58 protein-coding genes (1 of these 58 cut by a window edge) are annotated in these 56497 nt (G+C 59.4%); 41 read left to right on the top strand and 17 right to left on the bottom strand.

The window, feature by feature from the left end; all coding sequences use genetic code 11:
* The 17 genes from G3N95_RS15030 to G3N95_RS14950 all read left to right on the top strand — a co-directional run.
* Positions 1-646: the final stretch of a hypothetical protein gene (locus G3N95_RS15030; RefSeq protein WP_205970872.1), read on the top strand. The gene continues 686 nt to the left of window position 1, outside the view; 646 of the gene's 1332 nt are visible here — the last part of the coding sequence; its start codon lies beyond the left edge, outside the window; its stop codon occupies positions 644-646.
* Between the two features lie 265 nt (positions 647-911).
* Positions 912-1937, top strand: coding sequence for an ATP-binding protein (locus G3N95_RS15025; protein ID WP_205970871.1), 1026 nt, complete (start codon positions 912-914; stop codon positions 1935-1937).
* 119 nt (positions 1938-2056) lie between these two features.
* A complete protein-coding gene (locus tag G3N95_RS15020) occupies positions 2057-2968 on the top strand; it encodes a hypothetical protein (protein WP_205970870.1) in 912 nt (303 codons plus the stop codon).
* A 10-nt stretch (positions 2969-2978) separates the two neighbouring features.
* The gene (locus G3N95_RS15015) at positions 2979-4271 is read left to right on the top strand and encodes a VWA-like domain-containing protein (RefSeq protein WP_205970869.1); all 1293 of its coding nucleotides are present in this window, start codon (positions 2979-2981) and stop codon (positions 4269-4271) included.
* Between the two features lie 343 nt (positions 4272-4614).
* On the top strand, positions 4615-5664 hold the full coding sequence (locus G3N95_RS15010; protein ID WP_205970868.1) for an ATPase, T2SS/T4P/T4SS family: 1050 nt from the start codon (positions 4615-4617) through the stop codon (positions 5662-5664).
* A 14-nt stretch (positions 5665-5678) separates the two neighbouring features.
* Positions 5679-6032, top strand: coding sequence for a TrbC/VirB2 family protein (locus tag G3N95_RS15005; RefSeq protein ID WP_007585078.1), 354 nt, complete (start codon positions 5679-5681; stop codon positions 6030-6032).
* Position 6033: 1 nt separating this feature from the next.
* On the top strand, positions 6034-6342 hold the full coding sequence (locus G3N95_RS15000; protein ID WP_205970867.1) for a VirB3 family type IV secretion system protein: 309 nt from the start codon (positions 6034-6036) through the stop codon (positions 6340-6342).
* Entirely contained in the window at positions 6336-8798 is a 2463-nt protein-coding gene (locus G3N95_RS14995) for a type IV secretion system protein VirB4 (RefSeq protein WP_205970866.1), read from the top strand. Before G3N95_RS15000 ends, G3N95_RS14995 begins: the two co-directional genes overlap by 7 nt.
* 40 nt (positions 8799-8838) lie before the next feature.
* Positions 8839-9603: a type VI secretion protein gene (locus G3N95_RS14990; RefSeq protein ID WP_205970865.1), complete on the top strand. Its 765-nt coding sequence runs from the start codon at positions 8839-8841 to the stop codon at positions 9601-9603.
* Between the two features lie 131 nt (positions 9604-9734).
* Positions 9735-10610, top strand: coding sequence for a type IV secretion system protein (locus G3N95_RS14985; RefSeq protein WP_241018546.1), 876 nt, complete (start codon positions 9735-9737; stop codon positions 10608-10610).
* Positions 10607-11980, top strand: a complete 1374-nt coding sequence (locus tag G3N95_RS14980) for a TraI domain-containing protein (RefSeq protein WP_205970863.1) — start codon at positions 10607-10609, stop codon at positions 11978-11980. The genes G3N95_RS14985 and G3N95_RS14980 overlap by 4 nt, the downstream gene beginning before the upstream one ends.
* Positions 11977-13848, top strand: coding sequence for a conjugative transfer system coupling protein TraD (gene traD / locus G3N95_RS14975; RefSeq protein ID WP_205970862.1), 1872 nt, complete (start codon positions 11977-11979; stop codon positions 13846-13848). Before G3N95_RS14980 ends, traD begins: the two co-directional genes overlap by 4 nt.
* Positions 13849-13857: 9 nt before the next feature.
* A complete protein-coding gene (locus G3N95_RS14970) occupies positions 13858-14376 on the top strand; it encodes a hypothetical protein (RefSeq protein WP_205970861.1) in 519 nt (172 codons plus the stop codon).
* A complete protein-coding gene (locus tag G3N95_RS14965) occupies positions 14333-14587 on the top strand; it encodes a hypothetical protein (RefSeq protein ID WP_241018544.1) in 255 nt (84 codons plus the stop codon). The genes G3N95_RS14970 and G3N95_RS14965 overlap by 44 nt, the downstream gene beginning before the upstream one ends.
* Positions 14580-15194 (top strand): DUF4400 domain-containing protein, encoded by a 615-nt coding sequence (locus G3N95_RS14960; RefSeq protein ID WP_205970860.1) that lies wholly within the window; start codon positions 14580-14582, stop codon positions 15192-15194. Before G3N95_RS14965 ends, G3N95_RS14960 begins: the two co-directional genes overlap by 8 nt.
* 332 nt (positions 15195-15526) lie before the next feature.
* Positions 15527-16357, top strand: a complete 831-nt coding sequence (locus G3N95_RS14955) for an ATPase (RefSeq protein ID WP_205970859.1) — start codon at positions 15527-15529, stop codon at positions 16355-16357.
* A 10-nt stretch (positions 16358-16367) separates the two neighbouring features.
* Positions 16368-18092, top strand: coding sequence for an ATP-dependent helicase (locus G3N95_RS14950; RefSeq protein WP_205970858.1), 1725 nt, complete (start codon positions 16368-16370; stop codon positions 18090-18092).
* Positions 18093-18276: 184 nt separating this feature from the next.
* Here G3N95_RS14950 and G3N95_RS14945 read toward each other — a convergent pair whose 3' ends face one another.
* The 4 genes from G3N95_RS14945 to G3N95_RS14930 all read right to left on the bottom strand — a co-directional run bounded on the left by G3N95_RS14945 (position 18277) and on the right by G3N95_RS14930 (position 21180).
* Positions 18277-18789, bottom strand: coding sequence for a hypothetical protein (locus G3N95_RS14945; RefSeq protein ID WP_205970857.1), 513 nt, complete (start codon positions 18787-18789; stop codon positions 18277-18279).
* A gap of 316 nt (positions 18790-19105) precedes the next feature.
* Positions 19106-19582 (bottom strand): polymer-forming cytoskeletal protein, encoded by a 477-nt coding sequence (locus tag G3N95_RS14940; protein ID WP_205970856.1) that lies wholly within the window; start codon positions 19580-19582, stop codon positions 19106-19108.
* Positions 19583-19594: 12 nt separating this feature from the next.
* A complete protein-coding gene (locus tag G3N95_RS14935) occupies positions 19595-20503 on the bottom strand; it encodes a hypothetical protein (protein ID WP_205970855.1) in 909 nt (302 codons plus the stop codon).
* Between the two features lie 74 nt (positions 20504-20577).
* A complete protein-coding gene (locus G3N95_RS14930; protein WP_205970854.1) occupies positions 20578-21180 on the bottom strand; it encodes a DUF1845 domain-containing protein in 603 nt (200 codons plus the stop codon).
* Positions 21181-21837: 657 nt separating this feature from the next.
* Here G3N95_RS14930 and G3N95_RS14925 point away from each other — a divergent pair.
* The 9 genes from G3N95_RS14925 to G3N95_RS14885 all read left to right on the top strand — a co-directional run bounded on the left by G3N95_RS14925 (position 21838) and on the right by G3N95_RS14885 (position 31545).
* On the top strand, positions 21838-22104 hold the full coding sequence (locus G3N95_RS14925) for a hypothetical protein (RefSeq protein WP_205970993.1): 267 nt from the start codon (positions 21838-21840) through the stop codon (positions 22102-22104).
* The gene (locus G3N95_RS14920; protein ID WP_205970853.1) at positions 22101-23402 is read left to right on the top strand and encodes a hypothetical protein; all 1302 of its coding nucleotides are present in this window, start codon (positions 22101-22103) and stop codon (positions 23400-23402) included. Before G3N95_RS14925 ends, G3N95_RS14920 begins: the two co-directional genes overlap by 4 nt.
* A gap of 215 nt (positions 23403-23617) precedes the next feature.
* Entirely contained in the window at positions 23618-24982 is a 1365-nt protein-coding gene (locus tag G3N95_RS14915) for a metallophosphatase family protein (RefSeq protein ID WP_205970852.1), read from the top strand.
* A gap of 217 nt (positions 24983-25199) precedes the next feature.
* Complete coding sequence (locus G3N95_RS14910) at positions 25200-25733, top strand: hypothetical protein (protein ID WP_205970851.1); 534 nt, start codon at positions 25200-25202, stop codon at positions 25731-25733.
* On the top strand, positions 25721-28042 hold the full coding sequence (locus G3N95_RS14905) for an SMC family ATPase (protein ID WP_205970850.1): 2322 nt from the start codon (positions 25721-25723) through the stop codon (positions 28040-28042). Before G3N95_RS14910 ends, G3N95_RS14905 begins: the two co-directional genes overlap by 13 nt.
* Before the next feature lie 75 nt (positions 28043-28117).
* Positions 28118-28303, top strand: a complete 186-nt coding sequence (locus G3N95_RS14900; protein ID WP_205970849.1) for a hypothetical protein — start codon at positions 28118-28120, stop codon at positions 28301-28303.
* Between the two features lie 347 nt (positions 28304-28650).
* Positions 28651-28848: a hypothetical protein gene (locus G3N95_RS14895; protein ID WP_205970848.1), complete on the top strand. Its 198-nt coding sequence runs from the start codon at positions 28651-28653 to the stop codon at positions 28846-28848.
* A 68-nt stretch (positions 28849-28916) separates the two neighbouring features.
* The gene (locus G3N95_RS14890; RefSeq protein WP_241018543.1) at positions 28917-29669 is read left to right on the top strand and encodes a hypothetical protein; all 753 of its coding nucleotides are present in this window, start codon (positions 28917-28919) and stop codon (positions 29667-29669) included.
* Between the two features lie 67 nt (positions 29670-29736).
* The gene (locus G3N95_RS14885) at positions 29737-31545 is read left to right on the top strand and encodes a phosphoadenosine phosphosulfate reductase family protein (RefSeq protein WP_205970846.1); all 1809 of its coding nucleotides are present in this window, start codon (positions 29737-29739) and stop codon (positions 31543-31545) included.
* 95 nt (positions 31546-31640) lie between these two features.
* Here the strand turns inward: G3N95_RS14885 and G3N95_RS14880 are convergent, their stop codons facing one another.
* Positions 31641-32444 (bottom strand): SOS response-associated peptidase family protein, encoded by an 804-nt coding sequence (locus G3N95_RS14880; RefSeq protein ID WP_241018542.1) that lies wholly within the window; start codon positions 32442-32444, stop codon positions 31641-31643.
* 15 nt (positions 32445-32459) lie between these two features.
* On the opposite strand from G3N95_RS14880, the gene G3N95_RS14875 reads away from it, so the two are divergent.
* Together G3N95_RS14875 and G3N95_RS14870 are read left to right on the top strand one after the other, a co-directional pair.
* The gene (locus G3N95_RS14875; protein ID WP_241018541.1) at positions 32460-32732 is read left to right on the top strand and encodes a hypothetical protein; all 273 of its coding nucleotides are present in this window, start codon (positions 32460-32462) and stop codon (positions 32730-32732) included.
* A gap of 4 nt (positions 32733-32736) precedes the next feature.
* On the top strand, positions 32737-33357 hold the full coding sequence (locus G3N95_RS14870; protein ID WP_205970845.1) for a DNA ligase: 621 nt from the start codon (positions 32737-32739) through the stop codon (positions 33355-33357).
* Between the two features lie 396 nt (positions 33358-33753).
* Here G3N95_RS14870 and G3N95_RS14865 read toward each other — a convergent pair whose 3' ends face one another.
* From G3N95_RS14865 to G3N95_RS14830, 8 genes are all read right to left on the bottom strand, one after another.
* Positions 33754-34053 (bottom strand): DUF2471 family protein, encoded by a 300-nt coding sequence (locus G3N95_RS14865; protein WP_205970844.1) that lies wholly within the window; start codon positions 34051-34053, stop codon positions 33754-33756.
* Between the two features lie 20 nt (positions 34054-34073).
* Entirely contained in the window at positions 34074-37229 is a 3156-nt protein-coding gene (locus G3N95_RS14860) for an error-prone DNA polymerase (RefSeq protein WP_205970843.1), read from the bottom strand.
* Positions 37230-37232: 3 nt separating this feature from the next.
* Complete coding sequence (locus G3N95_RS14855; RefSeq protein WP_205970842.1) at positions 37233-38705, bottom strand: DNA polymerase Y family protein; 1473 nt, start codon at positions 38703-38705, stop codon at positions 37233-37235.
* Positions 38635-39342 carry a translesion DNA synthesis-associated protein ImuA gene (imuA, locus tag G3N95_RS14850; protein ID WP_205970841.1) on the bottom strand — a complete coding sequence of 236 codons (708 nt, stop codon included), beginning with the start codon at positions 39340-39342 and terminating at the stop codon, positions 38635-38637. The genes G3N95_RS14855 and imuA overlap by 71 nt, the downstream gene beginning before the upstream one ends.
* Before the next feature lie 156 nt (positions 39343-39498).
* Positions 39499-39957 (bottom strand): hypothetical protein, encoded by a 459-nt coding sequence (locus G3N95_RS14845; protein WP_205970840.1) that lies wholly within the window; start codon positions 39955-39957, stop codon positions 39499-39501.
* 278 nt (positions 39958-40235) lie between these two features.
* A complete protein-coding gene (locus G3N95_RS14840; RefSeq protein WP_205970839.1) occupies positions 40236-40481 on the bottom strand; it encodes a hypothetical protein in 246 nt (81 codons plus the stop codon).
* A gap of 59 nt (positions 40482-40540) precedes the next feature.
* The gene (locus tag G3N95_RS14835; RefSeq protein WP_205970838.1) at positions 40541-40996 is read right to left on the bottom strand and encodes a hypothetical protein; all 456 of its coding nucleotides are present in this window, start codon (positions 40994-40996) and stop codon (positions 40541-40543) included.
* A gap of 111 nt (positions 40997-41107) precedes the next feature.
* Entirely contained in the window at positions 41108-42046 is a 939-nt protein-coding gene (locus G3N95_RS14830) for a site-specific integrase (RefSeq protein WP_205970836.1), read from the bottom strand.
* Positions 42047-42672: 626 nt separating this feature from the next.
* Here G3N95_RS14830 and G3N95_RS14825 point away from each other — a divergent pair.
* The 7 genes from G3N95_RS14825 (at position 42673) to G3N95_RS14795 (ending at position 48340) form a co-directional block, all read left to right on the top strand.
* Positions 42673-43632 carry a DUF6685 family protein gene (locus G3N95_RS14825; protein ID WP_205970835.1) on the top strand — a complete coding sequence of 320 codons (960 nt, stop codon included), beginning with the start codon at positions 42673-42675 and terminating at the stop codon, positions 43630-43632.
* Positions 43633-43743: 111 nt separating this feature from the next.
* Positions 43744-44220, top strand: a complete 477-nt coding sequence (locus G3N95_RS14820) for a hypothetical protein (RefSeq protein ID WP_205970834.1) — start codon at positions 43744-43746, stop codon at positions 44218-44220.
* A 240-nt stretch (positions 44221-44460) separates the two neighbouring features.
* Positions 44461-45432 (top strand): hypothetical protein, encoded by a 972-nt coding sequence (locus tag G3N95_RS14815; protein WP_205970832.1) that lies wholly within the window; start codon positions 44461-44463, stop codon positions 45430-45432.
* A gap of 367 nt (positions 45433-45799) precedes the next feature.
* Positions 45800-46423 carry a hypothetical protein gene (locus tag G3N95_RS14810; protein WP_205970831.1) on the top strand — a complete coding sequence of 208 codons (624 nt, stop codon included), beginning with the start codon at positions 45800-45802 and terminating at the stop codon, positions 46421-46423.
* Positions 46424-46786: 363 nt separating this feature from the next.
* Positions 46787-47026, top strand: coding sequence for a hypothetical protein (locus G3N95_RS14805; protein ID WP_205970829.1), 240 nt, complete (start codon positions 46787-46789; stop codon positions 47024-47026).
* A 69-nt stretch (positions 47027-47095) separates the two neighbouring features.
* A complete protein-coding gene (locus G3N95_RS14800) occupies positions 47096-47878 on the top strand; it encodes a DUF5677 domain-containing protein (RefSeq protein ID WP_205970828.1) in 783 nt (260 codons plus the stop codon).
* A 201-nt stretch (positions 47879-48079) separates the two neighbouring features.
* Positions 48080-48340, top strand: coding sequence for a hypothetical protein (locus tag G3N95_RS14795; RefSeq protein ID WP_205970827.1), 261 nt, complete (start codon positions 48080-48082; stop codon positions 48338-48340).
* Between the two features lie 186 nt (positions 48341-48526).
* On the opposite strand, the gene G3N95_RS14790 is transcribed toward G3N95_RS14795, so the two are convergent.
* Both G3N95_RS14790 and G3N95_RS14785 read right to left on the bottom strand, forming a co-directional pair.
* The gene (locus G3N95_RS14790; protein ID WP_205970826.1) at positions 48527-49123 is read right to left on the bottom strand and encodes a hypothetical protein; all 597 of its coding nucleotides are present in this window, start codon (positions 49121-49123) and stop codon (positions 48527-48529) included.
* 133 nt (positions 49124-49256) lie between these two features.
* Positions 49257-49661, bottom strand: coding sequence for a hypothetical protein (locus tag G3N95_RS14785; RefSeq protein ID WP_205970825.1), 405 nt, complete (start codon positions 49659-49661; stop codon positions 49257-49259).
* Between the two features lie 142 nt (positions 49662-49803).
* Here G3N95_RS14785 and G3N95_RS14780 point away from each other — a divergent pair, with 142 nt between their 5' ends.
* The 3 genes from G3N95_RS14780 (at position 49804) to G3N95_RS14770 (ending at position 51683) form a co-directional block, all read left to right on the top strand.
* Positions 49804-50325: an antitoxin Xre/MbcA/ParS toxin-binding domain-containing protein gene (locus G3N95_RS14780; RefSeq protein ID WP_205970824.1), complete on the top strand. Its 522-nt coding sequence runs from the start codon at positions 49804-49806 to the stop codon at positions 50323-50325.
* Positions 50322-50822: an RES domain-containing protein gene (locus tag G3N95_RS14775; RefSeq protein WP_205970822.1), complete on the top strand. Its 501-nt coding sequence runs from the start codon at positions 50322-50324 to the stop codon at positions 50820-50822. Before G3N95_RS14780 ends, G3N95_RS14775 begins: the two co-directional genes overlap by 4 nt.
* A gap of 102 nt (positions 50823-50924) precedes the next feature.
* The gene (locus G3N95_RS14770; RefSeq protein ID WP_205970820.1) at positions 50925-51683 is read left to right on the top strand and encodes a hypothetical protein; all 759 of its coding nucleotides are present in this window, start codon (positions 50925-50927) and stop codon (positions 51681-51683) included.
* 52 nt (positions 51684-51735) lie between these two features.
* Here the strand turns inward: G3N95_RS14770 and G3N95_RS14765 are convergent, their stop codons facing one another.
* Entirely contained in the window at positions 51736-52365 is a 630-nt protein-coding gene (locus G3N95_RS14765; RefSeq protein WP_205970819.1) for a hypothetical protein, read from the bottom strand.
* 723 nt (positions 52366-53088) lie between these two features.
* Between G3N95_RS14765 and G3N95_RS14760 the strand changes: the two genes are divergently transcribed.
* From G3N95_RS14760 to G3N95_RS14750, 3 genes are all read left to right on the top strand, one after another.
* Positions 53089-53625, top strand: a complete 537-nt coding sequence (locus tag G3N95_RS14760) for a hypothetical protein (protein WP_205970817.1) — start codon at positions 53089-53091, stop codon at positions 53623-53625.
* 304 nt (positions 53626-53929) lie between these two features.
* Positions 53930-54208, top strand: a complete 279-nt coding sequence (locus G3N95_RS14755; protein WP_201659244.1) for an HU family DNA-binding protein — start codon at positions 53930-53932, stop codon at positions 54206-54208.
* A 489-nt stretch (positions 54209-54697) separates the two neighbouring features.
* Positions 54698-54985 (top strand): hypothetical protein, encoded by a 288-nt coding sequence (locus G3N95_RS14750; RefSeq protein ID WP_241018540.1) that lies wholly within the window; start codon positions 54698-54700, stop codon positions 54983-54985.
* A gap of 310 nt (positions 54986-55295) precedes the next feature.
* On the opposite strand, the gene G3N95_RS14745 is transcribed toward G3N95_RS14750, so the two are convergent.
* Positions 55296-56497 (bottom strand): isocitrate lyase (locus tag G3N95_RS14745; protein WP_205970816.1); only part of this gene is annotated, 1202 nt, incomplete at its 5' end.

Raw genomic sequence — 56497 nt, 5'->3', positions numbered from 1 at the left:
AACGTCGCAGAACGCTGCACTTCTCGCGATGGTGATGCGACTGGCGCCGAACAGGCCGACGTATGTCGAGGTCGATGACCTGCTGTTGCGTCACGGGCTGTTGGAGCCGTACAGCCTGCCCGAACGTTACGCGAGCCCGCAGCCGCTTGGCAGACCCGTGTCGAAGTTCTCGGAGGTCTACCGCAGCAGGATGGCAGATCACCGGCGCGATACGGCCGTCACGCAGCTGCGCAAGGAGCGTGCGGAAAAACGCATCTCGCAACGTCACTTCGACCAGCGAATGCAGATTGCGCAACTCGAGCATGGTCGCGAGACGTTTGCGTTCGGTAACGAAATCTCCGAAGCGATCGACAGCGGCGATATGCGATTTCTGCTGGACCTGCTGGACTGTCCTGATGAGCGCAATCGCGTCTCCAAGCAAACGGTGCGCGAGGTATTCGGGGTGAAGCTGCTCGGCGTGCGCGCTGCTGCCCGTCGCCGGGCGATTTTTGCGCTGGCGGGGTTCGGCGAGGCGTTCCAGTCTGAGTGGGACGCTGCAGGGACGCGTGAGGCTCGCGAGCTGCTCGTGCGCACGCACGCGGCCCGCATGCCCGCCGGGATTCATCCGGCGGTCTACGCACAGTCGCCGGTAGCCCATCACGTCTGATCACCATTTCCTTGAACACACCCGGCCTCGCGCCGGGTTTTTTTCGTCTGCCCGAAGAGTGAACCTCGCGACATGCCACATAAGACAGTACGAAAAAGCGACGATTCAGGCATTGCGCCAATCGCGCGCTCCCTACACTGAGGACTTCACCCGCGTCTTTGACGCATCGACCCGCCGATTCATCGGCATCCTTTTCTCGCCCCTCAGGGACCACGTCCCTACGGGCGTAGTCCTTTCGGGGCTTTTTCTTTTCTGGAAAGCCATTATGAAAGTTACGCCCGCACAACTGACCGAACTGCTCACGCTGTATGTCCCGAAGCGCCTGCCGGTGCTGATTACCGGTCGACCGGGTATCGGCAAGAGCGATATCGTCGAACAGGTCGCGCACGCAACCGATCACGAACTGCTCATCAGCCATCCCGTTGTTGAAGATCCGACCGACTCGAAAGGGCTGCCGTTTCCGGCGCCCGACGGCTTGAACGCGAAGTTCCTGCCGTTCGGCGATCTCGAACGCGCGATGAAGGCCAGACGCCCGCTCATCTGGTTTCTGGACGATCTGGGGCAGGCCTCGCCCGCCGTTCAGGCCGCCAAGATGCAACTGCTGCTTGCCCGCCGTATCGGCGAGCACGTCTTGCCGCCGCACGTGACGTTTCTTGCCGCGACAAACCGCCGGACCGACAACGCAGGCGTGACGGGGATTCTTGACCCTGTCATCTCGCGTTTCGCAACGGTGGTCGAGCTGGAAGCGACGATCGACGGCTGGACGAAGTGGGCTGTGCGAAACAATGTGCCGCCCGAACTTATCGCGTTCCTGCGATTCCGTCCGGACCTGCTCTCGGTGCAGAAGACGTCACGCGATATCGAAAACACGCCGAGTCCCCGCAGCTGGGGTTTCGTCGCGAAGACGATGGGTCTGGTGCCGAAACACCTGGAGCACATCTCGCATGCGGGATCGGTGGGCGAAGGCGCTGCAACCGAGCTTGTCAGCTTCCTGCAGATCTACCGCGAACTGCCGAACCCCGATGCGCTTCTGGCTACCCCCGACAAGGCGATGATCCCTCAGACGCCGTCGACGCTTTACGCAATCGCAACCGCTCTGGCTGCGCGCGCAACGGAAGCGAACTTCGATCGTGTCGTGACCTATACGGAACGCATGATCGAAGCGGGGCATCGCGAATTCGCGGCGCTACTCGTGCGTGACGCATTGGAGCGCACGCCGGAAATAGCCAACTCCTACGCCTTTATCCGAGCGCAGGGCGGCGAGATCGGCGCAATCATCAAGGGCGACTGATCCGCCGTTCCATTCCACTTTTTTCTCAGCTTCATCACTCATGGCTCTGCCGTGTCCGCGAGGACACGCAGGGCCATTTTTTTCGCCTCATCCATTCATTTTCTATACGGAGTTTTCTCATGAACACCAACATCCAGTCGAAAGTCATGCTCTGCTCGGTCACGATCTCCACGTGGGTTGCCCGTCGATTCGACGGCAAGGCCACCGAAGAGGTCGAGAACAAGCACCATGCAAAGGGCATCGGCAGATTCAACAAACGCCTGCTGCCCGAAAACTCCCCCAGTTTTCAGGAGGTGGTGACGCTCGCCGGCCGCATCCGGAAATACTTCTACGATCACTCGTTGAAGTACGACCAGCTTGGGGTGCGGCTTCTGCCGACGATGATCTACATGGAATTCGCCGACCGGATGCGCTCGATGAAAGACGAGTTCGATCTGGCGGTGTCCGTGTTTCTGACCGACTACCTGGACCTGAAGGAGCGCGCCCGCGCGGAACTGAACGGCCTGTTCAACGAGGCGGACTATCCGACCCTCGCGGAACTGTCCTCCAAGTTCGGCGTGAAGATGGCCGTTCTGCCGTTTCCTGACGCCAGCCAGTTCGGCGTAGACCTGCCTGCAGACGTGCTGACGACGCTGAAAAGCGAACTCGATGAGCACGTGCTGGCATCGATCGCGACCGCGAACGAGGATCTCGTCGAACGGATGTATTCGGCCGTTTCGCAGATGGCGTCGCGGCTGTATGCGACGGGCAACGTGCGTCTGGACGTGGCCAATAACGTGCGCGACCTGTGCGCGTTGCTGCCGAAGCTCAACTTCTCCAACGATCCGAAGCTCACGCACATCCTTGATCAGGCGAAGACGCATCTCGCCGTTCACACGGGTGCGGATCTGAAGGAGTCGAATGTCCTGCGTTCCCAGGTGGCCAGCAAGGCACAGGAGATCGAGGGGCTGATGGCTGCGTTCATGGGCATGACGCCGGAAACGGAGATCGAGCCCGTGGACCAGTGCGCGCAGTTGCGCCTCGTTGCTTAAGGGGGCGCTTATGGATCGCACCGTGACGGTAGCTGGCAATGGCGCGGTCCATCCGCGCATTGCCAAACAGCGAACTGAGCTCGTTCTGTCCCAACCGTTTTTCGGGTCGCTCGCATTGCGTCTGAAGATGGTTGAGGACCGTTCAACGAAGGAATGCTGGGTAGACGGGGAGTCGTTGGGCTATAACCCCGAATACGTCGATAAGTTGAGCGACCTTGAACTTCGGGGCGTGCTGGCGCTGAAGGTCATGCAGGTGGCCAACGGTCATTGCTGGCGTCAGGGCGCGCGAGAGGCCGGTCGGTGGAGCGAATCAAGCCAATACGCCATCACTCCGATTCTCACTTCGTCGGATTTTGTGTTGCCGAGGGGGGCGCTGAACGACGCACGCTTTGCCGGAAAGTCGGCTGAAGAGATTTATGGCGCTCTGACGCAGGAGGCAAAGCAGAAACAGCCCAAACCTGATCAGCAGCCTAAACCCGATCAGCAGCCCCAGCAGCAGCAACCCAAACCGCAGGGCCAGTCGTCCGGGCCAGACGGGAATGGCGGCGGCAAAGGTGGGGCTCCGAATCCACAGTCGCAGACAGGTGGAGGACAGGGTGATCCAGAGCCGTCAGCTGGCCCATCGTGTGGTGAGGTCCGCCAGTACTCGGGGACTGATAAGCCTGTGAAGGAAGCTGAGTGGAAGGTTGCTGTCGTGCAGGCCGCAAAAGCGGCGCAGATGCGCGGCAAGCTGCCGGGCGACCTGCAGGCGATGGCCGGCGAGGCCGTACGGCCCGTTGTCGACTGGCGCGCGGTGCTTCACCGTTTCGCGCAACAGTCATCGCCGACGGACTACAGCTTCGCCCAGCCGAATCGCCGATACCTGCATCTGGGGTTCTATCTGCCCTCCCTGCACACGCCGGCGGTGGGTGATGCGGTGTTCGTGCGCGACTCCAGCGGTTCGGTTTTTGACGAAACGCAGGCGCAGTTCGATGCCGAGATCCTTTCGGTGTTCCATACGCTCAGGCCAGCAAGGTTGATCGTGATGGACTGCGATGTACGCGTGACGCAGGTGCAGATCTTCGAGCGAGGCGACTCGCCCGAAATCAAACCTGTGCGGGGCGGGGGAGGGACAGCATTCACCGATCCTTTCAACCGCGTCATAGCTGACGGTCTGAATCCCGCGTTTCTGGTCTACCTGACGGACATGGACGGGAAGTTTCCGGCCTCCGTGCCGCATTACCCTGTGCTGTGGGCCTCGACGACACCGCTTACGCGCGCACGCCGTGCGCCTTGCGGCGAAACCGTTGAAGTCATCTGCTGAACCCGGTTTTCCGACGAAAGCGTTTCTCTCTGACAAAGCCCGGCCATGTGCCGGGTTTTTTTTCGTCCATTGGTTTAGCGGTTTTCGGGTGTTTCCTAGGCTGTGGGTCGGAAAGCTACACGATTTCGTGGGTCTTTCTGCGGGAGTGGCTTTAACGCGTAATAAGAAGTCCGTCGAGGCCAGACATTTCGCTGGCGCCCTCTCTCGTCGTCGGCAACAGGCTCACGGATTCAGGGGTGGGGTCGAAGCGAGAAAGCCGCGTAATTTCACCAGCCTTTTGATGCCCGCCTGCGCAAGCCAGACAGAACAATAGTCGCATGTTAGACCGCCATCAGAGCATCGCATGTCCGAGCTTGTCGACAACCCGGTATTGAAGCTGCAGCCGCTCAAAGCGGGTGCCGTCGATATGTTTTTCCAGGCGCTCGCGCCGTTGAAGGAATACTTTGACGCACCGGACATTGCGGAAATCATGGTCAACGACTATCGCAATGTGTGGATCGAACATCGCGGCGTCATGTCGCGTGTGAACATCGATCTGAGGCCAGAGCATCTGGAAGGGGCGATTCACTCGCTGGCATCGTCCGTCGACAAGTCCGCGCGGGCGGGCAGTGACAAGGGCATCATCAACGCCGGTCACAAGAACCTGCGTATCGCTGCGGTGATGAATCCGACCGCGATCGACGGTCACGCGCTCAGTATCCGGAAGCACCGCGAGTCGAAGATGGACCTCGACGACTATGTGCATGTGGGCGCATTCGCGAGGTCGAACGCGCGCCCGCTCGAAGCAGAGGCTATCCACTTTGAAGAGGGCATCGAAAACGAAGCGCTCGCCCGCGCGCTCAAGGCGCTCATCCAGTCACGCAAAAATGTCCTCGTCGCCGGCGGCACGTCGGCGGGTAAAACGACATTCCTCAACGCGCTCGTTGGTGTGATCCCGCAGGACCAGCGCGTGATCACCATCGAAGACACGATGGAGTTGAAGGTGCAGGTGCCGAACCGCGTGCGCCTGCTGTCAAACGCGGATACAAACGTCACGACGCAGCTTCTCGTCGCGCTGTGCCTGCGCTTCCGTCCTGACCGGATCATCGTCGGCGAAGTACGCGGCGGCGAGGGCTATGACCTGCTGCAGGCGCTCAACACGGGCCACGACGGTGGCCTTGCTTCCCTCCACGCGAACAACGCGCGCACGGCGCTCAGCCGTCTCGAAAGTCTCGCCATGCTCGGCATCCCTTCTGGATCGCGGTGGGAACTGGGCGATATGCGCAAGAACATCGCCGACTGCTTCAACTACGTGGTGCATTTCAAACGAACGGGGGAAATGCGCCACATATCCGAAATCCTCGAAATCCGGGGCTTTCGCAACAACGACTACGACCTACGACGGGTTTTTTAACGGGAGCATCAAAAATGAAGCAAGGAAGGTTTTTCAGTACGGCTGCCGCGGTGGCGAAGAAGCTGCGACCGGGCAAGCCGATGATTGTCGGCGCGCTGCTGAGCGTGGCATCGGCAGCGGCGATGGCAGCGGGCGACTACTCGTCGCTGACCGGTCTGACCGACATCATCTGCACGATCAGCAACCTCATCAGCGGCCCGTACCTGTACGGCATCGGTATCGTGCTGATCACGCTGGGCGGCGTCGCCGTCGCGAACTCGGAAAGCAACATCGCAAAGACGTTCTCTGTGGTGCTGATCGGTCTAGGTATCGCATCCGTTGCTGTGCCGATCATGCGCGATCACTTCCACATGGCCGTCGCCTGCTGATATGCGCCAACACAAGGTCAGCCGCGGACTCTCGCTGCCCCGCCAGATGGGCGGCGCGGACCGCATGCTCGCGATCCTGAACGGCACGATTACCGCGTTGCTCACCTATACGAGCTGGACACCGTCCTTCCTCGTGCTGGGTGTCCTCGCGCATTTCTATCTGCGCTGGCGTAGCTCGAAAGATCCGTGGTGGCGCCTTGTGATGCTCGTCTATAACCGCTATCCCGACGTGTATGAGCCCGAGCCTCACGGGAAATTCAGTGCACGGTTCAAGCGCCCATATGGCTTCGATCAGGATCTTCCATGCTGAAAATGTCGTTCACCAAGCGCGCGGTTCAGGAAATCGCCCCATGGATGACGCTCGTCACGCCCGAACTCGTGCTCGACAAGGACGGATCGCTGGTCACCCTATTCGAGTTTGAGGGGATCGACGCCGACACGCCCAATCCTGCGGACATCACCGCCGCGCGGGACAACCTCGACCACGCATGCAAGAACTTCGATCATCGCGTTACGGCATGGTGGCGGGTATCGCATCGCCGCGTGAAAGGCGGGATCGACGGCGACTTCGCATCGGAAGCGGACGCGCAGGTGGACGCCATCAATCAGGCCAATATCGGCAGCGGCAAGTTCTTTCGCAATTCGCATTCAATGGCGCTGGCGTTCACGCCGGAAACGGGGCTGTCGCGAATCTTCGACAAGATCGGCTATCACATGTCGGTCGGTGGCAAAAACGTGTTCGCGGCGATGTTCGAGGCGGGGAAGGATCTTATTCTCGCGCGTAGCGCGTTCGTGTTTGATCTGACCAAACTGCAGAACGAGATCAAGCGGTTCGAGGCGGTCATCGACAGCTTCGTGGGCGGTGTGACGCGCCTGAAGATGAAGCGCCTGCAGTTGCAGAATGCGCTCTCGTTCCTCCATCAGCGCGCGAATCCGAGCACGCCGAAGCGCCGCATCCGGTATCCCGTCACGATGCTCGACACGCATCTGACCGAAACGATCGTGACGATCGGTTCCGAACAACTCATGTTCGAGTCGGCGCATGGAAAGGTGTACGCGCGCATTCTAGGTGTCAAGGAGTGGAACGGTTTCAGGGAAGCCGCGCTTGATGTGCTGTCGCAGGTCGACGCGGAACTGGATGTATGCGTCATGTTCCGGTTCCTCGACACCTCGCGCGCGAGCAGCTACATCAAGAAGATTCGCGGCTTCTACAAGGTCGCAGCGTTCAATCCCGTTGCCATCATCAAGCAATGGGCAACGAAGGAAGAGCAGAAAAACGATGAGGGTCGCGAGATGCTGGCGAAGGAAGCCAGCGATGCCCTCGCGAAACTCGATGCCGAGGGTCAACAGTACGGCTTCGCGAATATCTCAGTGATCGTGTATGGCAGCACGGAGAAAGAATGCGAGGACGCAACCAGACAGGTCGTCGGGGTCATCGGTAACGCCGGATTCGGTGTGCTTCCGGAAAAGGACAACCTGTTCGCCGCGTGGGCGTCGACGTTGCCTGGACGCTGGGATCAGCAGAAGCGCCTGCAGTTTGTCGAGACGCCGGCAGTCTCGGATATCGCGCCCATCTGCAGCGTAGGCGAGGGCTCGACTGTCAATGAGTGGTTGAGCCAGCAGTCGGGCAAGCGCATCGGCCCGCTCACCTGTTTGCCGACGCGGCACAAGACGCTTCAAAACGTCGATCTGCACCATCCGGGCGGCAAGGCGCACACGCTCGTTGTGGGACCGATCGGCGCGGGCAAGTCCGTGATTCTCAATTTCCTGATGTCGCAGACGGGGCGACACGACGCCCGCCGTATCCGTTTCGACAAGGACCGCTCGACGCGCATTCCGACGCTGCTCGGCGGCGGCCGTTTCATCGACGCGACAGGCCGGTTCGAGGCCGCGACCTCGGTTAACCCGCTCTCGCTTATCGGCGACAGCAAGCACTGGTCGTACGTGGCCGAGTGGGTGACGCTTGTTATTGAAGGCGATGACTACACCTGCGCGCCGGAGGATGAAGCCACGATCTACGACCGCATCCGCACGCTCGCACGCGGCTTTCCGCCAGAGATGTGGCGGCTGTCCAGGCTGACGAATCTGCTGCCCCAGGAACTTCGCGAACGTCTGGTCCTATGGACAGAGGGGCAAAAGAACGGTCACTTCTTCGATCACGTCGAGGACGGCTTCTCCCTCTCCGATGACCTGTCGATCGAAATGGGCGACCTGTTCCAGAATTTCCCGGTTGCCGCCGCGCTATTCATGGACTATGCCTTCTACCGGATCGCGCAGATTCTGGATGGCAAGCGCTATACCGTGATCGAGATCGAGGAGGCCGGGTTCTTCTTTACTTACCCGAAGTTCTATGCGCGCCTGGAAATCTGGGCTGTGACGATCCGGAAGCTGAACGCGGCCCTGCTGATGGCAACGCAGTCGCTCGGGCAGCTTGCGCGCGTACCGGACTTCGAAATTCTCAAAGAGAACATACCGAACATCATCTATCTGCCCAACAGCGACGCGATCAACAACCAGGCGCTGTATCGCGACATCTTTGGCCTGACCCAGCACCAGATCAAGATGATCGCCGAGGCGGTACCGAACCGTGACTACCTGTGGGTGACATCCACGCAGACCCGCATGTTGCAGGCCGCCTTCACGAAAGAGGCGCTGGCGTACCTCCGCTCAGACGGCCGTGCGCAGGCGCTGCTCGACAAGCATATCAAGTCGGGCGTCGACAACTGGCAGGACGCATACGTGCGCGACGTGACTGCGAACGCGTAGCCCGTCGATCCGCTAACTCCTACTCCTGGAACTTCTCACCATGAAAAAATTGCTAAGAACCGTCGTGGCAGTTGCTACGGTGACTTTCGGCTTCGTCCAGCAAAGCGATGCGACGTTACCCGTCTTCGATCCGACCAATTTCATTCAGAACACGCTGACGGCAATGGGCGCGGTCAAAGGAGAGGTCTATCAGGATACGAACCTCACGTACCAGTATCAGATGATGCTGAACCAGCTTAAACAGGCGGCCAATCTGAATCCGGCCGCGATGGCGGCGCAGGCTAGCACCATCTCCGGCGATATCGACACGCTGAACAAGTACACGGACACGATGAAGGCGCTGTATGGTGGCCTGCAATCGAACGCACAGTACGCGACCAAAGTGCAGGCCCTGATTACGCAGTCGGGCAAGTCCACGACGCAGTGGTTCAATGATCAGGCGACCCTCATCAGCAACAACGACCAGACGGCAAAGCAGCTTTTCCAGCAGGGCAATGACGTCATTTCGCACGTGAGCGTGCTCGCCAAGCGCCGTCAGGAGATCCAGGACCAGCTGAACATGTCGCCGACGGCTGAAGCGACGGCTCAACTCACGACACACATGCTGGATATCGTCGCAAGCCAGAACAGCGACATGCTGCAGATGATGGCGACGAAGCAACAGGCTGATAGCGTCGTGCAGGCCCAGAAGACGGCGGACGATCAGGCAAGCAACACGGCGAAGGCGGCGTTGCAGACCCAACTGGATCAACAACGCGCTACCTACAACGCCACGATCGGCACGTCCAAGGTTCTCGGCCAATGAGCATGAGCATGTTCTTAATGCGTGTATCGCGTAGGCTGGTCTTCGTGCTTTGCGCTCTTCTGCCAGCGTTCGTGTCGTCCACAGCGTTTGCAGATACAACGGGCACCACCGGGACGACTACCGCACAGCCTTTGACGAGCCAGAACGGCGATTTTACGAAAGGCTCTACGGACGCGATCAATCAGATCACGTCGCTGATCGGTAACCTGATTCCGGCAGCTGTCGACGCCAGTGCTAATGTGATGACGGAAGCAAACAAGTTCGCATGGGGCCTGGGCGTCATCTCACTCGTGCTGGTCGGCATTCGCTTCTCGGGTACGCATCATCCCGTCGCGGCATGGGTGAACCTATTCGAGGAGGTGGCGGTGCTCGGCATCTTCGTCGCGCTGTACCTCGGTTATTCGACTTCTGCGACGGGATTCTGGACGTGGTTCGATCAACTCGCGTCGCACATATCGGGCGGCGCCGATAACAGCATTTCCACGCAGCTTGCGACACTCGCCGGGACCATGTACGACGCCCTGAAGAACCGCGTTCTGAGCATCAAGCTCCTGACGGACATCACAGGGACGATGGTCGACGCGATTGGGTTGCTCCTCGCGTTTATCGTGATCCTGATCGCTTCCATCGTCTTCGCGTATTTCAGTGCGGTGGGGCAGATTCAGGCGGCAGTGGGTATCGTTCTCGGGCCGATCGCAATCTCGTTGGGTTTTTCCAGCTACACGCGCAACTACTTTATGAGATGGCTCGACTGGATGATTCATTCGGGCATGTATGTCGTCATGGTTGCCGTACTCGTGAAGCTGGTAGGCGCCAACATCGCGAATGCCGTTAGCAAAGCTACACCTGCGAGTGGCGCCACGGTGACGGGCGCTTACGCGTTTGACCTGGCAGTGTTCGTCCTGTTGCTGGCCTTCGAGATTCCGAAGCTGGCGGGGATGTTCGGCAGCGGTGCAGGAGCAACCGGAACGGGTGCGCTCAAACTGGCAAAGAGTTTCATCCCATGACCGCCGCCCATCGCCCGATCGCGGGTCCCGAACTTTTGGAGACACACAAGAAGCGTTTGGAGCTTGTGCGGCAGTGTGCCAACGAGAGCACCGAGGCGGAATTCGAGAGGAAGTGGCTGTCCGTCCTGCGCCGGTGCGCCGCCTGGTTTTCGTCGATGCCGCTCACGCCTGAGTTGCATGCTGAGCCGGGTGGTGCGTTCCGCGCAACCATCGAAGCGACTTTCTACGCCATGCGGCTCGCGGGTGGGCAGAAGTTTGCTGCCGACATGACTTCGGAGAAGCGCCGCCGGCTTGAACCGCAGTACATTTACGCGGTTTTTCTGGCCGCTGTGTGCTCGCTGCTCGACGAACCGTGCAGGCACTTCGAGTTCGTGCGCGCGTCGGACAATGCCCAGTGGAATCCTGCCGCGCACGGGGCGTTTGGAGAGTGGGTCGGCGACCGCGAATATTTCGTCCAGCGTCGCGCCGTGCCGCTCAAGGGCGAGCGGATGCGCACGGCGATGTTTGCGCGGACGGTGATCGCGCCTGAGCTGCTTTCCGGTCTCGACAACGCTGTGCTGTCAGACCTGTTTGGGGCGATCAATCCCGACAGGAGTCCGCAGGGTTTCGAGGCGCTCGTTCACAAGGTCGTGCGTCAGGCGATGGACGTGGCAGTTGATTTTGAGCGCAAGGCGCAACGTGGGCTGTTTGCGCCCGTCAAATTTGACGTGCCGTCGGCAGTCCACGTCGCCCTCGAACTGCAGCCTCAGCAGGTAGCACCCGTCGCAGCAGCTGCCAGTCCCGCTACGGCGACTTCTCAGGCGACGCCGCAGGCCGCGACTCCTCAATCTCCGGAGCCCGCGCCCGCCACGGCGCCAGGGCCTTCCACAGACGTCTCGCCATCCGGGTCGGTTGCTACAACATCTCCGGCAGCACCGGGCGCACCGCAGCTTTCGCAGTCGCTGCTCGACGCGCTCCAACGGAGCGAGGCGCAGCCGGCCGCCGCGACGGCAGGCTCACCAACGGCCATGGATGCGCCAAACCCTGCTGCCATCGACCCGTCACAGATGAAGACATCACCGACGGCACCGAAAGGTCCGCGGACCGGCCCGACGGACGAAGAACTGAACGAGATACTCGGTCCTGGCTCAGCCATGATGCGCGAGTTCTTCCGCGCGCTCGCGGATGACGTCGCCTCGGGCAAAGCGAAAGTTAGTTGGGAAGATAAGGGCCTGACGGTGCAGAAGCGCCTGGTCGGCGCATATGGGATGACCAGCGACACGCTCGTCGAACAGTTGCGCAAACGCGCGCTCCTCCTGCGCGCATCGGGCAACGACATCTGCATCGTCGAACGAGCTGGTCGTCTAATCATGGAGCGTCCCGCCGCATGAGCTACATCAATCATTTCCGCCCGATCTACGAATTCCGGCCGCTGCTTATATGGCCTGTAGCGATCGTCGGCATTCTCGTGTCCGGGATGCCGTATGGCTGGGCTTTCGCCCTCGCGGCTTTCGTCATGCTGGTCATCCGGGGGATACAGGTCTGGCGCGCACTGAGCTTCCGCATGGCCATTTCGACGAAGTGGCTGAGCAAGATCATCATCGCGAAACTGCTCGAAACGCAGCGCCAGATGCGCGCACGCGAGGATTCAATGTATCTCGGCACCGGCTTCGAGTGGACGCAGAAGCACACGCAGATCGCTCACGACATCCTGCGCATGCCCGTGACCGATATCCCGTCCTTGCCGAAGTGGTTGAACAAGACGGAGGCGGGGCGGAAAGTCGAGGCGCGTATCGAGCGCATCTTCGCGCCGCGTGACAGCGTTCGCGACCGGATGCCGCAAGGCGCATCGTGGATTCACGGCATGGAACCGAAGAAGGTCCGCGTGCCGTTCCACTACAAGGCAATGGGCGGGCATACGCTCGTGGGCGGCACAACGGGCTCAGGCAAGACGCGCACGTATGAGGTCATCTCGACGCAGGTCATTCATAACCCGAAAGACGTGTTGATCATTGTTGATCCGAAGAACGACGATGACTGGAAGAACCGGGTCGAAAAGGAATGTGCGCGCGCCGGCCGAAAATTCCTGTACTTCAATCAGGCCAAGCCGCATGAGTCGATCCGGCTCAACCCGCTGGAAAACTGGTCGCAGCCATCGGAAATCCCGTCGCGCATCGCGCAGCTGATGGAGGAGGGGCCATTTCGCGACTTCGCGTTCCTCTTTATCGACCGCGCCGTCAAAGGGGAGCTGTACGTTGGCGACAAGCCGAATCTGCGCTCGATCCTCAAGTATGCGCAGTCGGGCATCGGCACGCTGCTGGACCGCTGCCTGCGTCGCTTCTTCGTTGAAAACGGGCTGTCGAACTGGGAAGAGTTGACGGTCGCGCAGACGGTCAAAGACTCGGTACGCAAGAACGACGTGTCGCTGGTCGACGGGATGGCAAAACTGTACAACGATCAGTTTGCGGCCAACGATCGCGGGCATGAAACTATCGACGGTCTGATCGCAACCCATACGCATGACCGCGAGCACTACATGCGGATCATCGCATCCGCACTGCCGCTGCTGCAGATGCTCGCAACTGGCGAAACCGGCCTGATGCTGGCCCCCAAGGCCGATGACTTTGACGACGACCGAGAGATCTGGGACATCGACAAGATCATCAAGCAGAAGGCCGTCCTCTACATGGGCCTTGACTCGCTGTCGAATAACATCGTTCAGAAAGCGATCGCGTCAATGGCACTATCGGATGTGGCGGCCGTCTGCGGTTCGATCTACAACTTCTATGCCGAGAAGCCTGACGTCGTTCTGATCATCGACGAGATTGCGGAGGCGATCAACGAACAGGTGATCCAGATTCTGAACAAGGGTCGCGGTGCGGGCTTCAAGGCGTTCGTCGCATTTCAGGCTCGGGCTGACCTCGAAGCAAAACTCGGAAACGCGGCGAAAATGCTGCAGGTTTTGGGGAATCTGAACAACCAGATAATTTTAAGATTGGAAGATAGCGATACCGCCAAGTGGTTTTCGGACAAGGTGGGGGAGACAGCGATTCGGGTGGTCAACATCTCGAACAGCACGAACACCTCGACCGAGGCGCATGCGATGGAGTTCAGCGGGTCACAGTCGCGCACCCTGCAACTGGAGAAAGTGCCATTGATCCCGATGCCAATTATTCTCAAGTTGCCGAATTTGCAATATTTCATGCGTATCTCTGGCGGTGCCGTGTATCAGGGCCGAATTCCAATCATCGAAGGCTGAAATAAACAAATGTCCGCTGTATTCAAAAACGTCATTCGCGACCATAAGCTGTCGCACAAGCTGATTCCTGTGTTCAACGTCGCGCCCGATCTCGAGCTCGCGTGTTCGCGGGTAGCCGACTTTGTCGGTGAGCGCTTCCTCGGAGACAAGGGGCCGCTAGCAGCCGAAATGATCGAATCGGCATTGAGCAGCTTCAAGAGGGCGAAGCGCACGGGTGATCAGCACGTCGCATTCATGCAGGGACTGTTCGAACCCGCCAAGTCGCTCTACGCGCGCCGCTACGTCGCGCGTCGCGGCGAAAAGCTGATCGTCTGGTGTCCGATGCTGGAGTCGATCCCCGGCTTTGAGGAGCGGCATCCGAACTGCGAATTTGAGATGGTTGATGAGCGGTGCCCGGAACACATCACGGAGCGCACCGCAGCATTCCAACTGGCGTCACGCGTGCTGCAAGGCGAAGCGTTCCGTCGATACTTTGAGGAATACGATGTCGCTCACCGCTACGATCATAGCGAAGTTGTCGCGGGTTGATGTCGACATGGCGCGGCGTGCGCTTGATACCGCCAGCGCCTTCGACGAGCCCGGCGCCACGCCGCCCGAGCAGTTCACGTGGGGCGCGGGCGCGCGCTGCTACGCGCTTGCTTCGATCAGTCTGCATCGCCCGCAGCTTTTCTGGGGTGGCCTGCTGGCTACGGCCGCAATCCCCGTTTTACTCATCGTGAAGCTTCTGCACCATGGCTAGCCGTTTCGGTTCGCACCTCAAGGTCTGGTTCCTGCTGGTCCCGGTGCTCGCGATCGCCGTGATGCCGGCGATCCCTGACCGCACACTCTTCGAGATTCCCGACGCAGAAACTGAGTCGCTTGTCGCATCGGTCGGACAGGAGAGGGCTGACGCAGCCATCCGGTCCGCGAACGACCTGTTCCGGCGTTCGTTCGTCGACAACGGCATCGTGCACCGCACGCTCACCGCGTCTGGCAATGTCGGTGCCCTGAACGACGGCGGATTTTCCAGCTTCGCCCACACGTGGACGGAAAATTTCTGGTTGTTGGCCTACCGGATGATGTTCCGCGCGATGGTCATGAAGATGTGGATCGTCGGTACACTGCTGTTCGCGTTCGGCATGTTTATCGACGGAGCGGCGCGACGAAAGATCAAGGCTTCCGCCGCCGGTTTCGTCAGCCCGCTGTCTTTCCACCTGGCCGGTCATGGCCTGCTACTTGTAACAGGTACGCTGTTCGGCGTTCTCGTCGCGCCGGTTCCCGTGCTGGCCGGTTATTGGCTCGCGGTTGCTGCGCTCCTTGGCGCACTGCTCTGGAAGGCTGCAGAGTCATTCCAGTCATCCAGATAGAAGGGATGTTGTAATCTGATCCCCGGAAAGACATATAAATTTCCGGGGCTTTCCGCAGAAGTGGCCTTAACGCGTTTTAACGCGGACGCCGCGCCCCGCCGTTTTCTCTACCAAATCTCCCCCGATTCCTCCATCCGCACCTGTCGCGAGACGGGTGCCGACGCACCTTCAGGCGAGCGGCATGTGGCGAGATGGGATCGTATCCCAATCGCTAAAAGAAACTCGAAATAGTGCCTGTTTCGGGCGCTCCTGCATTCTCGCCGTCGCAACAATGACATTGTTGGGACACGTCTCTCGTGTGCCCGATTAACCAACGAAATGGAGAGGCACAAATGAGCGCTGTGGCAGAAACCGATCTGGAAAAAACGCTGGCTGTGAATTCCGCAGTTCCGCCCGACGCGCATGCAAGCGCGGATGTCGAAGGCCAAGCCGACGTCGAGCTGGAACTCAACCAGATGGAAGCGGACGCCGACCGCCTGCACAAGGAAGGCGTGATTTCCAGCGATGAGGCGAACCTCAAGCTCGCGGAGGTTGCGAAGACGCGCAAGCTGTTTCGTGATCTGCCAGCGAGCGATCGCATTGCCATCATCAAGCGCCGGCGTGAGATCGGCCGCCAGTTGATGGAGCGTCAACTCTCCGGCGCCGCGGTGGTGCCGGCCCACGTCCGTCTGAATCACACGCGTCTGAAGCCGTTGTTTGAACAATGGTGGCCGTACCTGAATCGCATGAGCGTCAACATGCAGCGCTTTGGCGATTCGACGTTCGGCGTGGAAGACAAAAAGTCCGTGAACAAGTTTTTCGACAAGCAGATCGACGCTATCGAGGCGCACGTCGAGGAAGTGACGCGCGTCACGGAAGGCTACCGTCAGCAGAAAGAGGCCGAGCTTCGCCAGGCTGGCGAGTTTGTTTTCGAGCCGTCGATCCCGATGCCCGCGCTCGATATGCAGGTGGAGGTGTATTCGCGCTTTTCGATGCGCGTGCTGACGGCCATCACGAAGTTTGACCGCGCGATGGATCACTTCGACTTCATGGTCTGGAACGGCATTCGGGACCAGTCGGATGTGGACGACGAAACGGTGCGCTTCCTGAAGAAGGTCAATCCGCTGGGCGTGCGCGGTTACATGACGCACCTGCGCCTGATGACGACGGTTCGCGGCCTTTAAGGAGGGCGGCATGCTGGACGAATTGAACCCCCAGCAGCGGGAAGTCGCCCAGTTGCGCCAAAACTGTGTGGCGATTGCGTGCCCCGGCGCGGGCAAGACAAAGACAATCGCCACCAAAGGCGCGCTCCTGCTGCAGGAGAACGCTTCAATGGTCGGGGCGGTGACCTTTTCCAAGGACGCGGCCATCGAACTTCGCGAGCGGATTCTCGCGGTCGCTGGAAAGGGCGTGAAAAAGCGCCTGATCGCGGGCACGTTCCACTCCCTCGCCTACAAGCAGCTTCAACGGCCCGGTGCGCGTCCGCTCGATATCGCGAGCGATGGCGACCGGCTCGGTTTGCTGATTCGGGTGATGCAGGATCTTGGTTTCGACGGGAAGGCAGAGGACGTCATCCCAACGATCGAAAAGATCAAAACCAATTTCGGCCAGTGCGACTCGAAAAGTGCAGACGGGCAGCTTTATCACGCCTATCAGGAAGCGCTCGCGCGAAACGGCAAGATCGATTTTCAGGACATGCTCCGGCTCGCGGTCGAGGGCATGCAAAACGGCACCATACTGCCTTACCCCTTCACCTACCTGCTCGTCGACGAGTTCCAGGACACCGATCCGCTGCAATACCGCTGGATTGAGCTTCATGCGAAAGCGGGGTCGATCGTCACGGTCGTTGGCGACGACGACCAGAGTATCTACGCGTTCCGCGAGGCGCTTGGCTACCGGGGCATGGAATCGTTCATCAAGGAGTTCGACGCGAAACCTGTCGTCCTCGGGAGCAACTATAGGTGCCGCTCCGAGATTCTGGCCGCCGCAGACCGTGTCATCCGCAACAATGTCGACCGGATCTCGAAAGTGCTGCGCGCGGAGAAGGGGCCCGGTGGCAGCGTGCTCGCGTCGAGGCATGCGGATGAGTATGTGGAGGCGACGTCAGCCGTTGAGGCGCTCGCGCCGTTGCTCGCCAAGGGCAAAAGCTGCGCGATCCTTGCGCGCACCAACCGTATCCTCGACCCGCTGGAAGCCGTCTGTCGGTCGCACGGCGTGAAGTACTACCGCGCGTCGGGCGCGTCCGTCCTGAGCCGCCCTGAGGGCGCGCTGATGTGCAATCTGCTTGAGATCGTCGAGCGCGTGAAGGAAACCGGCCTGGACGCCGTGCTGGCCCACATGGGCTTGAGTGCCGAGCAGCTGCGCTCGTTGCATGCAAGCATGGGAGCCGAACTGATCCAGAAGCCGCGCGCGGAACTGGTTGAGCTTGGCTTGCCGGAAGAAGTAGCGACCAATTACCGCGAATTCATGAAACGTCTTGCCGAGTGGCGCGGACTGTGCGACCGCAAGTTTTACTCGTTGGTGCTGGAAGGCGTGAACGAGTGGATGCTGAAGTATGCCAGGAAGGAAAGTGCGATTCGCACGATTCAGGCGACCTACGACGTCCTGACGCGGCTCACGGGCACGCTTGCAGACCGGCTGCTGTTCCTTCGACAGAACAACAATGAGCCGACGCCCGGCGCGCTCATCCTGACAACCATGCACAGCTCGAAAGGCCTCGAATGGGATCACGTGTGGATTGCGCGATCAGAGGAGAGCGTCGTGCCTGATGCAAAGTCAACGGAGCCGGAGGAGCGTCGCCTGTTCTATGTGGCCATGACGCGCGCGCGAGAGACGCTGATGATTTCCGGCACGTCGAAGAATTTCGCGTCGCGGTTTGTAACGGAAGCGCAGGTTGAGGCGCTTCAGCAGGCCGCATAGCGGTCGCGTTGAGCCGGCCCAAAGAAAGGGAGTCACCGATCGGTTGGCTCCCTTTTTCATTTGGCGAGCCGCAAAAAGAAAAAGCCCGCACTCGGCGGGCTGAATCCATGTCGGAGGAGACACAGAGGAGACGGGTTAAGTATAAACCCTACTGCGATCTATTGGAGGACAGGCGTTCCGGAAATTAGAGCATCTCGTGATGCAGGCTGACTTTAAGCTGGTAATGCGGGTCGCTCAACGGAACGTCGACGGTCTTGCCGTCGGCGACGTCGACCGCAATGTCCGATTGAGAGTATCCGCTGACATCGAGAACCTCCGAGACGCAGTCGGCCGTACCGATCTCGTGCTTGCCTGTGAGCACGGTGTCCATCGCGGAGATCATGAGATGCGCCTTGTCGCCGTCGAGCGTTACAGGTGTGACTGCCAGCGACCGGCCGACGAATGCAGTCTTGACGCGACGGTCGATCTGATTCGCCGTCCGGGTGCATTGCAGATATCCGACCTGTTGGCCGCGTTGTTTGAAAGCGGGTTGGGGTGGCATGCCGTCACCGCTCAGGGTATGGCGGGCGCCGTCGATCAACTTTCCGTCCTTGTACCACGAGACGTCCAGCACCTCGATGGTCGTCGCAGCATGCGCGCCGGCAATCAGTGCGCCGGCGACCGTGGTCGCGAAAAGGGTCTTGCGAAGGATGTTCATGGTTATCTTTGGTCAACGATGTGAAGGGCGATCCGGTCGGCAGCTTCAGTCAACTGCGTCGCGCTCGGTTCGGGTTTAATGTCGGGATGGTTCATCAGTTCTGCGCGCTCCCGTGCTCCGTGTCTGGCGAAGAATGTCCGTGGGAGCGAGAAGCGGTTGCGGTGGGGCGTGCCGTCGGGCATTGCATCACGGTTAACGAAGCGACCATCGCTAACCATGCAAAAGCAAAGGCCTTCGAACGCCGCTTCCTGTGCGGCGGATTCCCAGTCTCGCGCGGGAAAGGCAGGTCCGGAGGCCATGGATTTGACGGTCGAGATCAGGCCTTGACGCGTGCGAACTCGGTCACGTTCGAATCCGGTCGTTCCGTCGCCGATGGTGTCTCAACCTGCTGACCCTGGGCAGGCGTCGAAACTTCCGGCATATGGTCGCCTCCCGCGCTGATGGGCTCTGCCTCGATAGTCAGCATGCGCGGCACGCGCTTGAGCGCGCCGTTGAGCGCGGCATTCGGCCCGAGCCGGATCGTGCCACAGTACAGGATGTCGCCTGTCACCTGACCGTTGATCTCCAGCGAGCCGCGTGCATGAACGTTGCCGTCGACGCGGCCATCGATACGGACGTGCTCCCCCTGCGCCGTACCCTTGACGAGGCCACCGCTGCCCACGTGCAGGAGACCTTGCGTCGAGACGATGCCGCCATCGAGCAGACCGAAACAGCTGACGCCGTGATCAACAATCATGTCGCCCGTGATCGTGCAGCCGGGAGAGATAAGGGTGATGTTGAGTTCCGTTTTCATGTCAAGGGCGTCCTAGAACATTTGCACTTCAGCGGAGCCTGCGCGGTTCGCGGCTGCGGGCTTTGGTGCGGTGGTCGTTTCCGTGTCAGCAGCCTCGGGGCGCGGACGTGAGATATGCCGGTGTACCGGGTGCGTTGGCTTATCAGTTACAGCGGGTTGCGTTGCGATCGCTGGAGCCGGCGGCGCTACGGCGGCCGGCGGCGTCTGTTTCGTCTCGGCCTTTGCGCGCTCAGGCGCGGGAGCCGCCGGCGCCGGGACCGCGACTGTTGCAGTTGCCTGTTGCGACTGCGAAGTGGCGCTTGTTGAAGCAGCGGAAGCGGGCAAGTCGCGCCGGGTCGATTCCCGATGGATCGGGGACGCCGCGGCCCGTTGCGCTTCGGTGGTCATCGCTGGTGCGGCGGAAGGACCGTCGTCGCGAGGCGTTGTCTTCAACGAATTCCTGAACTGATCCGCCGTGAGACCCAGCGAACCTGCCGACGCGAAATCGCTTGCGCTCAGCGTCGGCGCTGCACTAACGGGATGCGCGGGCGTCGCGTCGATATCAGCAAAAGCGGGCGCTGGCTTCGCCTCGGCGGCGGGCGTCTTCGACGCTGTCTGTTTTTCAGGTTGAGCCACAACGACGGGATCGTGGTGGTTGGCGCGGTAACTGGTATAGAGCGATGCCGCGCCCATACCTGCCATGCCGAGAACTGCGGCCGCAGCCACAGCGATGGCTGCGCCGCGAGCAAGCGGACCCGCCTTTGCCCATTTCGCGCGCGCGAAGTGCTCTGGCGCTTGCCCGATTCGTGCAAGCGGAGATTGGCGCGCTCCTTCCGAATAGTCGCCCGGTGCGGGCAGCGCGGCGATCTGCCGGGGAAGGTCGATCACCATCGAGTCGGGCGCGAACTGCGCATGCAGACGCTGGATTTCTCGAATGTCCATTAAAGAACCTCTTCTCGTTGTCTGGATACAGCCTGACACGCGCCATGCAATGTCAAGCCGACGCGGCGGTCCGCTTAATGGGCCTCAGTTGCGTCGGGCAGGAGAACGCCTTCGGGCGCGTAGCGATCGTTATCCGGGATGCATAGGAAGGGAATCTGCTTGATCCGTGCTTCCGCGCTATCGAGCGCAGCTTTTCTCTCATGCATCATCAAAGTGCGCGCTACGAGCGCTTCCATTGTCTTAAGGAAGAGGTGGTCGTAGATCGTCAGCAGACGCACGAGGCGACCCGACATCGGATGCTTGATTTCAAGTGTCACGGTTTCCGGGTCCAGGCGGACGTTTCTGCCGTGCATGCGGTTCGCCCAGCCCAGGGCCTTGCGGAAGAAAGCTTCGGCGGTGCGGAACTCGGCTTCAAGCGCGACAAGCTTGCCGCCGCGCGCGATCGTCATTTTTGCGGCGCAGAAGTTGTAGTCCGACCTGACAAATTCCCGCGCGAATGCCGAGTAATAGTGCAACTCGGTTTTGGCCAGCGTCTCGGGATTGATGCGGGCGAGTCGATCATCGCTCGTGAGGCGCTTGATGGGACGAAGCCCTGTCGAGCCGTGATCTGAGGGCGCGGGGGGAATGAGTCGTTCTGGATCAGCCCCTTCGGGCTTTTCCGTGTCGAAGCCAGACATAACTGTTCTCGGAAGTATGTGTTCTCTCACACACATTCTCATCGAATCAGGTGTTGTCAAGCTCGCGAAAAGCTATATGAAATTTGTGAGCTTTAGCGCGCACGCGAGGGCAATTTGCCCTGAAACTTCAATCCATACCCCGCGTCTCTGACGCATCGACCTCGACTCCAAGCCCGGAGTCCATCTACTTTCTCCAAGTCGTGCTCCTGAGCATGCTCCGACCGGATAGCTCCCGGTGTGGAAATCTCCTTGTGCTGAGTCTGCCAGCTACTGACTCCCCTATTTCAGCTGTGATACTCGTACCCTGGCCTGCATTCATTTGCGCCGGTACATCGTTCGAACCCGGGTTTTCGGGTGTTCTCTCTCCAGAGCCTGATCTGGGTAGAACGATCGAAGTTGGCTGATCCGTGATTCCTGCGGCGGAATGTATTTTCCGAAAAGGGCTGTTGCGCGGCGTGACCATGCCGCGCGAGGACGACTTTACGTCCTCTGACAGAGCGCTCCGGCTTCCGGGCGCTCCCTGCTCGCCACGTCCCCAGAAGGGACGTGGCGCGTAGGTCTCACCTATGCTGATTTCACGAAGCTCGCTCCTCCCCGGAGCGGGCTTTTTTTTCGTCCATCGGTTCCGATGGGCTTTCTCAACTGGAGGTGTTTATGTTGTTACCCGACCGCCTCGATCAACGCATCGCCGAGGCCATCAAGCATCAACTGGACGACGAGCGAGGAGCTTCCGACACCACGTCAGAAGCGTGGCGCTCCCGCTGTGAGGCCGCGACGGTTGCGATGTTCAGCGACGCCGAGCGCTCCGTCTTTATCCACCATGTCAGCGAACGTCGAGGCAGCGCTGCGGCGCATGAGGTCGAATCTCAAGCCAAAACGCTACGGATGAACGCCATCTTTTTTCTCGCAAGGAAACCATCATGAACGCTGTCGTCCAGATGTTCGACACCATACCCCGCAGTCTCGTTGAAGAGCGCAGCATCAGGCCGCCGATCATCGGGAAGATCCGGCCCGGCATCAAGGTGTTGACACGCGCGATGCAGGGCAATCCGCAGGCTGTCGCGCTGTATAACGACATGGTCGCCGCCGGTGACTCGTACGAAACCATCGGCAAGGTGCTCGAATCGAAGCTCAACCTGCGCAATGCACTGATCCCTCGAAACGTCTCGCACTTCGTTTGCAGACGATCGGATTTCTCCAACCCGGAAACGGCGGATGAAATTCTGCGGCTGTACGGCGAAGACCGCGGCGACGGCATCAAACTGCATCGTTTCCCGGTCATGTTCGCGTTCGATGACTGGCTGCGTAACGTACCGAACCAGATGGCGGTGTACACAACGTCGAGCCGCCAGTTCTTCTCCGAGTACGGTCACGACGGAAAGCGCTACTGCAAGACCTACGCGCCGGCCGAGCGGGATGCAAGGGCGAAACGTGCCCGTCGCACCTTCGGCGGTCGTACTGTCATCCAACGTCAGGATAGCGACATACCCGACGGTATCTGCGATCCGCATGTCTGTCCGCAGTATCAGGACCGCAAATGCAATCTGACGGCCGCGTTCGTTTTCGCGATGCCTGACGTGAAGGGGCTCGGGTTGATCGAACTGCCGACGAACTCGATCTACGTGTTGCAGAAAGCGTACTCGGCGATGCAAACCGTTTCGCTCGCACGAGGCAGACTGACAGGCACGCGATTCTGGATATCGAAGAAGGAATTCGATATCACGCGGATCGATGACAACGGCCAGCCAGTCCGCCAAAAGCAGATGCTGACGGTACTGGATGCGGACATTGACCTCGGCGCGCTGCTGGATGCTGGCGACGAAACGCAACCGGCGATCGAAGCCGCGAGCCGCGCGGTAGCCCTGATCGAAACCGGCGGTTCTGTCGAAGTACTGACTGATCCCTTGGTTTTATCGGAAGAAGACCGTGCGGGCGTCGTCGAAGCGGGCGAGGGTGGTTCAGATGCAGGAATGCCTGACGAACCGGGCCCGGGGGAGTCTCTCGAAGACAAACGTCATCGCATGAGCGATCTGCTGAACCGGTTAGGTCTGAGTCAACCAGACCGTCAGCAAGAATTCCGCAGGTATGCGCATGTGAAGTTTGGCCGTGGCTGGGCAGAGCGGCCCGCAGATGTTGATCAGATGAACGCCCGTCTCGCGACGGCGCTCGATGATCGCACTGCGCTTGATGATGAGATCAAACAGGCCAACACCTTCGTGTAACACATAGCCAGCCCCTTCGTGGGCTGGCGTTTCCTTCCTCTCAGCGGCGAGAGAGCATTTCAGCAAGCAGGCTTGCTCAAATGTTTTCGACCGCGCGAACCAGCGCATCGAATCCTTCCGCTACGGCGGAACATCTATTTTTCTATCGCGCCCTGTGCGCTCATCAATCAAGGCTGCTTCGCTCGGAGCGGCCTTTTTCATTTCAAGGAGTCGACTTGAAAATCGCTCATTTTTCTGACCTGCATTACTCGCCGGAAAACCTCGATGAGGCAGACCGATGCTTTACCTACGCAGCACAGGATGCGATGAACCGTTGTATGGATGTCGCCGTAATCTCGGGTGACTCGACAGACCATCGGCTTGATGCTCACGCGCCGGCGCTTAACAGGCTGGCATGGAATATCAACCATCTCAGTCTCTCGATGCCAGTGCTGATGCTTCAGGGCACGTTCTCGCACGAGCCGCCAGGCACGTTGCGTAACTTCGCGCTGATGAGGCAGAAGCACCCCGTTTTCATCGCCGAACGTGTGCAACAGGTGAGCCTTTTCGAAGGGAATTTCTTCGCTTCGGCGGGACCGGTGTTCAACGAAGAGGAGTTGCGTAGCGTTTTGACATTCGGCGCAGATGTCGTGTTCACCTGTCTGCCCACGGTCAACAAAGGGCAACTGGCGGCCGCTGTCGGTGCGAAGGATGCGGCAACCGGTCTGGAGGCAGTGCTGGGTGACTATCTGACTGCCGCTGGACGGATCAATCAACGCCTTTCGGCGGCGGGCATCCGCACTGTCGGGGTGTCGCACGGCACGGTCAACGGTTGTACGACTGAGCATGGCGTGACGATGGCGGGATTCGATCACGAGTTTTCGCTCGGCGCGCTGTTTGACGCCAGATGTGACGCGTTTCTGCTCGGGCACATTCATAAGGCGCAGCAGTGGGAACGCGGTGGCCAGCTGGTCGGCTACGCCGGATCGATCGGACGATTTCATTACGGCGAGGAAGGCGACAAGGGATATCTGATGTGGGACGTTGAGGTGGGTGACGCGAGAGCGGAACTCATTCCGACGCCTTCACGACAGACAATCTGTGTGGACTTCGATGGTACGCCGGACATGGAGAAGCTTGCGGCGATCGCTGTGGATGCGAGCGACAAGTTCGTTCGTGTTCGTTGGCAGGTCGACGAAGAGCATCGTCAGTCGGTTGATCGTGATGCGATCGAAGCCCTCTTTGCGCAGGCGGCTGGATTGAAGGTTGAAGCGCGAATACTGCCGGTGGTGCGCTCGCGTTCGCAGGGAATCAGTCTCGAAACGACCGTAGATCGCAAGATCGAACGTTGGGCCGAGCACGCGAACGTGGACGCGGCGCCGCTGGTCGAGCGGTACCAACTTCTCGAATCGGGCTTCGTTGAAGCGATCGCGGCTGCCGTGCTTGCAGGCCTCGAGGTGGAGCCGGCAGCAGTCGCTACGGCGGATTCCTGTCCCGATCAGGCCGATTCGTTGGCTGATGCCACGACGCCTGTCGCAACGGTTGAAGTTGGAACCGGCACGCAGGCATCATGGCTCGACGGCGATCTGTTCGCAGCGTAACTCGCTGCCGCTGAGCGGGAGAGGCCAGTAAGGCTCTCCCGTGTTCGGACACAGCGTTGTTCCGATAGCTCCTGCAGCTATCGAAACAAGGTTCACCGCGTCATAGACGCATCGACGTAGTTGTTGTTTGACCTTTCTCAGCAGTTCAATTCATTTACCCTGGCGGGGAGCGATCCCTACCGGGCGCACTCCGTCCAATCACTCACGGAGTGCAATCATGTTTGGCCTTTACCCTGCCGGTTCCGAATGGGTCCGCACTTTCGCCATGGACGATCAGGACATGCGCGATATTCAACGGTCGCTCGTCGATCACGCAGGCTTTACCGCTGCGATTTTTCATCAACCCTTTGGGCAGCAACGCGGAGCCGTCATGGCGCAGTCTGGCCAGATCCTCGTGCTGTCGGAAACAACTCATGCTGCGCGGCAGATTGCCGTAACGCCGACTGTTCAGATGCAACACCTTCTCTGGTCGTACCGGGAAGGTTACGCAAAGCAGTGGTCGTCGATGGAGATCCGAAGCCTGACCGGCTATCGCGATTGGGACGAGCTGCTGACTCGCGCGCGACGCGAATTCAGCCGCGTATGCGACAAGGTTGCCGCTGCTGTCGAAGGAACGCTTCAGGTACCGGCCACGACAGAGGTGGTTGCCGTCGATCCGATGCGCGAGCCGTTTCCAAACGATGACGATGATGCGTTCTACGCACAGATGGCCGCGATCTCAGAGCAGGAGGCTGGATCATGCGCCCTCTGAAACTGACGCTGGAAGGCTTCTATGGGGTTCGCGATGGCATGAAGCGCGAAAGCATCACCCTTGACCTCGAAGCGCTGCCCGAAGGTCTCATTGCTCTCGTCGGACCCAATGGAGCGGGGAAGACGACCATCATCGACAACCTGCATCCTTATCCGATCATGCCTTCTCATGCGTCGACGCTGTCGGTGGATGCGTTCTCGTACTGGGATCACATCTGTGGCACCAGCGCGCTGAAGGAACTCGAGTGGGAGCACGACGGCATCCGCTACCGATCGACGTTCACTTTCCGGAAACCTGGCAAGACCGGGAAGGCGGAGTACTACCTCGCGTGGTATGGGTCTGACGGCACATGGCGACCGGTCACGTTGCCTGACGGTACAGTGTCGGATGGCAAGGCGGCGACGTACAACCGCTGTGTCGAAGCCATCAATGGCTCGCTGGAGACGTTCTTTACCAGTGTCTTTTCCGCGCAGAACCGGCGGCCGCTTGCGTCGTATGGCGCCGGCGAGATCAAGACGTTGCTGGCAGAGATGCTCGGCATCGAACACCTTAAGACGCTGTCGGCGAAAGCGGGCGACGTTGCGAGGATTCTGGGTCGTGCTCTCGACGAGATCCAATCGGAACTCGTCGCGCTCGCTGGAAAACGTCAGCGCAAGTCGGAATTGGAGCGCTCGGTACTGGCTCAGGGCGATGCTCTGCGCGAGGCCCGATCGCAACGTGACGCAATGCTTGAGGAAGCTGCGAAGCTGACTCAGGAACGCGCGACGTTCGCAGCGAAGGCGAGTGAGTCGGCCACGTCTGAAGCACGGCTTCGTGAGTTGGCCGTGCGTGGTGGAGAGCTGGTACGGACCGTGAAGGCTATGTCTGACGACGAGCAGGCTGCATCAGTTCGAAGTCAGCAACGCGTCACTGCCATCAACCGGACCATCGCGACGCATCAGGCGACATTAGCACGCAAGGAAGCGATTCTTGGCGCGGCGGCAAAACGTGACGAGGTGGAACTGGTGATCGGCCGTGAAGAGGCAAAGCTGGAGCCTCTACAGCGCCTGATCGCGGAGCTTGAAGCAAAGCAGGTATCACACGCTACGCTCAGTGCTGCGCTGTCGGGGCTGATGACGGAAGGCCAGACGAAAGCCGCTCACTTGGAAACGTTGAACCGGCAGGCCGCCGTTGTCGATCAGGTTCCCTGTGTCGGCAACGCAATGCATGCAGTCTGTCCGTTGCTCACGCAGGCGTTACAGGCGCGATCGCAGGCAGACTTGCAACGCGTGTCAGTGTCCGAACTTCGCACGAAATATCGCGAGAAGAAGGCGCAGGCGGATGAGCTTGCACCTGTCGTTGCCGAACTTGCCGCGAAGCGGGGCGAGTTGACTGCTGTCACGAACGCCTTAAGCGCGGCGCGCAAGACCTTGCAGGCTGCAACCGAACTTGCTGCGAGCAAGCCGCTTCTCGATGCGGCTATAGCGGGACTGGAGACTGCGAATGCGGAACTCAGGACGGTTGCTGAAGAGAGTACTGCGCGCACCGCCCGTTTCGAGTCCGAAAAGGCTCGCATGACGACGGAGATGACCAGAATCCACGAGGAATCGAAGCAGCTTGCAGCCGTCGACGTGACGGCTGCAATTGCAGAGACCGAACGGAAGCTGGTTGCAAACCGCGAGGCTGTTGCAGCACTGGATGGGAGGATCGAAGCATCGATCCGCTCTCAAACGGTTCTGCAGGCTGAATCGAATGGTCTGGACGTTGAGCTTGCCCGCTTCTCGGCTACGCAACTGCGTGCGGATCGTCTGTCCGACGAGATCGCTCAGTGGAAGCTGCTGGCGAAAGGGCTGGGTAACGACGGCGTGATTGCCCTGACCATCGACGACGCGGGACCCGCATTGACCGATACCGTCAACAGGCTGTTGCTGGCCTGTTATGGGATGCGGTTCACGGTGGAGATCCGCACGCAGCGCGCGCTGGCCAGTGGCGAAATGCGCGAGGGCTTTGAAATTCTCGTGCATGACGCTGAAGCCGACAGCACCAAGTCGGTGTCGGTGATGTCGGGAGGCCAGAAGGTCTGGATCAACGAGTGTCTGACGCGTGGTATCGCGTTGTACCTTGCCCAGAACACCGGGCAACCGTACCAGACGCTTTTCAGCGATGAGTCTGACGGCTCGCTCGACCCGCAACGCAAGATGCAGTTCATGCGGATGAAGCGCGAGGTGCTTCGACAGGGCGGGTATCAGCGGGAGTTCTTCATCTCGCAGACACCTGACCTTGTCGGGGAGGCCGATGCACTTATCGACGTCGAGGCGCTAGCAGCCTGAACGTTTTTTCTTTCAACCCTGTGGGGAACGCCCCCACAGGGGCGTTTTCTCGCCGATTTATCAACGAGGAACGCCATGTCTTTGATCCGTAGTTTCAACGTCCGTGCCGAAGCGGCAACGCTCTCGGTTCGTCCTTGCAATCCGCGCGTCGGCACCAATCACACCTACGTCCTGAACGGCACGCTCCTGCGTGACGTCCTGATCGACGGTAGGTGGGTGACGGTGCATGTGAGCGATCCCACTGAATCACGTTCTGCGTAAGCGGGGCCCTTCAATCTTTGAGCGACAACCATGCAAAACCTCATTTTTCTGCTGTTAGCGGCTGGCAGTTCGTCGTTGTGTGCCTGTACGAATCAACCGCAGGCGCACGCGACGAGCACGCGGTCCGTGATCGTGGTTCAGAGGCCCAAAGGCGAGCCTGGAGACTTCACGCTCTGTCCTGACGGCAGGGTGCCCGTCTTCCCGGCGAGTCATCCGAAGTCCTGTTCCTGATAGCTGTTTGCGAATGCCCCGGCGACCGATTTTCAGGCGTCGGGGCTTTCTTTTTTTTACCCTGCGGGAATGCGGTCCCGGAAGGGTCGCTCCGCATCTCTCTTTGTGGAGTATCTATGTTTGAAGCAGCCATTGTTGGATTCCGACCTGAGAAGTTCGACACCGAAGCCGCGGCGATGCAATACGTCGCAGGGCAGCCAACGTGTCCGAATGAAGTCCGACCGTGGGTGCGCAAGGTCAACCGGTTGGCGGGAGAGAAACATTTTCTTGTCATTGCAGGTAGGCCGACGCCCGATCGGGAGCACTCAATTTGAGCGCGAAGGTGCCGAGCTGGCTAGCGTCATATGCGAGCGGTCAGAGGCAGGGTTGGGCTCAGGCTGTCATGGCCTACGCCGATTACTACTGCGTCGACGGTAGCGCTGACGATGAGCCGGACGACATCGAGGAGCGCCTGGTCATGCACCGCGCGCCGATGGTTGGGTACGCGAGCCGGACGGGCACGCGTCGCAACCTCGAGGCGCTGGCGGAAGCCGGATGGCGCCTCCTGGTGTCTGCCAAGGGCGAGCATCGTACGGAAGGGATGCGTTATGCGATCGACAACGGCGCATGGACGGCATACCAGCGTGGTGAACCGTTCGATGAACCTGCCTTTCTGGATGTTGTGGAGAAGCTCGGGGAGCGCGCCGACTGGATTGTTTTGCCCGACATCGTTCAGGGTGGGTTGGCATCGCTCGATTTTTCGTTGCGTTGGAAGGAGCGTCTGTCAGGCATTCCTGCCCAGCTGCTCCTCGCGGTACAGAACGGGATGCAACTCGACGATGTCGCACCGTATCTGTCGCCCGTAGTCGGGATCTTCATCGGGGGTTCGACGGAGTGGAAGGAGGAGACGGCGGAAGCGTGGGGCTTGCTTGCACGCAGACGCAACTGCCACCTTCATGTTGGACGCGTTAATTCGGCGCGTCGCATTCACATCTGTGCTGCCGCCGGAGCGAACAGTTTCGATGGCAGCGGGCCGAGCCGCTATGCGAAGGCATTGCCCCGGCTTGATCGCGCAACACGCCAGCCTGACCTTTTTGCAGCTGCAAGTCTGTCTCTGGAAGACGCACGGTCGGCAAGTCTGAATTTGACCTTGTAAATCATTCACTTCCTAACCCTTTCGGGAGCGTCCCGAAAGGGCGCTCCTTTCTTGAATGGAGCATCACATGGAACATGACATTTTTGCCCTGATGGAACGTGCGATTGGATCGATGCAGTCGTACATCGAGCAGGGGTATGTTTTGGCAACGGGACTGAGCGGCGGGAAAGACAGTACGTGCGCGATGGTCCTGATGCTTGAGGCAGTCAGACGGGCGAATTTCAGGAACCCGGACGTGAGGCACTACGTCATCTCTGCGGACACGACCATCGATAACCCAACGACATCGAATTTCCTGCACTCGTTGCTGGAAGAGGTGACGCTGTTTGTCGAGGAGGCTGGCTTGCCCGTTGAGGTGCATGTCACCCAGCCGTCGCTTGCATCGCAGTTTGTCGTGCAAACGATAGGGCGAGGCACACTTGTCAGGACGCCGGAGAACGGTGTCCGAAACGGGAAGCGCGTACGAGCCTGTGCAGATTCGTACAAGGTACGTCCAATCGGAAGGCTCCGCAATCTCCTTGAGCAGAAGGCGAACGCCGCCGGCGTGCGTGAAACGATCTCCGTGATTGGCAATCGCCTCGACGAAAGCCAGTCCAGAGGTCGGGCAATGATTGAGAGAGATGAACAGGCTGATATGGCGACTCGCCAGGCCTCGGGAACGTTGACGCTCTCTCCGTTGCGAGACTGGACGGTGGACGATGTATGGACGATGCTGGCGTGTCTCGCGGAACCGGCGAGTATGCCGTTTCCGAGCCCGTTGTCGTCGTCGACGGTCACGAGGCTCTCCGATATCTATCGGGCGGGTAACGGCGGTGTCTGCGGCGTCGTGATGGGTGAGAGTGGGACGCGAGCGGCGTGTGGGTCGCGTTTCGGCTGCGTTTTCTGCGGAATGGTGAGCAATGACAGATCGCTCGAAAACATGATGCAGGAGCAGGAGTATGTGCACCTCAAGCCACTGAACGACTTTCGAAACTACCTTCTTGCCGTTCAGTGGGACATGTCGCGGCGCGAGCTGGTCGGCCGAACGCTGAGTGACGCTGGATATACGCGGATTCAGGCCGATACCTACAATTTTTCCGAGAGGGTCAATATGCTAAAAATGATCCTTAGTATCGACGCGAACGAGCGAGATCGGGCGGAAGCGCATTCTGCGGATATGGCGTCGGGGCTTATTCCCGACAACGAAGAGAACCGCGAACTGTGTGATCCGCAATTCGAGTTCGTGACGCCACAGCAGCTCGTGGCCATTGATTTCTTCCTGTCGATGCACCACTACGCACCACACGCTTTCCCTGCGCTTGCCGTGTGGCACGACGTGAACGTCCTTGGACGGCGATACCCTGTTCCTCCGTTGGAAGCAAAACCGAAAGCGGAGATCGTGCTGCACGGCTGGTACCCGGTCGGACAGTATGATCGCGACGCGCCTGCACTCGGGCTTCGCGATTTCGATGCGGAGCAATGGAACCGCTACTTGCATCCTGAACGGCCGGGCCGCTATGCCAGAACGACGGGCGGGGAGCAAACGGTCTACTTCGAAGAGGCCTCGCAGTTTGAGGTCGACGCGGAAGCTGCGTGTGCGTTTGTAACGTGCTCGTACGATACAGCGTTCATGCTCCACAACCAGAATCGCGAAGCGATCGAATCAGCGCGGTTCTGGCTGAACGAAGGCTTCGTGAAGCTGCCGGTCGGCATGGCTCAGCGGTATCAGGACATGGCGAAGCGAGGACAATATTTTGCGCGCCTCGCACAGCGCAGAAACCTGACACCTGCGGAACTGGATGCCCATCTTGTCGCTTGTGGTATCAGCGACGGTGAGCATCAGGTACTGCTTTGTCGCGAAGGTCCGCAGCTTGATCTGTTTGCAGAAGCCGCGTAAGCGGCCAGTTTTTTTCGGGATCCCCGGGGCTAGAGGCCTCGGGGATTTTTTTATTTGAGAAAACGGAAATACAGGATCAGCGACGAGGTAGGCGTTTAGAACAAGCTGCTCTGATCATCGATCGCTGGCTCCGTGCGCCGCTTGCGCGGAGGCAAAGGGTAGGGTTCGGCGTGCATCATCTCGGATGGATACAGGTTCAAAAAGGACTGTGCGTCCTCGCTTGAGCTGCAGGTCAACCATTCCTCGTAGCGGTCCGGTGGCACGATCACGACCGATCGCTTCTCCGCACCAGGTTTTTGAAAGCGCTTCATCAACGGGTGGTCATCCGCGTTGACGGTCAACATCGTGAACGAAAACGACCGACCGCCATCTGCCTCATTCCAGCTTTTCCAGAGTCCCGCGATCGCGAGCGGGCCGCCGTCGGCCATACCGATGCGCCAACGTTCCGATTTCTCCGGATCTTTTTCGTAACTTGGCTCATAGAACCATTGGCACGGTATCAGGCAGAGCTGCATAGAGCGCCACGGCCCGACAAAGCTCGGCTTGACGTCGAGCGAATCGTCGCGCGCATTCATCGTATCGAAAGGCTTGGTTTTCGGCTTCATCTTACGACGCGGAATCAGGGCGAAGGTCGCCGGATCAGTCGCAAAGTAATCCTCCTCACGCCGGAATATCGGCGCAACGTAGTTGTCCTTGAAGATCTCGCGCTGGTACTCAAACGTCGGAGGCGAAAACAAACTGAACGCCTCGAAACGATCGTACTCGTTGGTTTGATAGCTTGTGCACATCGACCGGACCCTGCGAGTAATGAACTGTACATCCCGATAGTAGCGCGGAAGGGCGGCGACCCGCGCGAGCGCGTCGAGCAGGTATCTGTCATGCTTGTCCTTGGGCGTCATCCTTGGAGAACCGCCATGCAAGACTTCAATGCAGAACGCTGGGGCCGCCTCTACCCAGACGGCGACTTCTTTTGTCACCCAGACACGATGCTGGCCGACCTCCTGCCCGAGCCGCTGCCAGTGAATTCGCGCGGGCATACTCCCATCGACGACTTCGAGCACTTCTGCAACTACAGCGGCCTCTCGGTAAAGCGCGCGGGACCGATCGGCTTCGCTTACGCAAAGCTCGCCTACTGCACCGCCTGGCTCGATCGTCTTGAGCGCGAGGCGACATTTGGACGCAACTGACCTGATGCACTCGACACTGCGGAAACGTCCATTTTCCGATCGAGACTGGCTCTACGAATGGAAATTAGACGGTTTTCGCTGCCTCGTGCGCAAGTCGCGCGAGCGAGGCGTCGATCTCATCAGCCGCGAAGGAAATCTCTTCAACGTCGCGTTTCCCGAGGTCATCGAGGCTGTCGCGGCAGTGCCGGGTGATTTCGTCTGGGATGCCGAGCTTGCCGTGGGCGCCGCTCGCGGGAGCGAGTCATTCGCGAGCTTGCAGCAGCGCGCGAGGACAACATCGCTCCGCAGCGTGCCGGCCGCCGCGCGTCGCTGCCCTGCAAGGCTCTATGTTTTCGACATGATGATCGCGGATGGCGTGGATCAGCGTGCACTGCCATTAGCCGAGCGCAAGTCTTGCCTGCGCGACGCTTTCGACGACACGCCCACGCTCGTCTATGTGACAGACGTCGAAGGCGTTGGCGAGCTGGTGTTTGAACAAGTGCTGCTCCATGACTTCGAGGGGATGGTCGCAAAGCGAAAGACGTCTCCGTATGCGCGCGGTCGCTCACTGAACTGGATCAAGGTCAAGAACGCACAATACAGCCGCCCAGAAGCGCTCGGATTTGGTCTGAAAAATTCCGAGTGATTCATACAGCGTTCGATGCGTACCGGAGGCTCGCGCAGTACGCGTTTATGGCATATATGAACGCCACAAATCAACAGGCTCGCCAAATCCGTGGGCCGACGAGTGGCGTCACACGCCAGAACTCGCCGTCACGCGAAGCTGTCGCATACGGGGTACGACAGGCGCCGAGCTTGACCAGAGTGGACCCGCTGGTACTCGTGTACTTGAAGCCCATCGTCACCAGAGCCTCAGTGCAAAAACGGCGGCGAAGGGTAGCGTAGATCTTGGGTTGTCGGCGGCGCATCAGTGTTGTCTTCCTTTCTAGCTCGTTAAGGTTGAGGACAACACCGTTGTACAGCAGACCCGGTCTTCGTCAAGCAGCTTCCACGTCTCCGTAGGTGGCCAAAGATAACCTCTTTAGTGGACCTGTCGCCATGCCTTCTCAATTGCCCCGAAGACAACCGGAACGAAGTCATGGCCCTCAAAGGAAGCAGGGCGATCGTCATTGGGGTAAGAGAGGGCGGCTGGCGCGCAGATCATCTGCAGCAACCGCGTGCTGAACCTTCCGCCCGCGCGGACTTCGCACAGCACCTCCTCCTCGATCTCGTGGATCAGCTTCCATGTCAGGATGCTTTTATCACGATGCCGCGTGACGATATTCGGCACAACTGCCTCGACGGCAGCCTGTGCATCAAACAGGACGTTGTAGTTTTCCATCGATCTTCCTTACGTTCAATTCAGTGAAAATTCCGGCTCGCCGTTGGCAATTCGCCGAGCAGGTGCGATACGTCGACAAGCCGTTGTGCGACAAGATGCTTCACGTCGCCCTGACGCTGCCACACCCCATAAACGGCAAGCAGTGACGAGCCGAGCGCTTCGCGCCGCTGCCGTTCAAGCACCGACTGCCAGACGATCACGTTCACAGATCCCGTCTCGTCCTCGAGCGTCATGAACATGACGCCGTTCGCCGTGCCGGGGCGCTGACGTACCGTGACGATTCCGCAAGCCCGTGCGAGCTGTCCGTCGCGGTAGCGCATCAGCGTTTCGGCGGACATGAGGCGCATCGTCAGTAGCTTCTCGCGCAGCAGGGCGAGCGGATGTCGGCCGAGCGTCAGACCCGTCGAACGGTAGTCGGCGATCAGGTCCTGTCCTTCGGTTGGCGCGACCAGCCTGGGTGCTTCTTCCTCGCGCGCCGTCGCGCGCAACAGATCTTTCTCTGGGACGGCGGCGACGGCTGCCCATAGTGCCTGCCGCCGGTCGCCCGCGAGCGCCTTCAGTGCGTTGGCTGCCGCGAGCACCTGCAGGTCATGGCGATCCAGCTGCGCGCGGTTCGCGAGATCGGCGACATCGCGGAATGCCTTCACCGCGCGCGCCGCTTCAATGCGCTGCGAGGTTTCCTCTCGCATGCCGCGAACCACGGACATTCCAAGACGCACGGGTGCCATACTCCCGTCGCCTTCCATCGTTGAATCCCAGTTGCTGACTGTCACATCGACGGGCAGCACACCGACGCCATGACGTTTTGCATCCTGGACAAGTTGCGATGGTGAGTAGAAACCCATTGGCTGGCTGTTGAGCATCGCGCACAGGAATGCTGCTGGCTCGTGGCGCTTGAGCCAGCAGCTTGCGTAGACGAGCAGCGCGAAGCTCGCCGCGTGGCTTTCGGGGAAGCCGTATTCGCCGAAGCCCTGTATCTGCGCGAAGATCGACTCGGCAAACTCGCGGTCGTAGCCGCGCTGGAGCATCCCTTCAACAATGCGGTCGTGGTAATGCTGCAGGCCGCCCTTGCGCTTCCATGCGGCCATCGCGCGGCGCAACTGGTCCGCCTCGCCCGCGCTGAAGCCAGCCGCGAGCATCGCAACCTGCATAACCTGCTCCTGAAAGATAGGCACGCCAAGCGTGCGCTTGAGCGCCTGCTCGACCTCCGCACTCGGATAGCTGACGGGTTCCAGTCCCTGCCGACGGCGAAGATACGGATGGACCATGCCGCCCTGAACCGGGCCCGGCCGCACGATCGCGACTTCGATCACGAGATCGTAGAACTCGCGTGGCCTCAGGCGCGGCAGCATGCTCATCTGTGCACGAGACTCGATCTGGAACACGCCGACGGTATCAGCCGCACAGATCATGTCGTAGGTCGCCTCGTCCTCGGCTGGGATGTCCTGCATTTCGAATGGCTCGCCGCGTTGCTGCGAAACCAGTTCGAGCGTGCGGCGGATCGCCGACAGCATGCCGAGCGCAAGCACGTCGATTTTGAGAAGGCCGAGCGCTTCCAGATCGTCCTTGTCCCACTGGATCACGGTGCGATCCGGCATCGACGCGTTTTCGAGGGGCACAAGCCGCGAGAGCTTGCCGCGAGCGATTACAAAGCCTCCTACGTGCTGGGACAGGTGACGCGGAAAGCCGAGTAGCGTCGCCGCGAGCGTTGCCCACTGCTGGATTATTGGCGTCTCGGAGTCCAGCCCGCTATCAACGAAGCGACGCATAAGATCGACGCTCGAATCAAACCAGTGATGCTCTTTCGCGACCCGATCAACGATCAAAGGATCAATGCCGAGCGCCTTGCCGGAGTCGCGGATCGCCGAACGTGGCCGGTAGGTTGTGACGGCAGCCGCCAGCGCCGCGCGTGTGCGCGTGTACTTCCCGTAGATGTACTGGATCACTTCCTCGCGCCGCTGGTGCTCGAAGTCGGTGTCGATATCGGGCACGTCCCCCGCAGCCGCCCGTTCCCTTGAGATGAACCGTTCAAACAACAGATTGCCCCGCGCGGGGTCCACCTCCGTGATACCGAGGCAGTAGCAGATTGCGGAGTTTGCCGCCGAACCGCGCCCCTGACACAGGATGCCTTCGTTGCGCGCGAAACGGACAATGTCGTACACCGTCAGGAAGTACGGCTCATACTTCAGGTCCGCGATCAGCGACAGTTCGTGCTCGATCTGCGTCTGCACGTTGTGCGGGATGCCGCGGGGATAGCGGCGGTGTGCGCCCAGATAGGTCTCGCGCCGCAGGTACGCGGTCGGTGTGGTACCGGGCGGCACGAGTTCGTCGGGATACTCGTAACGAAGCTCGTCGAGCACGAACGTGCAGCGCGACGCGATGTTCAGTGTCTGCGCGAGCGAGTCCGCCTGATAGACGTTGGCCAGCCGCAACCGCGAGCGCAGATGCTGTTCGGCGTTTGGTGTCAGTTCGAATCCGCATTCGGTCACGGGCCGGTTCAGGCGAATCGCCGTCAGTGTGTCCTGCAGCGGCTTGCGCGAGCGCACATGCATCAGCACCTGGCCGGTAGCCACTGCGCTCAGTCCGTGCCGTTCGGCGACGTCGTAGACGGTATTGCGATGCAGATCATCGAGCGCGCGGGCGTGCAGGGTCAGTCCCATCCAGCAGCGATCGGTGCCGAACGTTTGTGCCGCCCATTGCGCCTGTGCGTCCAGCCGCGCATCCTTCGCGGGAAATTCGGGCGTCAGGATGATCAGGCAATCAGGTAGCGCGCGTAGATGCGTGTAAGGCGGATCAGGATGATCGAGGTCGTGCGGATAGACGACATACGTGCCCTTGGCCGTGCGCGTGCGCGCAAGCGTGATGAGTTCGGACAGGTTGCCGTAGCCGTCGCGAGTCTGGGCGATCGCCGTGAAGGCGAGGGCAGGCGAGCCATCGGCGTTCGTGACGCGAAAATGCGCGCCGACCAGCAGTTTGATGCCCGCTTCCTTTGCGGCGACGTGCGCACGCACGATGCCCGCAAGCGAGCACTCGTCGGTGATTGCAATGGCCTCGTACCCAAGCTGCGCCGCGCGCGCGGCCAGTTCCTCGGCATGCGAAGCGCCGTGCAGGAACGTGAAGTTGGACGCACACTGCAACTCGGCATAGCCGGGCAGGCCGAACGATGCAGGCACCATGACTTATCCGAACAGCCCATGCAGGTACCAGCGTGGCTCGTCTTCGTCGACGGCGCCGATCCGCTCGCGGTAGATCCAATAGCAGATGTGGTCGTCGGCCTCGGCAACGAAGTAATCGCGCGTCACCGGCTCCCCCTGGAACCAGCCCGCTTCGACGCGCTCACCGGATGACGCCGTGCGCAGCGGCGAGCCGTAAAACGGTCGCTCGCCGCGCATCAGCAGCTTGATGGGCGACTCCATCAGCCAGGCGGGACGGGGCGTCTCCGGCGCCGGCGCAACGTACTTCGTCTTGTCCGTGACGGGCACCCAGCGCGCGGCGACTTCCGGACGGTGGTCGGCGACGGGCGCGGGCTTCAGCACGTTTTCCGCGCCGAGTCGAGCGACCAACAGTTCAAGCAGCCGCACGTGATCCGCCGCCGTGCCGCCCGGTTCAGGGAACAGGGAGTCCGACGCCGGTTCGGCTTCCTTCACTTCCTGCACGACGAGTTGCAGTGCGATGACAGCCGCAGCGAGTTCTACACGGCCCAGCCGTTCTTTCAGCAGGCGCATCAGGTGGTCTTCGCGCCACGTCGGCTCCGCGAGCGACACCGCAATCGTCGTCGGGTCGATCGCGTCGCGGCCACGCTCATGTTCGAGCAGCAGCGCGATGCGCGTGACGGCAAGCTGCTTCTGCGATAGCCAGCCCGTTAGCTGGACGACGAGCCGGCGGGCCGCAAAGAGACACGCTTCGGCGTGTTCGATGCGATCGGGAAGTTCGACGCGCGCCTGAAAGGTCGGCGGTGTCTCGTACCATTCATACACGTGGGGTGCCGCTCCATTGGCGCGGTCCAGCACATCGAGCAGTGCCGTGCCGCAGCGTTTCTTCAGTCCCGCGCGGGGCAGGCGCATCAGCTGTCCGATCGTTTCGCAGCCGATGCCCGTCAGCCAGTCGAGGTGACGTCTGGCCGGTGTGGGCAGGCTGACCGGCAGTCCCGCGAGCGCGCGCGAGAGCGAAGCGTGCGAGAGCGCCACGCCGCCGCGGTGCCGCGCGAGCAGCCATGCGGCCTGTCCCGTTGGTGCGACGCTGATCGTGGCCGTCAGACCTATGGCGTGCGCGACCCGCCGCGCCATGCGACGCAACGCGCGGATACCGCCGAAGAGCCGCAGACTTGCCGACACGTCGACGAGCACCGTGCTTTCCTCGGCGATGACGACCTGCGGCGAGAGGTTCAGCAAACCTGTCGCGATCTCGCGCACCGCGTTGACCTCGGCCGTGCCGTCGCGCTCCTGCATGACGGTGGCAGGAGCGAGCGTCAGGACACCGCCGCGCCGCATGCCGATGCGGACCCCGTCCGCGCGCGCGGACGGGTCAGCAGCGATGACGCGCTCCTTTTCGAGCACGGCAAGACCCGCGTTGTCATCGGGTTCAAGCGACCACTTCGGTCGGAACACTTCGAGGCACAACAGCGGGAGATGGACGCCTATCCACAGTTGCATTGCGTTTTACGTTCAGGATCGGGGAGGGCGTCAGGGACACGAATAGCGGTTCATCGCGAGCGGGGCCGCGACGTTTTAGAAACTGGACATCGACGCCGCCTTTCGCGGCGCGGATCGCGAGCCGTAGCGGGGCGGGCGAGGCGTCTCGCGTCGTAGCCAGCGGCCGCACCATGAAAAAGAGCGACTCTGACGTCTGCGCGGCCAGATGCAGTCGGCGCACCGCCTCGGGCCTCACGTGCTGCTGCCAGAACACGAGCGCGCCGCAGGTGCCCGCGCGCAGAATCTGCTCGGCGGCCCATAGCGCGTCGGCGGTCTTCAGTGCTTTCACCGTCAGCAGATTGGACGGATCGAGCCCCCACCACGCAAACGCGGTCGGCTGGACGTTGTGGGGCGGCTGCAAAAGCACGACCGGTTTGGATTCAAGGCGCTCGAAGGCGGGCCGTAGCAGCCGCAGTTCGCCACAACCGGTCTGCTGGACGAGAAGATCGGTCAGCACGCCCCGCGGCCAGCCGCCGCCCGGCAATTCGGCCGCAAGGGCTTCGGCGCCGCAAGGGACGACGCGCGACGCCGCGCGGGCGAGCTGGTTGGCTCTCCATAAATCGGGATGGATCGCTTCGGGTAGCATGACGGCACTCATGGCTCTCCCCACAAAACACTGTATATATAAACAGTAGTATAGCCTGGTAAGGCGACGCTTACATCGCCCGTTTAAACGGCGTGCCGTCGGCATGCCAGGCGATGGGGACGCTTGGCCGTTAGAGCTTCGTAAGCGGGCCTGAGCCGGACGGACAGGCTATCGCCGCCCGGTCGTGCTGTGGCGATATCTACGGGGGTGGTCGGGCGAGGCGCTGCGCCGAGCCGGCGCGCGAGCGTCCGGCGCACCGGCCTTCAGCCATTCGGCGATGTTGGTCCGCCCGCCCGCAAAATGGATTGCCGCCTGAACAGCCTCTGTCGTCGCTACCTGCTGCGCGATGTCGTCGGGCACTGCGCCGCACGCCATGAGAACGCTGCGGCCAGCGACAACGCGCTCCGTCGTGTTACCGCCATGCGAAAGCCGTAGACGGAAGACGGGCTGGCCCCCGGCATCGGGGTTGTACGCGACGTCGACCGATGAGTCCGGATCCGATGCGTCTTCCCACAAGGTGTCGATCTCGGGCGCGTCGCTGTTCGTCAGTTCGGCAGCCCGGTCGAAGCCGTCGCGCACTTTTTCGATCGAGCGGCTGACGGGATCAATAAGATAGAAAAGAAACATGTCCCGCCTCCGCGCTGCGCACTTGCTCAAACGATAGGCTATTGACGAGCAATTTGTCGGCCAGCTGGGCGGCTTCCGTGACCGGAAGTCGCGACGGGCGGGAGGATTCGTCATCCCGCTGTCAAATGCTGTGCCTCGCGGAGCCGAATCTCGCGAAGAAGCCAAGTCTTGAGCCCGGCGCCCATGCTGCGTGACGCGGAAGACGGCGCATACGCATTCGCGGGCGAACCTCCCCATAGCGACGGATGAAACCGCTCAGACGTGGGGTGCTCATGGCTTTAAGCATTTCCCTTGATGCGATCTGCGCGTCCGGGCATCCCTTCACGAGCCCAGGGTGGTGGCTCATCGACGAGGTCAAGCCCGTATTCATGCAGATCGTCGAAAACATCCTGAAAACTCTCGCCGATGATCTGCTGCATGTAATCGAAGTCGACCGAGTTCATCGTTCGCCATTGTTTTTGCACGCGATCCTGACCCGCGACGACCCTTTTCAACGAAAGGTCGATCAGGATTCGGTGTGACATATGTGGCTCGCTGGGCCATAACGATGGCCACACGCCGACTGCATACCGAGCGCGGTTGATCATATCTGTCGAAGCACCTTCTCCAGTCTCGCGGAGACAGGCTTTCCTTCATCGCGATCAACGTAGAAAGATACCGAGCCGCCGACGATGTCGTGTGAACGGATATGTACAGCATGGTCCTTCGAGCCGCGCGATCGGAACCCGTTTCTTGGCGCGAGCTCGAGCGCGTTGAACCGGATCGGATATGCGACCAGTTCCTCGTCCGTCTGAACCACGAATTGAATGCGGTCGAGTCTGACTCCTGATAATTGCATCCCGACGATCCTGTTCAGCACCGTGTCAAAGGCTGCATCAGGAATGTGCACCTGCGAATCGACTGCAGAACTCCGGAGCAAATGTACGATGGCGCGTGCGCCGGCCGCTTGCGGAATCAAAGCGATGCGATAGCGTGCGATGCGTGGCTCCCGGTCTACGTTCGGGTATATGACGTCCTTGAACGGGCCTATGTAGTTCATGCGCCTCCTCGTCAGGTAGATCGCAGAGCGCGTGCCCTGCGTACGATCTACGGTACGCACAACTAATAGAAGTCAAGTCGCTCTTTTGGCGGGCCCTGAACGCGACGGCAGCTACCCCGATCCATCTGGGGTAGCTATTTTTTCGTCGTCAAAAGTCTGTCGTAGCCTGTTGACCGTCCGATGACTGGACAGCCCTAGCAGGTTACTCACCTGCTCGTTGGACATGCCGTCGATGAGGTGTCGACGGCCGAACGTATTGCGCAGCAGACGCGGGCTTTCGTCGGGAGCGGAGATTTGCGCATGATGAAGGGCTTGGCGCACGTATTCGCCGAGCCTGTCTGTTTTCATGGGTGTACCGTTTGCCGTCGACACGAAGAGCCACTGCGCGGGACAGGACATTCCTGCCCGCGTGCTCTGATAAAGCCGGAGGAGATCAACGGCGAACGCATCAACGGGGACGCGTCGCGCGATACGCGGCCCGTGCTTCTTCACGAATACACTCATGCGCGAGTTGCTCGCGTCCAGATCTTCTACAACGAGCGCCCGGAGTTCTGCGGCGGTTAGGCCAGTCCCGAGCAGCAACGCGACGATTGAGGCGTTGCGCAATTCCTTGAAGGAATCGAAGGCGCGAACGGCACAGGCTGATTGCAGCCGAGCGTCATCGGCCGAACCCAGGAAGACAGGCGCCGGCTCGTCTTCCGGCCAGCGCTCGCTCGACAGTAGGCTGCTGGCTGGATTGTCAGTGCGAAGCTCAAGCGCGATCAGGTGTCGGGCGAGACGATCAATCAGCTTAAGGTATCGCTGGCGGGTTGACGTGCCGGACTTGCAACTGCCATCGAGTTCGGCAAAGAAACGGTCGATGTGGTCGACGCCGAATGCAACCACATTGCTGCGATGAGCAATCAGGTATCGGTTGAGCCGTCGAAACATCGACAGGTGCTGAACAATCGATTGCTCTGCAAAGGCGCGACGATCGGCGCCAGTCGCCTCGGCACGCTGCCATTCGACGTACGCGTCCTCGGGACTCCGCAGCCACTGTTCGCTGTCCATAAACCTATATACTGAATTTACCCTCCCCCATAGTATCTGCGAAGCTACCGCTTCGCCAACCCGTTTTGCAGGAGGGAGGGGTTGCCAGCATGCCCGAGCGAACCAAGCCAAAGGTGCGGGTTCACGGAAGCCGGCGGCGATGACGGCCGTGCGATGTGTGAAGGGGAGGGCGTCGCGTTCAATCTCTGCATTTACTTCAGCGATCAGAGATGGGATACGTCGCCGTAAAGACGCGGCGACAAGTCGAGACTACCCGTGGAAATTGCGTGTGAAGGCTGCGCGTCGCGCGAGAAAGCGTGCGCGCAGAAAAGAAGGGTATCCGCATTTCGCGGTTGGCATGGCAGTTTTGATTCTGAACACGAAACCGCATTTTGTGGTTGCTACGGGCCGCGTTTCATGGAGTTATAACCCGTATTTTGCGGTTGTCGCGCGGGCGAATCCCCGTTATGTGGCACGCAGCGCGAGAGTGCTGGAATTCGTGCATGAGAGCGGGTAGCTGAACCGGCTCCAAAAGCACGTGACCACGTAGCCAATGGTTACTATTATGGAGTCAAGTTCGGCGCGCGGGCGCCGATAACACGAACAGGGAAAAACACACATTGGCCATTTCATAACGGGGAAGCAGCGTGACGTCGATCCTAAAATTGCTGGCCGATAGCGTACAGGAACACTTTGGACGGCCCGTAAAGCTTCAGCGGTTGCTTGCGGCGACTCCGGACCTCCCTACAAAGTTAAGCGATTCAGCGCCGTGCATTCTGGCGTCAAGTGTGCCGGCGTGGCATCGCCTCAACGATGGCATTTCGCTCAACTTCCACGATCGGTTACCACGCGGCACGTTGATGGGTTGGAAGCGTATCGGCGGGGACTACCGTGGCTATAAGATCCACCGTCCAGAGTATGAGCAGATTTGTGTCGAGACGACTGTCAAAGGCTGGTGGTGCGACATTTCCGACGTGCACGGCTTTAGCGGGTCGAAGTCGAAGCTGTCTGAATTTTCTTCGACCGACGCGATGGTTGAACGGAACAGTCGGAACATGATCGACGAGATTACTCCTGAGAAGCTTGCAGAAAATCTCGCACACGACGAGATCCGCATTCTGCATAGGAAGAAAACGACTGACCACTTCGCCTGCTATCAATGGGATGGGCGCCTCTGGCTGATGAACTGTGGTGGGTCGCATCATTTTGCAGCGGCCAAATACATTGCCTCACGTCTGCCGCAGCGCGTGCCTCTGCAAGCGGACCTGCGCGTGTATGCCCTCAATGAAGAGGCAATTTCCTCGCTTCGTCGCGACTTCGAGATGTTCGTCGTGCCTAACCACACCGCGTTTTCGAACGGTTTCGTTGATGCGATGCGCAGCTTCGGCGCGACGTGGCATTGGCACGGGATGCCTGCGCCTTACAACCAGACCCGGGCCATTCTTTTGCCACGGGGTGAGCGTCGTTCGATGCATGTCGCAGAAGAGTTTGCCAAAGCCGGGGTCGTGGATCTTGGGCGACTCCTTTCCGACTTGGCGGCTAACCAGCATGAATCGATCGACCGACTTCGCGATCAATCAGTCGAACGACCGCGGGTGCGCATGTAGCAGAAGACGTGCATCCCAAAACGTCGCGGGGCATCATACGCGGCGGACTTTGCGCGCCTGTACGGGCTTGTATCGCCCGAACAGACGCCGACCTAACAACAACGGAAAACGATGACTATGCAATCTAAAGATACCGATGAATTGATGACGCCCCAATCCGCGATCGACTATTTCCGAACCTCCGACGGTGGAGGGGTGTTGCAAGCGGCAGCCAAAAATGCTGAATTCGATCTTCGAGAACCCGAAGAGGCGCGTGCGCCGGAGTTTGTTGCCGCCATGGCGCGCGCGAACGTGACGACCCTCAAACAGTTTGATGAAGTGATCGAACAGCACGCGGCCGTGTTACCTCGGTACTTCGACCACATTAGCACCCTAACGCAAAATGCGAAGAAAGGCCGAACATTGGCATCGTATCCGTTCATGGGCGAGCTGGTTCTCCTCCTCGCTTACCCGGAGCGCTTCGATGTTGGATACCTCACTGAAGTTGGCTGGGACGCCGACATCGTCGAACTGACATTCCGAGCTGCACAGGCAACGCGTGTTGACACGATGGAAAACATGCGAACGACAAGACCAAGCGACGCGTGATGAAGCCGCTGTGAACCGACGATAGACTTCGACACAAGACAATAGACTTTGACCCGAAACAATAGAGTTCAACGCAAATAGGGCGACGTAGCGGGTTGAAGTCGTCGCTCTTAACCTACGGCAATCCGTTAAACGCAGCCTTCCAGCTTGGGACCGTGCTCGTTGCCTGTCCCGATACGAATGCAGGGGAAGGGGCTACGCCGTGGGATATGGTCAATCACCACAACTTAAACATCGAAGATGACTGATAACACACAGGGCGATCTGCTCTTTATCCACACTGACCTGGAAGGCAGTGACCAGAGCATCAACACCAATCGCTTTTGTGTTCCAATCTACATAACCAATTCTTTCGGGATCAACCTTGCTAAGGAAGCAGATCTGGTCTCCGTTGAAGGGCAGCGGCCAAAGGTCCGAAGCGGCACCCTTACCTTCGTCCGTCACGATGACCAGATCTACGGCATTACGTGTCGGCACGTTGTTGAGGCATTGGAAGAGGCAGAGGCCGAAATCCGAAACGAATGGCAGGCGCACCCTCAACTACGCAATGCTACGCCACCGCCCGGCGGGCACCGAAGGTTTACTTTTCCTGCCCCGAACGAGCAAGTTCACATCAACGCTCAATTCCATAAGGCGCATTTAGACGCGTTCACCGGGCGCGGTAAAGATCTCGCCATCGCACGCATCCCGAGCGATACCTTCGCCAAGATCAAACGGGAAGCAATACCGGGCGATCGCGTAGGGCTCCCTCCCACTCCACACTCGCCTAGCTTGTGCGGAATTGCGACCGGGTTTCCTGAGCAGAGCCGGAAGCAGCGGCCGGCTAGCACGGTCGGAGCTGTCTTGAGCATGCCGACAGTCATCGCGTTCGCCCCGTTTGAAGAAATAAGCGAGTCCACCCTGTGGATCCATTCTGAGATAAAGCAACTGCCCGAGGCCAATAACCTCAGTGGCATGAGCGGCGGGCCCATTCTCTGGTCGGACGAGACTGGCTGGGGACTAACCGGAATCGTGAAAGAGGGGATGGATACCCATCCGGCGCTGCCGCTTGACGGCGTCACGCCGATCTTTGAGCGACCAAAAGTCTGGGTGGAGGGCGAGCCACTTACGCCCTCCCTCCTCGAAGAATTGATCGCGACAATTCCGGACGACGACCCTGACATTCCATACTGGGTTTCAACAGCGATCCCAATTAAACAGTGGCGGCAGTGAGCTCCATGAAAAGGAAAACGGTAAAATCAGAACGGGTTTGCACTTGAAACGTTACGCTGCAAGCAAAGCCGCCTAGGCGGCATTTTCTTGAACGCAGGAGCGAAGCGTTTACCCATTTCCGCACTGGAGGATTCCGTGATTGTTCCAGAACTGGCACGACGGGCAGTCCCGCAGGAACATATATGTCCCCTGTGAACGTCCACTGCTGACATTGCACTCGCAGGCCAGTTCGTCACAACTGGCGTCTGCGACAGCGCAGTGCTGCGGATTGCGGCTGTTAGCTAACTTAAGTTCAAGTATGTCGGGCGCAATTGTATTCTCACCTTGCTCGGCAACTTCGTAAATTATCGGAAAATAGAGCTTATGGATGAGTCAGACAAAGCCTCGACGGCGTCCCAACGAACTTGGGGAAGAGGTCTGCGCTATGCATGTCTGCGCTTTTTGCGGGTCGTGCTTTGGCGTCAAGGGGCAGCCTCAAACGATGTCGTTGATAGTCTCGCGGCTTGAGCTTACGTCGATTGCGGAGGAGCACGCGGAATGGGCGATAGAGCAGCGAGGCGACTGGGAGATCGTTTCGCGAGCGATTGGCTACATGGCAGCGATCCATGACGGTCCATGGCAAGGCAAGGCCTGGTTCGAAAACACGCTGCGCGTGTTGATGGAGGTCGCGGTGCCAAACACCGGTCTAGACGAAGATGCGGCTGCGTTCCTCATCGACCTCCAGCGTGGAGCAAACGAGTCATACCAACGGGCACCGGTAGCAAAGTCGGACCTTCGCGTAACAGACGAAGTTGCGGCAATGGTGACCACGTTCACCGAAGCTGGCTGCGAATACGGGCTCGTTTCCGATCTGCTGGACATGTGCGAGGGCATCTTTCACGGCGAGGCGATGGCGAAAGAGGATCGCTACACATTGCTGGTTGCAGCGACATCCGCTCCTTTTGTTCGGCAAGAGCGCAAAAAGCGAAAGATTGACAAAGCCGACGCCTAGGAAATCGGAATGGACAGCATTGATGACTTGGAGAAGGCGCTCGCTGACTTGGCAGCCGCGCGGCGACGCTTGGACGACTATGACGGCAACAACCCGAACAAGCATCGAACCGCTGTGGCAGAGGCAAGGGAGCGTGCATACAGGGTCGAACGTTCGCTCAAGCGAGCGCGCCTCATCGCGCTGACACACCGCATGACGAGGTTGAACTCGAACTGGATGAGAAGTACCCGAACACCAGGAGCAAGACCACAGTTGAATACGTGGGGAAGCGGTACATCAAGACTTTTACCGTTGGTGCCCACACCTTGTCCGGTGGCGTGAGGTTTTGGATCGAATCTTGGACAGAAGCAAGCTAGGAAAAGCATGAAGAAAACAAAACAAGGTAGCGATGCAACGTTCGCAGCACTGAGCGCAGAGATAGCGAAGGACATGCCGGGCTTCATGGACAAGTTGTTCGGCAAGGGGAAGTGGCAGTACGACGAGGTCGAGAAACTATACATAGCGCGTGACCCGAAATACGACGGTCCCGGGTTCGGGTTTATCGCGGTGAACCCCGATGGTACGTTCTTCACCGGAGTGCGCCCCACAGACGTACTTCAGTGAGCTAGGAAAATTGATTTGCCGGCGGCGCCGACCCTGGAAAACGCGTCGAGAAATCGTAGGAGCGGGTGAATGACCTTTGAGACGGAAGATTTCGCGGGGCGTAGTGCAGCCGCCCTGCAAGCTGAACAGCGTCAGCGTAACGGTGAATTGTTCGACTTCGCCGATAAATGCGCTCGACTTGCTTTAGAGATCGCCGGGCGACTCCGGGCCGTGAAGAACAGACGTCAGCTTGTCGCTGGCGCTTTTTTTGCGCGCTGCGTTACTCATTTTCAGGCGGCAATGTTGCTCGCGGAGTCCGGAATGACACTGGAATCTCTTGCGATGTCGCGTGGGCTCCTCGAGACGGTTTTCGTCATGCTTGCGATTGCTGAAGACGCGGTGTCGCCCGGCGAACTCGCTGCCCATGATTCTGCCTCCAGAGTGAAGCATGCGAATACTCTGCTGAACGCGAAGGACTACGGGAATGTTGAACCGTTCAAGGAAAAGCTACAGGACTTTAGCTCTTTGCACAAAGATTCAGCCACGATCGACATGCGGGAGTTTGCAAGGCGCGGTAAGGCACTAGCAGCCTACGACGGCTTGTATCGCCATTTGTCGCACCACGCAGCACACCCATCGCTTTCTGCCGTGGACGAATACTTCGAACGGCACGATGGTGGCAAGTTCAGTGTTCAACTGAAGCCTCTTTTTTCCAAGACTCCAGCAGCCGTCTTGAGTGCAGCAACAGGCATCCTGCTCGCATGCTTCGCGTGTGAAAAGTGTGGGCTTTCAATTGCGGACACGGACGTAAAGTTAGGTCAGACGTGGAGCGAGTGCGAAAAACTCGATCAGCGTTACAGGCCGTGGGCTTGATGCACAGGAAAACACGCGAGGGGGTTTCATGAAAGCATTCATCACGAGTCTTGTCTGTTGGTTGCGCGGCAGGCACAAGTACCAAGCCAAACGCTTGAGCGAGTACGGATACGACGTAAGCGGTACACGTTATCAATGCGCACGGTGCCCTCACCAGTACGAGATTTGGTCTTAAACCACGGAAAATTGGAAGGCGCGAACATGACCAGAATTCACGTACGTGGTGGCAAACCGTTAGCCGGGTACGCTCACGCCGGGATGCGCATAGTCGTTGTGCGTGGGGACTATGAAGCGCGCGTGGTCGAGCACTTGTTTCCGCACGGATTTGCCCCGGAACAGGCGTTGGAGATTGATAGCGCGCACGGCGCTAATCCTCTCTTCGTGAGGTGTGCGGAATACATCAACGAAGTCGAGTGGTCCGAGTTTCCGGACGGCGGACACCCGTATTTCGTTCCCGCATGACCAACGTCTATCGATCGGAAAAAGGAGAAAGTCATGGGATTTCTCTGTCCGGCGCGCGGTTCCGACTTCGGACAAATTCGATCCATCGCTTCATCACTGTGCCACCGCCTATTCCGAACCCCGACACCTTGGGTTAGCTTCTTCGAGCGGGCGCTAGCGCCTGAGAGGCAATACTGACGCTCTCTTTTATGGAGTTCCCCACGCCGGCTTCACAACCCAGCCATCACTAGTAAGTTCAAGGAAATTTTCGGCGTTGTACGTACCACCGTTCGTGGAAAGCACTTCAACATGCGTCTTCCGAAGAGTCGCTTCATCATCCCAATTCGGCCGCTCAACCAACTTCGCAACGTACTTGACTTGAACGGTTGTACCGTCTGCGGCATTGTCCGGGACCGATGAAGACCACGTGATCGATTGAATTTGTGTCTTCCCGCCACACATCCGGTTATTCGGCCTGGATGCCTTTTTCCCCTCGTCCGTTGCTGAATAATGGAACCCGGGAATCGCTCGACCGTCTTGATTGACGCTGATTGGCTCCTTTGAAAGCAAGCCAACCTTCACCAGCGCATCCGCCTGCCCCTCCTGATAGCCAACAGAGCCGCTGTAGTGCGGGAGATCAAAAGGAAGTGGTCCGCTGTCCACGCAAACGGCATCAATGGTATCCAAATGCTTTTGCACGGCCTTCACAAAGTTTTCCGGCGAAGGATCCGACTTGCCGTGACAACCAGCAAGAGTGACGCCGACTATGAGAGCGGCGCCTGTTCGGTTGAAATTCGAAAGCATTGATTTTACTCCAGCGAAAAGTATTAGAAGTGGTTGACGCTCGGGGCGCGATCCCCAACGGAGTCATTCACTAAACGTTGCGACGGCTAGGAGAGCACTCCCATCGCCGCGAAGCTTGGTTGGTGCGACAGGTTCAGGCGTCGCAAGCGAGCGATGGATCGGCCAGCACCCGGCCGACACGGGCACCCACATCCCGAGCAAACGATGAATCAGGCGTGCCGATGCGCACCGCGGTCGACGTGCCATCGGTCGCCATGCGCAGCCGGCCGAAGCCCACCGCGCCACCGCCCGCCATGTGAACGGTCAGATCGAGCGCCTGATCGGCCGTATCGGGAAAATACGAGCCGTCCATCGTGACGGAACCGACGAGAAAGCCGCAGCGCCGGGTGCGTTCCTGCGCCGAGCGCATCAGCGCGGCCGGCGAACTGGCGATCGTGACCGTCGCCCACGTAAGGCTGCTTTCCTTGCGTACGGCATCGACCGGCGCACAGGCAGCAAGCAGGGCAGGCACGAGGGTGAGCAGCGCAATCCGTTTCATCAATGGGTCTCGTCTGAAGAATGACGGGCAATATAGCGCAACTCCGGGCGATGGAAGAGTCCGACGCCCTCCGCGGACGTGTTGGATATTTTCCGCCACTTGGCGTAAAATATTGCGACACGTGGCGGAAAGGAGTTTGGAAATGGAACCGAGAACGCGACAGTTTGGGAACGGCACGCCGTTTCGCAGCCTTCTGCAAGCGTTGCAGACGCGAATTACGTCGTACGGGACGTACATCGGCAGCAGTGAAAGGACTCTAACCGTGGGGATGACGAAGGTCACCGATATGACGCCGTTGCAGGCACATGACATTGTGACGCACGGCTTGCCGGTTGTCCTTGCGCGGGAAATGATGGACGCGTACGAAGTCATCGCGCGTGAAGCGCTGCTTCAGGCGATCGGTGTGAGTGAACGCACTCTGCAGCGCGGCAGGGATGAAGACCGCCTGCTTGATAGCAACGCGACCGATCGCCTTATCCGGCTCGCGTCAATCACAGAACAGGCAATCGACGTTCTGGGATCGAAGGATGCCGCGGAGCACTGGCTTTCCACGCCCGCCATTGGACTGGACCAGCGCCGACCAATCGATCTGCTGCAAAGCTCCGAAGGTGCAGAACTCGTAAAAACGCTGCTCATCCGGATGGATTATGGGGTGTACTCTTGACGCCCTTGCCGACAAACCTCGGCACGAGCACGTTGAGCGTATGGAGACTTGAACGGGAGAAGCATTTTCCGACGTGGTTTGCGGCCGAGGGCGCGTTCCTGGCGGGTGGCCGATGGTCTTCACCCGGGCAGCGAGTAATCTATGCCTCGTTAGATCCGTCGACCACCATTCTTGAAGTGGCCGTGCATAAGGGCTTCAACGTCCTGGATAGCGTTCCACACAGGCTGCTGGAAATCAGCATCGCCGCCGTGTCCATCGAAGTCGTGCGGCCATCAGATGTGCCTAACCCGCACTGGTTGAATCCAGGCGCTGTCAGTCCGAACCAACAAAAATTTGGAGATGCACTGCTTGCGTCGCATCCCTTTGTGATTCTGCCGAGCACAGTCAGCAAGCATTCGTGGAATCTACTGATCAACACATCGACGGCGACTAAATATTTTGATCTCAAGAACGATGAACGATTCGCGCTCGATCCCCGCCTGACATCCATCAGATAACCTTCGGTTTTTCAGTGGTAGTGCCCTTCAACCAAAGGCGAAAGTATGGAATGCTGTTTGGCACGAGGCGGGAAACGGGCGCGATAAACAGTAGGCGGAGCAATGGCAGCAGAAGCAACAGCAGCGGCAGCAAACGTAAGTTGGTTCACCGTCGTGGCGTCGAGTGCACTTACCAGCGCCGCCGTCAATGTCGGCTGGAACGCGTTTTCAAAGTGGCTGGACAGACGGCGAGAGAAGGCGAAGGAGAAGCAGCGCGTCGGTCACGTCAAGTTGGAGATCATGGATCAGCTCGAATCATTTGCGAACCGCTGCGCCAACTACATGTATGAGATCCACGAAGGGTTTGACGAGTATTACCGGCACGAGCCGGAAGCATTCTCGCGGGTGCAACACGACATTCCGCTCAAATTCCACCCGGAGCCGCAGTGGGCGGAGCTACCTGTTCCATTCGTGGCGCCCCTAAAAGCGTTGGTACGCGAATACAGTGACACCGGTGCGTGGATCGCTCGAACTGGCCTGTGGGCGGACATACCGGAGCAGTATGAATTCGAGTTGGAGCGTCTGGCATTCTACGGCCTCGAAGTGCTCGGTGTGGCTGGGAAGATACGCAAGGAGATTAAGGCTGGGGAACGCGGAACAGTGCAGCTTGAAGGGTCGCGAAAGGAGTTTAACAAGCTGATCCAGCAGCGACGTGAAGGCTACAAGAAGAGTGCTTGCGACATAACGTTCATACCAGAGCTTGAAGCACTGTTCGAGCGAGAAATGCCTGATCTGAAAGCTCAACAACTGCGCGCAAGGAAGGCTGAGGAGTTGCTTCAGGCTGAAGAGCTGCGTTCAGCCTCACAAAAATCGGGCCAATAACTTGCTTCTTGTCTGGTTGGGGCGTTAGCGCGCTGAAAACTCGCGCACGCCGTCACCTTACTGGCGCGTGCTTACCCCTATGCTGTAGTAGTGCATCGAGGACAGGGTCGAGCCAATCGCGCATGTAGTGCGCCATAGCCTTCGGTGGGACACTTGGGTCTAGTTTGGTCGGGTCAGCCGATGCGAGCGGAACGGGATATCGTCCGCGCCACAACACCACTTCGGCGAGGTCTCGACAAATATTTCGCATTGCCTGCTTGTCCCCGTCGGTCCGAAGAACGAACTGGAATCGATCGCCAAAAAGTTCAGCTGCTTCCGCCAGCGCGAGCAGGTTACGACCGCTCGACATCGGTACGCCGAGAGCTTTCAGTTCAGCGTGCGTCGCCTCCCCAGCGCCATCCATCGTGACACGGACCTCGATTCTGGAGGGATGATTTTCAATGATCCACGCCTTTAGCGCGGTTTCGAGCGCGAGGCCGTAAAGCAGCTTTGCGCCTTCTAATGCCTCAAGCGTGCCCTCCAGATCCAGCTCCGCCTTACCGTCCCTGGCTTCGGCGACTGCGGCGATAAATACCCGGCAGAACTCCTCCCAAAGCAGGTCAGCAGATCGCCGTAAAGCGGCCGCGCGCTTTCGCCACGCGACGGGGTTTCTTGATTGTTCGAGGAAATCGGTTGCTGTCAAAATCGTTCTCGTGGTGGTTGGCTGCTAAAGCTCCGCGCGATTCTGCCGGGAGTTAATCCTCGCCAAGGACTGTGGTGGCCACGCGAGCATGCAGCGCTCGTCGCTCATTCGGCTGTTGAAACTTCGAAAGCTCTGCCCACGCTAAAGTCTTGGAGAATCGATGCCGTATACATGTCGATGTGGCTGATTCGTGCACCATGGCGATCTGTGAGGAATCCAAGGGTGCCGGGAGAGCACATCCGGCACATCATATAAGGATTAACGCTCAAATGAGAAGAAAAGTATCAAAGTATCTGACGCTCTTCGTCACGATCATGCTCGGAGTACACGGTATAAGCGGCCTCGCAGACGTTGCAAATGGACAGGTCGTCTCAGGGTTGGTGACGCTTTTGGTAACCGCAGTTCTCATCTTGCTCCTCGTTCGTCGATATCGAACCATTCGACGGTACGAGAATGAAACATATGAGTGGTACGTTGGGCAACATCCAATGCTAAGCGGAAGTAAGCCATCGTGTGTGAGTTGCGGTGCGACTTTCTTGCAGACGCGCCGCTTGATGCGATACACATACACTCGTGAGCATTTTTGCGGCACCTGTGGGACTGGCCTCTATTATTCGGACGAGCGTTAAAGACGATCTACGATCTGCCTGTACCTACACAACTACAACCAAAACTATGAGAATCCAAGGTCTATTCGGTCGTACATTCTTAGCGGCGGCACTGATGATCAGCGGTATCGCGGTTGCCGGCGAGCCCGTCGACGCTTCGGCATTTGATATATCCGGGGTCCGGCTGGGTATGTCACCAGATCAAGTAGCCGACGCTCTGATTGCACATTTCCATGCCAAGCGCACAAGTCTCACAATTACAAAGCAGGTCCCCTTAGCGTTGCACAAAGAAGCCGTAACTGACATTGCGTTCGAGAAAAATCCAGGAGAACGAGTATCAGTGCATTTTGAAACGAAGAATCCGATCGATGTCAAGAGTCCGATGGCAGCGGACATGATCAGCTACAACGTCCCGCTGACCTCCGAGAACCGTACTGGAATGCACGACGCGGCGATTAAGAAGTATGGACCACCGGCCGTACACTCGGCTGCGGGCGATGGATGGTGCCTGGACTCAACCATCATGGCGTGCAAGACCAATCAAGCGCGCCTTACACTGGAAGGCACCGCACTTCGACTGTTCGATGATCGATATCTTGACCGGCGCAATCGGCTCTTGGAACAACAGGCAAACCGTACGCCCAGCCTATGATGACAGTTCGCATTTGCCGCGAAAGCTGAAGCGCAGCTCGATGAAAAACGCGAGTCGCGGATGCCGGGTTCGCGGAGTAATCGACTGAGAGCACCCGCCCACATGTCGGGCAGTGCGGCTTTCACGGTGACGTAGGTCGTGTGCCAGCGAGCATCGATCGACGGCAGGCGAGGGTGCCACAATGGCAGTGCGAACCCTCCTCTGATGGACTCGCAAAGTCGTGTAGGTTGCATTGCTCGCCGCGTATGCGTTAGGGTGTGCGTCTGACGCGCATGGGCGGACATCAGACAGAGGGAGAATCTATATGAACAAACAGGAACTCATCGACGCAGTCGCAGCTGGCACCGGCGAAAGCAAGTCGAGCACGGGCGAGGCACTCGATGCGATCATCGCGGCCATCACGGCCGAAGTGACCAAGGGCGGCACCGTCCAACTGATCGGATTCGGCTCGTTTTCGACAGGCAGCCGCGCCGCGCGCGTGGGCCGCAACCCGGCCACCGGTGATGAAATCCAAATCGCTGCGGCGAAAACGGTGAAATTCACTGCCGGCAAGGCGTTCAAGGATGCCGTCAACGGTCAGTAACCGGCAGGGCCTCGCGCTGTTGAGTGCGTCCCATTGTTCCAGCCAGTCTCCCGCGGTTGAGATCGCTGGATCTCTGTCGCATTGAAACCATTGGAAATTGGGATCCTGTAGTCGCGGGCCTGTGATGTCTGCGACCGCCAGTACGGGGTGCGCGGCGGCGCGAAAACCATCCGCCGCGGGGTAGCGCCGGACGGTCAGGCCTCGCCGTGACTTGCGCACATTTTTAGCACCGCGCCAGACGGGGCGCTGGCACTGTGCCGCAAGGTCTGGTCTCGCTACAATACGATCACCGATCAGACGGGGTTTTTCCTAAATCACATGAGTTCCAATCGAGGTTCGGGTAGCGCGGGCCGATCTAGACGCCCCCTCTCGAAAGCCATGTTGTTACCCATGGACGCGTTGTCCGCGCGGGAGCGGTCGCTCTCGTATCACTTGGCGCTCGCGACATGCCGGCGCTGTCACGGAAACAACTACCTGTTCAACGAGCTGATGCGAACAGTGTATGTTGCGTGGTTTCTCCAGCAGGCGGGGTTCGGTGCCGCGCCCGTTGCACTGTACAAACTCGTCGAACTTGCGGTCGAAGCTGCGCTGACGCTTGCGCATGAATCGGGAGAATGGCTGCTCGCCGACGAGGCGCTACCGGCGTTTGAACAGCTGCTGGCACTGCATGATTCGCAACTGACAGTCGCGCCACTGCATAAGGTCATCGACGCGGAGCGGCAGCTCGCGCGGTTCCTTCAGGGTACGGCGAGTTCGCCGATTCCCGAAGCAGATTGAACCGGCGCAGCGTCGGTCACCGGACACTTTACTTAGAACGTTCCGCCACCCTCGATGACATCTCAACCATTCGCAAATAGATAGGATGCCTATATAATGTTGATAATTTGATTTATGTCAAATTCTAGTCTTGTCCCATCTACAAGATGAGCGTGGCGAGGCAACCGCGCAATCCTCATGCCGAGCCACACGCGCAGCTTCTGCTGCGGAAGCACACCAGAACACTACTGACTAGAGCCCCGCGAGGAATCTCGCCGAGAAAAAACGCCAACCTGTATGGGTCGGCGTTTTGCTTCTAGTATTACTGGTATCAGAACTGGTTCATGGTGTTGTCTTTACCCGCCGCTTTCAGAGCCGCTTCACCGCTGAAGTACTCCTTGTGGTCGTCGCCGATGTCCGAGCCGGACATGTTCTGGTGCTTCACGCAGGCGATGCCCTGACGGATTTCCTTGCGCTGCACGCCAGCCACATAACCCAGCATGCCCTGGTCGCCAAAGTACTCCTTCGCCAGGTTGTCGGTCGACAATGCGGCCGTGTGGTATGTCGGCAGCGTGATCAGGTGGTGGAAGATGCCTGCTTCGCGCGACGAGTCCGCCTGGAAGGTCCGGATCTTTTCGTCGGCAAGCTTCGCCAGTTCGGTCTGGTCGTATTCCACGCTCATCAGCTGCGCGCGATCATATGCCGACACATCCTTGCCCGCGGCCTTCATTGCGTCATACGCCTGCTGGCGGAAATTCAGCGTCCAGTTGAACGACGGGCTGTTGTTGTACACCAGCTTGGCGTTCGGGACCACTTTGCGAATTTCGTTGACCATGCCTGCGATCTGGGCGATATGCGGCTTTTCGGTTTCGATCCACAGCAGGTCAGCACCGTTTTGAAGTGCGGTGACGCAATCCAGTACGCAGCGCGCCTCGCCCGTGCCGGCGCGGAACTGAAACAGGTTGCTAGGCAGGCGCTTGGGACGCAGCAGCTTGCCGTCGCGCTTGATGATGACGTCACCATTGCCCAGTTCGTCGGCCGACAACTCCTCGCAATCGAGGAACGCGTTGTATTGGTCACCCAGGTCGCCCGGCGTATGGGTCACGGCGATCTGTTTGGTCAGACCGGCGCCCAGCGAGTCGGTACGGCACACGATGATGCCGTCGTCCACGCCCAGTTCCAGGAACGCATAGCGAATAGCACGCACTTTGGCCAGGAAGTCTTCGTGCGGCACGGTGACCTTGCCATCCTGGTGACCGCACTGCTTCTCGTCGGACACCTGGTTTTCGATCTGGATGCAGCATGCGCCCGCTTCGATGAACTGCTTGGCCAGGAGGTATGTCGCTTCGGCGTTGCCGAAACCCGCATCGATGTCGGCGATGATAGGCACGACGTGAGTGACGTGGTTGTCGATTTTTTCCTGAATCGCGGCCTTGGCGGAGCCAACGGCCGCGTCCAGCTGACGGAACAGGCCGCCCAGTTCACGCGCGTCGGCCTGGCGCAGGAAGGTGTACAGCTCGCGGATCAGCGCGC

The organism is Paraburkholderia sp. Tr-20389 (genome assembly GCF_017104565.1).
Classification (GTDB): Bacteria; Pseudomonadota; Gammaproteobacteria; order Burkholderiales; family Burkholderiaceae; genus Paraburkholderia.
Note: the sequence above shows the minus strand (reverse complement) of the source record. Positions and strands in the feature narration are given on the sequence as shown.

Coding starts and splice junctions, on each gene's coding strand:
- G3N95_RS15025 (WP_205970871.1), top strand. CDS start 912: ATGAAAGTTACGCCCGCACAACTGACCGAACTGCTCACGCTGTATGTC.
- G3N95_RS15020 (WP_205970870.1), top strand. CDS start 2,057: ATGAACACCAACATCCAGTCGAAAGTCATGCTCTGCTCGGTCACGATC.
- G3N95_RS15015 (WP_205970869.1), top strand. CDS start 2,979: ATGGATCGCACCGTGACGGTAGCTGGCAATGGCGCGGTCCATCCGCGC.
- G3N95_RS15010 (WP_205970868.1), top strand. CDS start 4,615: ATGTCCGAGCTTGTCGACAACCCGGTATTGAAGCTGCAGCCGCTCAAA.
- G3N95_RS15005 (WP_007585078.1), top strand. CDS start 5,679: ATGAAGCAAGGAAGGTTTTTCAGTACGGCTGCCGCGGTGGCGAAGAAG.
- G3N95_RS15000 (WP_205970867.1), top strand. CDS start 6,034: ATGCGCCAACACAAGGTCAGCCGCGGACTCTCGCTGCCCCGCCAGATG.
- G3N95_RS14995 (WP_205970866.1), top strand. CDS start 6,336: ATGCTGAAAATGTCGTTCACCAAGCGCGCGGTTCAGGAAATCGCCCCA.
- G3N95_RS14990 (WP_205970865.1), top strand. CDS start 8,839: ATGAAAAAATTGCTAAGAACCGTCGTGGCAGTTGCTACGGTGACTTTC.
- G3N95_RS14980 (WP_205970863.1), top strand. CDS start 10,607: ATGACCGCCGCCCATCGCCCGATCGCGGGTCCCGAACTTTTGGAGACA.
- traD (WP_205970862.1), top strand. CDS start 11,977: ATGAGCTACATCAATCATTTCCGCCCGATCTACGAATTCCGGCCGCTG.
- G3N95_RS14970 (WP_205970861.1), top strand. CDS start 13,858: ATGTCCGCTGTATTCAAAAACGTCATTCGCGACCATAAGCTGTCGCAC.
- G3N95_RS14965 (WP_241018544.1), top strand. CDS start 14,333: ATGTCGCTCACCGCTACGATCATAGCGAAGTTGTCGCGGGTTGATGTC.
- G3N95_RS14960 (WP_205970860.1), top strand. CDS start 14,580: ATGGCTAGCCGTTTCGGTTCGCACCTCAAGGTCTGGTTCCTGCTGGTC.
- G3N95_RS14955 (WP_205970859.1), top strand. CDS start 15,527: ATGAGCGCTGTGGCAGAAACCGATCTGGAAAAAACGCTGGCTGTGAAT.
- G3N95_RS14950 (WP_205970858.1), top strand. CDS start 16,368: ATGCTGGACGAATTGAACCCCCAGCAGCGGGAAGTCGCCCAGTTGCGC.
- G3N95_RS14945 (WP_205970857.1), bottom strand. CDS start 18,789: ATGAACATCCTTCGCAAGACCCTTTTCGCGACCACGGTCGCCGGCGCA.
- G3N95_RS14940 (WP_205970856.1), bottom strand. CDS start 19,582: ATGAAAACGGAACTCAACATCACCCTTATCTCTCCCGGCTGCACGATC.
- G3N95_RS14935 (WP_205970855.1), bottom strand. CDS start 20,503: ATGGACATTCGAGAAATCCAGCGTCTGCATGCGCAGTTCGCGCCCGAC.
- G3N95_RS14930 (WP_205970854.1), bottom strand. CDS start 21,180: ATGTCTGGCTTCGACACGGAAAAGCCCGAAGGGGCTGATCCAGAACGA.
- G3N95_RS14920 (WP_205970853.1), top strand. CDS start 22,101: ATGAACGCTGTCGTCCAGATGTTCGACACCATACCCCGCAGTCTCGTT.
- G3N95_RS14910 (WP_205970851.1), top strand. CDS start 25,200: ATGTTTGGCCTTTACCCTGCCGGTTCCGAATGGGTCCGCACTTTCGCC.
- G3N95_RS14905 (WP_205970850.1), top strand. CDS start 25,721: ATGCGCCCTCTGAAACTGACGCTGGAAGGCTTCTATGGGGTTCGCGAT.
- G3N95_RS14900 (WP_205970849.1), top strand. CDS start 28,118: ATGTCTTTGATCCGTAGTTTCAACGTCCGTGCCGAAGCGGCAACGCTC.
- G3N95_RS14895 (WP_205970848.1), top strand. CDS start 28,651: ATGTTTGAAGCAGCCATTGTTGGATTCCGACCTGAGAAGTTCGACACC.
- G3N95_RS14890 (WP_241018543.1), top strand. CDS start 28,917: ATGGCCTACGCCGATTACTACTGCGTCGACGGTAGCGCTGACGATGAG.
- G3N95_RS14885 (WP_205970846.1), top strand. CDS start 29,737: ATGGAACATGACATTTTTGCCCTGATGGAACGTGCGATTGGATCGATG.
- G3N95_RS14880 (WP_241018542.1), bottom strand. CDS start 32,444: ATGACGCCCAAGGACAAGCATGACAGATACCTGCTCGACGCGCTCGCG.
- G3N95_RS14875 (WP_241018541.1), top strand. CDS start 32,460: ATGCAAGACTTCAATGCAGAACGCTGGGGCCGCCTCTACCCAGACGGC.
- G3N95_RS14870 (WP_205970845.1), top strand. CDS start 32,737: ATGCACTCGACACTGCGGAAACGTCCATTTTCCGATCGAGACTGGCTC.
- G3N95_RS14865 (WP_205970844.1), bottom strand. CDS start 34,053: ATGGAAAACTACAACGTCCTGTTTGATGCACAGGCTGCCGTCGAGGCA.
- G3N95_RS14860 (WP_205970843.1), bottom strand. CDS start 37,229: ATGGTGCCTGCATCGTTCGGCCTGCCCGGCTATGCCGAGTTGCAGTGT.
- G3N95_RS14855 (WP_205970842.1), bottom strand. CDS start 38,705: ATGCAACTGTGGATAGGCGTCCATCTCCCGCTGTTGTGCCTCGAAGTG.
- imuA (WP_205970841.1), bottom strand. CDS start 39,342: ATGAGTGCCGTCATGCTACCCGAAGCGATCCATCCCGATTTATGGAGA.
- G3N95_RS14845 (WP_205970840.1), bottom strand. CDS start 39,957: ATGTTTCTTTTCTATCTTATTGATCCCGTCAGCCGCTCGATCGAAAAA.
- G3N95_RS14840 (WP_205970839.1), bottom strand. CDS start 40,481: ATGTCACACCGAATCCTGATCGACCTTTCGTTGAAAAGGGTCGTCGCG.
- G3N95_RS14835 (WP_205970838.1), bottom strand. CDS start 40,996: ATGAACTACATAGGCCCGTTCAAGGACGTCATATACCCGAACGTAGAC.
- G3N95_RS14830 (WP_205970836.1), bottom strand. CDS start 42,046: ATGGACAGCGAACAGTGGCTGCGGAGTCCCGAGGACGCGTACGTCGAA.
- G3N95_RS14820 (WP_205970834.1), top strand. CDS start 43,744: ATGACTATGCAATCTAAAGATACCGATGAATTGATGACGCCCCAATCC.
- G3N95_RS14815 (WP_205970832.1), top strand. CDS start 44,461: ATGACTGATAACACACAGGGCGATCTGCTCTTTATCCACACTGACCTG.
- G3N95_RS14810 (WP_205970831.1), top strand. CDS start 45,800: ATGAGTCAGACAAAGCCTCGACGGCGTCCCAACGAACTTGGGGAAGAG.
- G3N95_RS14805 (WP_205970829.1), top strand. CDS start 46,787: ATGAAGAAAACAAAACAAGGTAGCGATGCAACGTTCGCAGCACTGAGC.
- G3N95_RS14800 (WP_205970828.1), top strand. CDS start 47,096: ATGACCTTTGAGACGGAAGATTTCGCGGGGCGTAGTGCAGCCGCCCTG.
- G3N95_RS14795 (WP_205970827.1), top strand. CDS start 48,080: ATGACCAGAATTCACGTACGTGGTGGCAAACCGTTAGCCGGGTACGCT.
- G3N95_RS14790 (WP_205970826.1), bottom strand. CDS start 49,123: ATGCTTTCGAATTTCAACCGAACAGGCGCCGCTCTCATAGTCGGCGTC.
- G3N95_RS14785 (WP_205970825.1), bottom strand. CDS start 49,661: ATGAAACGGATTGCGCTGCTCACCCTCGTGCCTGCCCTGCTTGCTGCC.
- G3N95_RS14780 (WP_205970824.1), top strand. CDS start 49,804: ATGGAACCGAGAACGCGACAGTTTGGGAACGGCACGCCGTTTCGCAGC.
- G3N95_RS14770 (WP_205970820.1), top strand. CDS start 50,925: ATGGCAGCAGAAGCAACAGCAGCGGCAGCAAACGTAAGTTGGTTCACC.
- G3N95_RS14760 (WP_205970817.1), top strand. CDS start 53,089: ATGATCAGCGGTATCGCGGTTGCCGGCGAGCCCGTCGACGCTTCGGCA.
- G3N95_RS14755 (WP_201659244.1), top strand. CDS start 53,930: ATGAACAAACAGGAACTCATCGACGCAGTCGCAGCTGGCACCGGCGAA.
- G3N95_RS14750 (WP_241018540.1), top strand. CDS start 54,698: ATGCGAACAGTGTATGTTGCGTGGTTTCTCCAGCAGGCGGGGTTCGGT.